Origin of the sequence: Rhodovulum sp. YNF3179 (assembly GCF_050586465.1) — a bacterium.
GTDB lineage: Bacteria > Pseudomonadota > Alphaproteobacteria > Rhodobacterales > Rhodobacteraceae > CAJXYS01.
In genome coordinates, this window is sequence record NZ_JBOCEG010000005.1 from 53,438 (window position 1) to 106,158 (window position 52,721).

At 69.1% G+C, this 52,721-nt stretch carries 60 protein-coding genes and 1 pseudogene (2 of these 61 running past the window's edge); 25 read left to right on the forward strand and 36 right to left on the reverse strand.

Going from position 1 to position 52,721, the window contains the following annotated elements:
* From ACQ5SP_RS10020 to ACQ5SP_RS10030, 3 genes are all read left to right on the forward strand, one after another.
* Window positions 1-328, forward strand: partial view of a DUF3429 domain-containing protein gene (locus ACQ5SP_RS10020; RefSeq protein ID WP_430938229.1) — the 3' portion only. Its footprint begins 128 nt before the window's first position; the window shows 328 of its 456 coding nt (coding positions 129-456); its start codon lies beyond the left edge, outside the window; it ends in the stop codon at window positions 326-328.
* On the forward strand, window positions 328-798 hold the full coding sequence (gene rnhA, locus ACQ5SP_RS10025; protein WP_430938230.1) for a ribonuclease HI: 471 nt from the start codon (window positions 328-330) through the stop codon (window positions 796-798). The genes ACQ5SP_RS10020 and rnhA overlap by 1 nt, the downstream gene beginning before the upstream one ends.
* 68 nt (window positions 799-866) lie before the next feature.
* Window positions 867-1,388 (forward strand): transcriptional regulator, encoded by a 522-nt coding sequence (locus tag ACQ5SP_RS10030; RefSeq protein WP_430938231.1) that lies wholly within the window; start codon window positions 867-869, stop codon window positions 1,386-1,388.
* A 2-nt stretch (window positions 1,389-1,390) separates the two neighbouring features.
* Here ACQ5SP_RS10030 and fmt read toward each other — a convergent pair whose 3' ends face one another.
* The 3 genes from fmt to def (ACQ5SP_RS10045) are packed head-to-tail and all read right to left on the reverse strand — an operon-like array spanning window position 1,391 to window position 3,322.
* Window positions 1,391-2,299, reverse strand: coding sequence for a methionyl-tRNA formyltransferase (fmt, locus tag ACQ5SP_RS10035; RefSeq protein ID WP_430938232.1), 909 nt, complete (start codon window positions 2,297-2,299; stop codon window positions 1,391-1,393).
* Window positions 2,296-2,799 (reverse strand): peptide deformylase, encoded by a 504-nt coding sequence (gene def, locus ACQ5SP_RS10040; protein WP_430938233.1) that lies wholly within the window; start codon window positions 2,797-2,799, stop codon window positions 2,296-2,298. The genes fmt and def (ACQ5SP_RS10040) overlap by 4 nt, the downstream gene beginning before the upstream one ends.
* A 1-nt stretch (window position 2,800) precedes the next feature.
* Entirely contained in the window at window positions 2,801-3,322 is a 522-nt protein-coding gene (gene def, locus ACQ5SP_RS10045) for a peptide deformylase (protein WP_430938234.1), read from the reverse strand.
* 109 nt (window positions 3,323-3,431) lie between these two features.
* Between def (ACQ5SP_RS10045) and ACQ5SP_RS10050 the strand changes: the two genes are divergently transcribed.
* Together ACQ5SP_RS10050 and ACQ5SP_RS10055 are read left to right on the forward strand one after the other, a co-directional pair.
* Entirely contained in the window at window positions 3,432-4,604 is a 1,173-nt protein-coding gene (locus ACQ5SP_RS10050; protein ID WP_430938235.1) for a MalY/PatB family protein, read from the forward strand.
* A gap of 102 nt (window positions 4,605-4,706) precedes the next feature.
* Window positions 4,707-5,666, forward strand: a complete 960-nt coding sequence (locus ACQ5SP_RS10055) for an L-malyl-CoA/beta-methylmalyl-CoA lyase (RefSeq protein WP_430938236.1) — start codon at window positions 4,707-4,709, stop codon at window positions 5,664-5,666.
* 3 nt (window positions 5,667-5,669) lie between these two features.
* Here ACQ5SP_RS10055 and ACQ5SP_RS10060 read toward each other — a convergent pair whose 3' ends face one another.
* Window positions 5,670-6,251: an NAD(P)H-dependent oxidoreductase gene (locus tag ACQ5SP_RS10060; protein ID WP_430938237.1), complete on the reverse strand. Its 582-nt coding sequence runs from the start codon at window positions 6,249-6,251 to the stop codon at window positions 5,670-5,672.
* A 220-nt stretch (window positions 6,252-6,471) separates the two neighbouring features.
* Between ACQ5SP_RS10060 and ACQ5SP_RS10065 the strand changes: the two genes are divergently transcribed.
* A complete protein-coding gene (locus ACQ5SP_RS10065) occupies window positions 6,472-7,431 on the forward strand; it encodes an acetyl-CoA carboxylase carboxyltransferase subunit alpha (RefSeq protein WP_430938238.1) in 960 nt (319 codons plus the stop codon).
* A gap of 6 nt (window positions 7,432-7,437) precedes the next feature.
* On the opposite strand, the gene ACQ5SP_RS10070 is transcribed toward ACQ5SP_RS10065, so the two are convergent.
* Genes ACQ5SP_RS10070 through ACQ5SP_RS10085 form a run of 4 tightly spaced genes read right to left on the reverse strand, consistent with a single transcriptional unit; the run spans window position 7,438 to window position 10,105 of the window.
* On the reverse strand, window positions 7,438-7,728 hold the full coding sequence (locus ACQ5SP_RS10070) for an acylphosphatase (RefSeq protein ID WP_430938239.1): 291 nt from the start codon (window positions 7,726-7,728) through the stop codon (window positions 7,438-7,440).
* A 57-nt stretch (window positions 7,729-7,785) separates the two neighbouring features.
* Window positions 7,786-8,526: a lysophospholipid acyltransferase family protein gene (locus ACQ5SP_RS10075; protein ID WP_430938240.1), complete on the reverse strand. Its 741-nt coding sequence runs from the start codon at window positions 8,524-8,526 to the stop codon at window positions 7,786-7,788.
* On the reverse strand, window positions 8,526-9,431 hold the full coding sequence (locus ACQ5SP_RS10080) for a cell division protein FtsX (RefSeq protein WP_430938241.1): 906 nt from the start codon (window positions 9,429-9,431) through the stop codon (window positions 8,526-8,528). The genes ACQ5SP_RS10075 and ACQ5SP_RS10080 overlap by 1 nt, the downstream gene beginning before the upstream one ends.
* Window positions 9,428-10,105 carry a cell division ATP-binding protein FtsE gene (locus tag ACQ5SP_RS10085; protein ID WP_430938242.1) on the reverse strand — a complete coding sequence of 226 codons (678 nt, stop codon included), beginning with the start codon at window positions 10,103-10,105 and terminating at the stop codon, window positions 9,428-9,430. The genes ACQ5SP_RS10080 and ACQ5SP_RS10085 overlap by 4 nt, the downstream gene beginning before the upstream one ends.
* Before the next feature lie 156 nt (window positions 10,106-10,261).
* Between ACQ5SP_RS10085 and ACQ5SP_RS10090 the strand changes: the two are divergent.
* Together ACQ5SP_RS10090 and ACQ5SP_RS10095 are read left to right on the forward strand one after the other, a co-directional pair.
* Window positions 10,262-10,360 (forward strand): annotated as a pseudogene (locus tag ACQ5SP_RS10090) (zinc-ribbon domain-containing protein); the annotation flags it as partial.
* 138 nt (window positions 10,361-10,498) lie between these two features.
* Complete coding sequence (locus tag ACQ5SP_RS10095) at window positions 10,499-11,122, forward strand: hypothetical protein (protein ID WP_430938547.1); 624 nt, start codon at window positions 10,499-10,501, stop codon at window positions 11,120-11,122.
* Window positions 11,123-11,129: 7 nt separating this feature from the next.
* Here the strand turns inward: ACQ5SP_RS10095 and ACQ5SP_RS10100 are convergent, their stop codons facing one another.
* The 4 genes from ACQ5SP_RS10100 to argH all read right to left on the reverse strand — a co-directional run bounded on the left by ACQ5SP_RS10100 (window position 11,130) and on the right by argH (window position 17,088).
* Window positions 11,130-13,787: a TIGR02302 family protein gene (locus tag ACQ5SP_RS10100; protein WP_430938243.1), complete on the reverse strand. Its 2,658-nt coding sequence runs from the start codon at window positions 13,785-13,787 to the stop codon at window positions 11,130-11,132.
* A gap of 38 nt (window positions 13,788-13,825) precedes the next feature.
* Window positions 13,826-15,091 carry a diaminopimelate decarboxylase gene (gene lysA, locus ACQ5SP_RS10105; protein ID WP_430938244.1) on the reverse strand — a complete coding sequence of 422 codons (1,266 nt, stop codon included), beginning with the start codon at window positions 15,089-15,091 and terminating at the stop codon, window positions 13,826-13,828.
* Between the two features lie 124 nt (window positions 15,092-15,215).
* Window positions 15,216-15,533 (reverse strand): DUF2834 domain-containing protein, encoded by a 318-nt coding sequence (locus ACQ5SP_RS10110; RefSeq protein ID WP_430938245.1) that lies wholly within the window; start codon window positions 15,531-15,533, stop codon window positions 15,216-15,218.
* A 160-nt stretch (window positions 15,534-15,693) separates the two neighbouring features.
* Window positions 15,694-17,088, reverse strand: a complete 1,395-nt coding sequence (gene argH, locus ACQ5SP_RS10115) for an argininosuccinate lyase (protein ID WP_430938246.1) — start codon at window positions 17,086-17,088, stop codon at window positions 15,694-15,696.
* 31 nt (window positions 17,089-17,119) lie between these two features.
* On the opposite strand from argH, the gene ACQ5SP_RS10120 reads away from it, so the two are divergent.
* Window positions 17,120-17,680 carry a TlpA family protein disulfide reductase gene (locus ACQ5SP_RS10120; RefSeq protein ID WP_430938247.1) on the forward strand — a complete coding sequence of 187 codons (561 nt, stop codon included), beginning with the start codon at window positions 17,120-17,122 and terminating at the stop codon, window positions 17,678-17,680.
* 12 nt (window positions 17,681-17,692) lie between these two features.
* On the opposite strand, the gene ACQ5SP_RS10125 is transcribed toward ACQ5SP_RS10120, so the two are convergent.
* Window positions 17,693-18,271, reverse strand: a complete 579-nt coding sequence (locus ACQ5SP_RS10125) for a DNA-3-methyladenine glycosylase I (protein ID WP_430938248.1) — start codon at window positions 18,269-18,271, stop codon at window positions 17,693-17,695.
* A gap of 132 nt (window positions 18,272-18,403) precedes the next feature.
* Here ACQ5SP_RS10125 and ACQ5SP_RS10130 point away from each other — a divergent pair, with 132 nt between their 5' ends.
* The 3 genes from ACQ5SP_RS10130 to ACQ5SP_RS10140 all read left to right on the forward strand — a co-directional run bounded on the left by ACQ5SP_RS10130 (window position 18,404) and on the right by ACQ5SP_RS10140 (window position 21,431).
* Window positions 18,404-19,231: an EAL domain-containing protein gene (locus tag ACQ5SP_RS10130; protein WP_430938249.1), complete on the forward strand. Its 828-nt coding sequence runs from the start codon at window positions 18,404-18,406 to the stop codon at window positions 19,229-19,231.
* A gap of 214 nt (window positions 19,232-19,445) precedes the next feature.
* Complete coding sequence (locus ACQ5SP_RS10135) at window positions 19,446-20,621, forward strand: acetyl-CoA C-acetyltransferase (protein WP_430938250.1); 1,176 nt, start codon at window positions 19,446-19,448, stop codon at window positions 20,619-20,621.
* 87 nt (window positions 20,622-20,708) lie between these two features.
* Window positions 20,709-21,431 carry a beta-ketoacyl-ACP reductase gene (locus ACQ5SP_RS10140; RefSeq protein ID WP_430938251.1) on the forward strand — a complete coding sequence of 241 codons (723 nt, stop codon included), beginning with the start codon at window positions 20,709-20,711 and terminating at the stop codon, window positions 21,429-21,431.
* A 117-nt stretch (window positions 21,432-21,548) separates the two neighbouring features.
* On the opposite strand, the gene ACQ5SP_RS10145 is transcribed toward ACQ5SP_RS10140, so the two are convergent.
* The 3 genes from ACQ5SP_RS10145 to ACQ5SP_RS10155 form a co-directional block, all read right to left on the reverse strand.
* Window positions 21,549-21,716 carry a YdcH family protein gene (locus ACQ5SP_RS10145; RefSeq protein ID WP_430938252.1) on the reverse strand — a complete coding sequence of 56 codons (168 nt, stop codon included), beginning with the start codon at window positions 21,714-21,716 and terminating at the stop codon, window positions 21,549-21,551.
* 99 nt (window positions 21,717-21,815) lie between these two features.
* Window positions 21,816-22,574, reverse strand: a complete 759-nt coding sequence (locus tag ACQ5SP_RS10150) for a tRNA1(Val) (adenine(37)-N6)-methyltransferase (RefSeq protein ID WP_430938253.1) — start codon at window positions 22,572-22,574, stop codon at window positions 21,816-21,818.
* Window positions 22,575-22,576: 2 nt separating this feature from the next.
* Window positions 22,577-22,795 carry a DUF2007 domain-containing protein gene (locus ACQ5SP_RS10155; protein ID WP_430938254.1) on the reverse strand — a complete coding sequence of 73 codons (219 nt, stop codon included), beginning with the start codon at window positions 22,793-22,795 and terminating at the stop codon, window positions 22,577-22,579.
* Between the two features lie 56 nt (window positions 22,796-22,851).
* Here ACQ5SP_RS10155 and ACQ5SP_RS10160 point away from each other — a divergent pair, with 56 nt between their 5' ends.
* A complete protein-coding gene (locus ACQ5SP_RS10160) occupies window positions 22,852-23,853 on the forward strand; it encodes a polyprenyl synthetase family protein (RefSeq protein WP_430938255.1) in 1,002 nt (333 codons plus the stop codon).
* On the opposite strand, the gene ACQ5SP_RS10165 is transcribed toward ACQ5SP_RS10160, so the two are convergent.
* From ACQ5SP_RS10165 to ACQ5SP_RS10175, 3 genes are all read right to left on the reverse strand, one after another.
* Window positions 23,846-24,685: a 4-(cytidine 5'-diphospho)-2-C-methyl-D-erythritol kinase gene (locus ACQ5SP_RS10165; protein WP_430938256.1), complete on the reverse strand. Its 840-nt coding sequence runs from the start codon at window positions 24,683-24,685 to the stop codon at window positions 23,846-23,848. The genes ACQ5SP_RS10160 and ACQ5SP_RS10165 overlap by 8 nt on opposite strands.
* Entirely contained in the window at window positions 24,675-26,405 is a 1,731-nt protein-coding gene (locus tag ACQ5SP_RS10170; RefSeq protein WP_430938257.1) for a tetratricopeptide repeat protein, read from the reverse strand. The genes ACQ5SP_RS10165 and ACQ5SP_RS10170 overlap by 11 nt, the downstream gene beginning before the upstream one ends.
* Before the next feature lie 96 nt (window positions 26,406-26,501).
* Window positions 26,502-28,157 (reverse strand): electron transfer flavoprotein-ubiquinone oxidoreductase, encoded by a 1,656-nt coding sequence (locus ACQ5SP_RS10175; protein WP_430938258.1) that lies wholly within the window; start codon window positions 28,155-28,157, stop codon window positions 26,502-26,504.
* A 214-nt stretch (window positions 28,158-28,371) separates the two neighbouring features.
* Between ACQ5SP_RS10175 and greA the strand changes: the two genes are divergently transcribed.
* Together greA and ACQ5SP_RS10185 are read left to right on the forward strand one after the other, a co-directional pair.
* Window positions 28,372-28,842 carry a transcription elongation factor GreA gene (greA, locus tag ACQ5SP_RS10180; RefSeq protein WP_430938259.1) on the forward strand — a complete coding sequence of 157 codons (471 nt, stop codon included), beginning with the start codon at window positions 28,372-28,374 and terminating at the stop codon, window positions 28,840-28,842.
* 27 nt (window positions 28,843-28,869) lie between these two features.
* Window positions 28,870-29,904, forward strand: a complete 1,035-nt coding sequence (locus tag ACQ5SP_RS10185) for a hypothetical protein (protein WP_430938260.1) — start codon at window positions 28,870-28,872, stop codon at window positions 29,902-29,904.
* Between the two features lie 3 nt (window positions 29,905-29,907).
* Here ACQ5SP_RS10185 and ACQ5SP_RS10190 read toward each other — a convergent pair whose 3' ends face one another.
* The 4 genes from ACQ5SP_RS10190 to ACQ5SP_RS10205 are packed head-to-tail and all read right to left on the reverse strand — an operon-like array spanning window position 29,908 to window position 33,998.
* A complete protein-coding gene (locus ACQ5SP_RS10190) occupies window positions 29,908-31,992 on the reverse strand; it encodes a molybdopterin-binding protein (RefSeq protein WP_430938537.1) in 2,085 nt (694 codons plus the stop codon).
* A gap of 26 nt (window positions 31,993-32,018) precedes the next feature.
* Window positions 32,019-32,513, reverse strand: a complete 495-nt coding sequence (gene mobB / locus ACQ5SP_RS10195; RefSeq protein WP_430938261.1) for a molybdopterin-guanine dinucleotide biosynthesis protein B — start codon at window positions 32,511-32,513, stop codon at window positions 32,019-32,021.
* Window positions 32,510-33,133, reverse strand: a complete 624-nt coding sequence (gene mobA, locus ACQ5SP_RS10200; protein ID WP_430938262.1) for a molybdenum cofactor guanylyltransferase MobA — start codon at window positions 33,131-33,133, stop codon at window positions 32,510-32,512. Before mobA ends, mobB begins: the two co-directional genes overlap by 4 nt.
* Window positions 33,126-33,998 (reverse strand): formate dehydrogenase accessory sulfurtransferase FdhD, encoded by an 873-nt coding sequence (locus ACQ5SP_RS10205; protein ID WP_430938263.1) that lies wholly within the window; start codon window positions 33,996-33,998, stop codon window positions 33,126-33,128. Before ACQ5SP_RS10205 ends, mobA begins: the two co-directional genes overlap by 8 nt.
* A gap of 76 nt (window positions 33,999-34,074) precedes the next feature.
* On the opposite strand from ACQ5SP_RS10205, the gene ACQ5SP_RS10210 reads away from it, so the two are divergent.
* Together ACQ5SP_RS10210 and ACQ5SP_RS10215 are read left to right on the forward strand one after the other, a co-directional pair.
* On the forward strand, window positions 34,075-34,785 hold the full coding sequence (locus ACQ5SP_RS10210; protein ID WP_430938264.1) for an AzlC family ABC transporter permease: 711 nt from the start codon (window positions 34,075-34,077) through the stop codon (window positions 34,783-34,785).
* Window positions 34,782-35,111 carry an AzlD domain-containing protein gene (locus ACQ5SP_RS10215; protein WP_430938265.1) on the forward strand — a complete coding sequence of 110 codons (330 nt, stop codon included), beginning with the start codon at window positions 34,782-34,784 and terminating at the stop codon, window positions 35,109-35,111. The genes ACQ5SP_RS10210 and ACQ5SP_RS10215 overlap by 4 nt, the downstream gene beginning before the upstream one ends.
* Window positions 35,112-35,114: 3 nt before the next feature.
* Here the strand turns inward: ACQ5SP_RS10215 and ACQ5SP_RS10220 are convergent, their stop codons facing one another.
* Complete coding sequence (locus tag ACQ5SP_RS10220) at window positions 35,115-35,573, reverse strand: Lrp/AsnC family transcriptional regulator (protein ID WP_430938266.1); 459 nt, start codon at window positions 35,571-35,573, stop codon at window positions 35,115-35,117.
* Between the two features lie 137 nt (window positions 35,574-35,710).
* On the opposite strand from ACQ5SP_RS10220, the gene ald reads away from it, so the two are divergent.
* Entirely contained in the window at window positions 35,711-36,829 is a 1,119-nt protein-coding gene (ald, locus tag ACQ5SP_RS10225; protein ID WP_430938267.1) for an alanine dehydrogenase, read from the forward strand.
* Between the two features lie 104 nt (window positions 36,830-36,933).
* Entirely contained in the window at window positions 36,934-37,644 is a 711-nt protein-coding gene (locus ACQ5SP_RS10230; protein ID WP_430938268.1) for a glutathione S-transferase family protein, read from the forward strand.
* Between the two features lie 4 nt (window positions 37,645-37,648).
* On the opposite strand, the gene ACQ5SP_RS10235 is transcribed toward ACQ5SP_RS10230, so the two are convergent.
* Window positions 37,649-38,098 (reverse strand): YtoQ family protein, encoded by a 450-nt coding sequence (locus ACQ5SP_RS10235; protein ID WP_430938269.1) that lies wholly within the window; start codon window positions 38,096-38,098, stop codon window positions 37,649-37,651.
* Window positions 38,099-38,136: 38 nt separating this feature from the next.
* Window positions 38,137-40,557, reverse strand: a complete 2,421-nt coding sequence (pheT, locus tag ACQ5SP_RS10240) for a phenylalanine--tRNA ligase subunit beta (protein WP_430938270.1) — start codon at window positions 40,555-40,557, stop codon at window positions 38,137-38,139.
* Between the two features lie 173 nt (window positions 40,558-40,730).
* On the opposite strand from pheT, the gene ACQ5SP_RS10245 reads away from it, so the two are divergent.
* A complete protein-coding gene (locus tag ACQ5SP_RS10245; protein WP_430938271.1) occupies window positions 40,731-40,922 on the forward strand; it encodes a hypothetical protein in 192 nt (63 codons plus the stop codon).
* Here the strand turns inward: ACQ5SP_RS10245 and ACQ5SP_RS10250 are convergent.
* The 5 genes from ACQ5SP_RS10250 to pyk all read right to left on the reverse strand — a co-directional run bounded on the left by ACQ5SP_RS10250 (window position 40,919) and on the right by pyk (window position 45,352).
* Entirely contained in the window at window positions 40,919-41,794 is an 876-nt protein-coding gene (locus ACQ5SP_RS10250; RefSeq protein ID WP_430938272.1) for a nitrilase-related carbon-nitrogen hydrolase, read from the reverse strand. The two genes, ACQ5SP_RS10245 and ACQ5SP_RS10250, sit on opposite strands and share 4 nt — an antisense overlap.
* A gap of 79 nt (window positions 41,795-41,873) precedes the next feature.
* Complete coding sequence (gene pheS / locus ACQ5SP_RS10255; RefSeq protein ID WP_430938273.1) at window positions 41,874-42,956, reverse strand: phenylalanine--tRNA ligase subunit alpha; 1,083 nt, start codon at window positions 42,954-42,956, stop codon at window positions 41,874-41,876.
* A 240-nt stretch (window positions 42,957-43,196) separates the two neighbouring features.
* A complete protein-coding gene (gene rplT / locus ACQ5SP_RS10260; RefSeq protein WP_430938274.1) occupies window positions 43,197-43,559 on the reverse strand; it encodes a 50S ribosomal protein L20 in 363 nt (120 codons plus the stop codon).
* A gap of 12 nt (window positions 43,560-43,571) precedes the next feature.
* A complete protein-coding gene (rpmI, locus tag ACQ5SP_RS10265) occupies window positions 43,572-43,772 on the reverse strand; it encodes a 50S ribosomal protein L35 (protein WP_430938275.1) in 201 nt (66 codons plus the stop codon).
* A gap of 134 nt (window positions 43,773-43,906) precedes the next feature.
* Window positions 43,907-45,352 carry a pyruvate kinase gene (gene pyk, locus ACQ5SP_RS10270; RefSeq protein ID WP_430938276.1) on the reverse strand — a complete coding sequence of 482 codons (1,446 nt, stop codon included), beginning with the start codon at window positions 45,350-45,352 and terminating at the stop codon, window positions 43,907-43,909.
* A gap of 145 nt (window positions 45,353-45,497) precedes the next feature.
* Here pyk and ACQ5SP_RS10275 point away from each other — a divergent pair, with 145 nt between their 5' ends.
* The 3 genes from ACQ5SP_RS10275 (at window position 45,498) to ACQ5SP_RS10285 (ending at window position 46,906) form a co-directional block, all read left to right on the forward strand.
* Entirely contained in the window at window positions 45,498-46,238 is a 741-nt protein-coding gene (locus tag ACQ5SP_RS10275; protein ID WP_430938277.1) for an N-formylglutamate amidohydrolase, read from the forward strand.
* Between the two features lie 14 nt (window positions 46,239-46,252).
* On the forward strand, window positions 46,253-46,549 hold the full coding sequence (locus tag ACQ5SP_RS10280; protein ID WP_430938278.1) for a DUF1244 domain-containing protein: 297 nt from the start codon (window positions 46,253-46,255) through the stop codon (window positions 46,547-46,549).
* Between the two features lie 81 nt (window positions 46,550-46,630).
* Window positions 46,631-46,906 carry a hypothetical protein gene (locus ACQ5SP_RS10285; protein ID WP_430938279.1) on the forward strand — a complete coding sequence of 92 codons (276 nt, stop codon included), beginning with the start codon at window positions 46,631-46,633 and terminating at the stop codon, window positions 46,904-46,906.
* Between the two features lie 3 nt (window positions 46,907-46,909).
* Here ACQ5SP_RS10285 and ACQ5SP_RS10290 read toward each other — a convergent pair whose 3' ends face one another.
* The 4 genes from ACQ5SP_RS10290 to ACQ5SP_RS10305 form a co-directional block, all read right to left on the reverse strand.
* Complete coding sequence (locus ACQ5SP_RS10290) at window positions 46,910-47,764, reverse strand: D-amino-acid transaminase (protein WP_430938280.1); 855 nt, start codon at window positions 47,762-47,764, stop codon at window positions 46,910-46,912.
* Window positions 47,765-47,774: 10 nt separating this feature from the next.
* The gene (gene dgcA, locus ACQ5SP_RS10295; protein WP_430938281.1) at window positions 47,775-48,740 is read right to left on the reverse strand and encodes an N-acetyl-D-Glu racemase DgcA; all 966 of its coding nucleotides are present in this window, start codon (window positions 48,738-48,740) and stop codon (window positions 47,775-47,777) included.
* Between the two features lie 14 nt (window positions 48,741-48,754).
* Window positions 48,755-49,756, reverse strand: a complete 1,002-nt coding sequence (dgcN, locus tag ACQ5SP_RS10300) for an N-acetyltransferase DgcN (RefSeq protein WP_430938538.1) — start codon at window positions 49,754-49,756, stop codon at window positions 48,755-48,757.
* 199 nt (window positions 49,757-49,955) lie between these two features.
* Complete coding sequence (locus ACQ5SP_RS10305; RefSeq protein WP_430938282.1) at window positions 49,956-50,306, reverse strand: hypothetical protein; 351 nt, start codon at window positions 50,304-50,306, stop codon at window positions 49,956-49,958.
* A gap of 227 nt (window positions 50,307-50,533) precedes the next feature.
* On the opposite strand from ACQ5SP_RS10305, the gene ACQ5SP_RS10310 reads away from it, so the two are divergent.
* Complete coding sequence (locus ACQ5SP_RS10310) at window positions 50,534-51,514, forward strand: glutathione S-transferase family protein (protein ID WP_430938283.1); 981 nt, start codon at window positions 50,534-50,536, stop codon at window positions 51,512-51,514.
* A gap of 58 nt (window positions 51,515-51,572) precedes the next feature.
* Window positions 51,573-52,313 (forward strand): metallophosphoesterase, encoded by a 741-nt coding sequence (locus ACQ5SP_RS10315; protein ID WP_430938284.1) that lies wholly within the window; start codon window positions 51,573-51,575, stop codon window positions 52,311-52,313.
* Between the two features lie 7 nt (window positions 52,314-52,320).
* On the opposite strand, the gene ACQ5SP_RS10320 is transcribed toward ACQ5SP_RS10315, so the two are convergent.
* Window positions 52,321-52,721: the 3' portion of a VOC family protein gene (locus ACQ5SP_RS10320; RefSeq protein WP_430938285.1), read on the reverse strand. Its footprint extends 142 nt past the window's final position; only the last 401 of its 543 coding nucleotides appear in the window; the start codon falls outside the window, past its right edge; its stop codon occupies window positions 52,321-52,323.

Sequence of the window (52,721 nt, forward strand, 5' to 3'; positions counted from 1 at the left end):
GCTGCGCGACGAGGCGGTGCTGGTCGAGTATGGCATCGTGATCCTGTGTTTCATGTCCGGGGTTCTCTGGGGGTTCGCGGCGCGGACCGCCAGGGCAAGGGCGGCCGCCGGCTATGCCGCCAGCGTGGTCCCCGCGCTCTGGGCGTTCTTCGCCGTGCGCGGCGCCGGCGAGTCCGCCCTGATCGCGCTGGCCGCGGGCTTCGCGGGCGTGTTGGCCATCGACTGGCTTTTCGCGCGGGCGGGCCTTGCGCCGTCCTGGTGGATGCGGTTGCGCGTGCCCGTGACGGTCGTGGTGCTTGCCTGTCTCGGGACGGGGATCGTTTTCTGATGGCCGCCGAGATCGTCGCCTACACGGACGGGGCATGCTCGGGCAATCCCGGTCCGGGTGGCTGGGGCGTGCTGCTCCAGGCCAGGGAGGGCGACCGGATCGTGAAGGAGCGCGCGCTCAAGGGCGGAGAGAGCGAGACCACGAACAACCGCATGGAACTGATGGCCGCGATCACGGCGCTCGAGACGCTGGGGCGCCCGGCGAAGGTCACCATCGTCACCGACAGCGCCTATGTGAAGAACGGGGTCACCGGCTGGATCCATGGCTGGAAGCGCAATGGCTGGAAGACGTCGACGAAAAAGCCGGTGAAGAACGTCGAGCTCTGGCAAAGGCTCGACGCGGCGCAGGCGCGCCACGACGTTCACTGGGAATGGGTCAAGGGCCATGCCGGCCATCCCGAAAACGAGCGAGCCGACGAACTGGCCCGCGAAGGCATGAAGCCCTTCAAACCGGTGCGGAAGAAAGCATAGCGAACTTTTGTTCGTTAACTGGTGCCGGTCGTGATATTAACGAATAATCGTTCAGGTATATTGTCGCCATGCCACGCCCCCGCTCGATACCAGACAGGCAGGTCTACGCTGCCATCCGCCTCCTCGCCGCCCAGCTGGGCGAGAAGGCCGTGACCTTCGGCAGCGTCGCGCGCGCCAGCGGTCTCGCGGCGCCGTCCCTGGCCCAGCGCTATGGCAGCCGGGACAGGATGCTCCGCGCGGCCCTCCTCGACGGCTGGGACGTTCTCGATGCCGCCCTCGAGCGGGCCGACGCGTCGAAATCCGGCAGCGCGGGGTTCCTGAAGGCACTCGCCCCCGACGAACGCGCGCTTGGCGCCGACCTGACCGTGCTGATGGGCGGGCTGCGCGACGCCGAACTGCGGAACCGCGCCGCCCAATGGCGGGACCGGGTGATCACCGCGCTTGCCCGCCGCGTGGCCAAGTCGGGACGGCCCGACCGCGCGGCGGCGTCCGTGCTCTTCGCGGCGTGGCAGGGCCGCGTGCTGTGGTCCGCGACCGGCAAGCCCGGCTTCCGGCTGAAGCCACTCGCAGCCACCCTGAAGAAGACCTGAAATCAGTCGAGCCGGGTGCCCACCGGCAAGGCGAAGCCCAGGACGAGGGTCTCGGCCGGCATCGGTCCCTTGCCCGGGCGCTGCGCGGCGACGATCCGCACCGCCTGCGTGCCGCAGGCGACCGTGAGCGGGGCGGCGATGACCTCCCCCGGCACGCCCGCGCCGGTGGCAAGCCGGCTGTCGAGCAGTTTCAGCCGCTGTCCGCCGGCCTCGCACCAGGCCCCGGGAAAGGGCGAGAGGCCACGGATATGGCGGTCCACCTCGGGCGCCGGGCGGGTCCAGTCCACCCGCGCCTCGGCCTTGTCGATCTTGTCGGCATAGGTGACGCCCGCCTCCGGCTGCGGAACGGGTTCCAGTTCGGGCCGCCGGTCCAGCGCCTCGACGATCAGCCGCGCGCCCATGCCCGAAAGCCTGTCATGCAGCGTGGCCGCGGTGTCGTCGTCCCGGATCGGCGTGGCCGCGCGCAACAGCACCGGTCCCGTGTCGAGGCCGGCCTCCATCTGCATGATGCAGACGCCGGTCTCGGCGTCCCCGGCCATGATCGCGCGCTGGATCGGGGCCGCCCCGCGCCACCGCGGCAGGAGCGAGGCATGGATGTTGAGACACCCGTGCCGCGGCGCGTCGAGGATCGGCCGCGGCAGGATCAGCCCGTAGGCCACCACCACCGCGACATCGGCCTCGAGCGCGGCGAAGGCCTCCTGTTCCGCGGTCCCGCGCAGCGAGACCGGGTGGCGCACCGGAAGCCCCAGCGATTCGGCCCGGGCCTGAACGGGGCTCGGCCGATCCTTCTTGCCGCGCCCGGCCGGGCGCGGCGGCTGGCAATAGACGGCGGCGATCTCGTGCCCGGCCGCGACCAGCGCGTCCAGCACCGGCACGGAGAAATCCGGCGTGCCCATGAACACCACTCTCATCCGCGTCTCCTCAGCTTGTCGGCACGCGCCAGGAGCATCCTGCGCTTCACCGGCTTCAGCCGGTCGATATAGAGCTTGCCGTCCAGGTGGTCGATCTGGTGCTGCACGCTGGTGGCCCAGAGCCCGGTGAAGTCGCGCTCCTCATGCTCTCCGGCCGCGTTGAGGAAGCGGACGGTCACGGCGCGTGGCCGCTCCAGCCGGGCCGAGACGCCGGGCAGGCAGGGGCTGGCCTCTTCATGGGCGCGCAGCTTGACCGAGGCGTGCAGGATCTCCGGGTTCGCCATGCGCACAAGCCCGTCGCGGCTGTCGGACGCATCCACCACCGCGAGCCGCTGCATCACGCCGATCTGCACCGCCGCCAGCCCGACGCCGGGCATGGCATACATGGTGTCGGCCATGTCGTTCCAGGTCGTGCGGGTCTCGTCGGTGACGGCCGCGAGGGGCGGCACCGGGGTTTTCAGCCGCCGGTCGGGCCATTGCAGGATCGGGCGTACCGCCATGTCAGGCTTTCGCGCGCTCGCGCTTCACCTTCTGCATCTTGCGGGTGATCATCTGGCGCTTGAGCGCCGATAGGTAATCGATGAAAAGCTTGCCGTTCAGGTGGTCGATCTCGTGCTGGACGCAGGTGGCCCAGAGCCCGTCGAAATGCTCTTCGCGGTCCCGGCCGTCACGGTCGGTAAAGCGCACGCGCACCTCGGCGGGGCGCTCGACCTCGGCGAACTGCTCGGGGATCGAGAGGCAGCCCTCCTCGTAGGTCGTCCGGTCCTCGGACGTCCAGGTGATCTCGGGGTTGAAGAGCACCATCGGACGCGGCGCGGCCTCCTCGGATTTCTCGCAGTCCATGACGATCAGGCGGCAGAGCTGTCCGACCTGCGGCGCGGCCAGCCCGATCCCGGGCGCGTCGTACATCGTCTCGAGCATGTCGTCGGCCAGCGCGCGCAACTCGCCCGTCACCGCCTCGACGGGCGGGCAGACCTTTTTCAGGCGCGGATCCGGGTGGATCAGGATCGGGCGGATCGTCATGGCACGCCATTTAGGCGATCGCGACGATGCGCGCAACGCCCGGGCCGGCTTTTCGCTTGCACCCGGATGCCGCACCGATAGCTTGCCGACGAGTGACAAGGAGGCTTTCATGGATTTCGACGAGGTCATCGACCGCCGCGGCACCCATTCATCCAAGTGGGACACGATGGAGCAGGTCTATGGCGTCTCGCCCGACGACGGGCTGGCGATGTGGGTTGCGGACATGGATTTCCGCCCGCCCGAGGCCGTCCAGCGCGCCGTCGAGGCCATGGCCGCGCACGGGATCTACGGCTATTTCGGCGACGACCGCGCCTATCGCGAGTCGATCCGCTGGTGGATGGCCGAACGCCACGGCTGGGAGATCGACCCGGCCTGGATCCAGACCACGAACGGCCTGGTCAACGGCACGGCGATGTGCGTCGACACCTGGACCGCGCCCGGCGACGGCGTGGTGCTGTTCACACCCGTCTACCATGCCTTCGCCCGCGTGATCCGCGCCGCCGAACGCGAGGTGGTGGAATGCCCCCTGGCCGTCCGCGACGGGCGGTACGAGATGGATTTCGACGCCTATGACGCGCAGATGACCGGGCGCGAGAAGATGGTGATCCTCTGCTCACCGCACAATCCCGGCGGTCGCGTCTGGACCGCGGCCGAACTGCGGGGCGTGGCGGATTTCTGCAAGCGCCATGACCTGCTGCTGGTGTCCGACGAGATCCATCACGATCTCGTCCTGCCCGGCCACGCCCATACCGTCATGGCCAGGGCCGCGCCGGAGATCACCGACCGGCTGGTCATGATGTCGGCCACCACCAAGACCTTTAACATCGCCGGCGCGCATGTGGGCAACGTGATCATTCCCGACGACACGCGCCGCAAGCAGTTCGCGCAGCGCATGGCCGCGCTCGGCATCTCGCCCAACAGCTTCGGGCTGCACATGGCAACCGCCGCCTATTCGCCGGAGGGCGCGGAGTGGGTCGATGCGCTGATGCGCTACATCGACGGCAACCGGCGGATTTTCGACGCCGGTATCGCCCGGATCCCGGGGCTGGCATCGATGCCGCTGGAAGCGACCTACCTCGCCTGGGTGGATTTCACCGGCACGGGGATGACGACCGAGGAATTCACCCGGCGGGTGGAACGCGACGCGCGGATCGCCGCCAATCACGGCACCACCTTCGGAAAGGGCGGCGAGAGCTTCCTGCGGTTCAACCTCGCCACGCCGCGGGTCCGTGTCGAGAAGGCGGTCGGACAGCTCCAGAAGGCCTTCGGCGACCTGCAGTAAGGCAGCTGCGATTTCTGCGCTGCAGCGTCTTGCATGTCATGACGCAATAATCTACCCGTCAACGCCAACACCGCGAAACATCCTTACCGAGGAGTCAGGTCCATGAGCTTCCGCATCCAGCCCCAGCCGCCCGCGCGTCCGAATCGCTGCCAGCTCTTCGGGCCCGGCTCCCGGCCTGCCATTTTCGAGAAGATGGCCGGCGCGGAGGCGGACGTCATCAATCTCGACCTCGAGGACTCGGTCGCGCCCGACGACAAGGCCGAGGCGCGCAAGAACATCGTGCAGGCCATCGGCGACATCGACTGGGGGGGCAAGTATCTGAGCGTGCGGATCAACGGGCTCGACACGCCCTACTGGTACCGCGACGTCGTCGAGCTGCTGGAAAACGCGGGCGACCGGCTGGACCAGATCATGATTCCCAAGGCCGGGAACGCCGCCGACATCTATGCCGTCGATGCGCTGGTGACCGCGGTCGAGGCCGCGACGGGCCGCACGAAGCCGATTTCCTTCGAGGCGATCATCGAAACTGCCGCGGGTCTGGTGAACGTCAACGAGATCGCGGCGGCCAGCCCGCGGATGCAGGCGCTGTCGCTTGGTGCGGCGGATTACGCGGCCAGCATGGGCATGGCCACGACCGGCATCGGCGGGACGCAGGAAAACTACTACATGCTGCACGGGGACCAGCAGCATTGGGGCGATCCCTGGCACATGGTCTCGACGGCGATCGTCGCGGCCTGCCGCACGCATGGCCTGCTGCCGGTCGACGGCCCCTTCGGCGATTTCTCCGACCCGGATGGCTACCGCGCCCAGGCGCGGCGCTCGGCCACGCTGGGCATGGTCGGCAAATGGGCGATCCACCCCAAGCAGGTTGCGCTGGCCAACGAGGTCTTTACCCCCTCCGACACGGCGGTGGCCGAGGCCCGCGAGATCCTCACCGCCATGGAAGAGGCGAAGGCCCGCGGCGAGGGGGCGGCGGTCTACAAGGGCCGGCTGGTCGATATCGCCTCGATCCGGCAGGCCGAGGTCATCGTCAAGCAGGCCGAGATGATCGCGGGCAGCTGAAGATCACCTGGCCAACGCCCTTGCGCGGTCGAAGAACCCGTCGATCCGCTTGGGCGGCGCGTCGCGCACGGGCGACAGGATCTCGGTGCGCGTCACCTTCATGCCGGTGAATTCGAGGATCTGGCGGCGCAGCGCCTTGGGCCACGGGTTGCCAAGCCACCAGCGCAGGTACCATGCCGGTGTGTCGGACAGGATGCCGACGCGGGCTTCGCGCCCCGTCAGCAGTCTCTTCGGAAAGGCCTTGCCTTTCTCGTAGGCGAAGGCACGCCCCGGCAGCAGCGCACGGTCGAACAGCCCCTTGAGCTTCGCCGGCGCGGAGCCCCACCACATCGGGTGGATCAGGATGAAGACCTCGCAGGCCTCGAGCGCGGCGATGAAATCCTCGAGATCGGGCTCGGGGGTGGTCGCGCCCTGGTAGCCCTCTCCCAGGTCGGGGTCGAACGCCAAGTCGCCAAGATGGATCAGGCGGACATCGTGGCCGGCCGCCCTGGCCTCGTCTGCCGTGGCGGCGGCGAGCGCCGCGGTGAGCGAGGAGGTCGATGGATGCCCGTCCAGAACGAGGACGGATTTTGACTCGTTACGCATGTTATCACCATTAACATTCCCGTAGCGACCGAAGCACAGCCCGGCCTCCGGTGCAAGCCCGAAGACGGGGCGCCCGGCATCCGGCGATGGCCGATCACGCGCTCAACCGGCCAGGGGCCTTCCCCGCATGCCGGGTCCGGCCTGGATCGCCGCGCCCGCGAGCGTTGCATTCCCGCGCCGTGGCAGCCATATAGGCCCGAGCGTCGGATAGGGGTGCCGCATGAACTATCTCGAATTCGAAAAGCCGCTGGCCGAGATCGAGGGCAAGGCCGAGGAACTGCGCGCACTGGCCAAGTCCGGCGAGGGCATGGACGTTGGCAAGGAAGCCGAGGCGCTCGACAAGAAGGCCGCGGACATGCTGCGGGATCTCTACAAGGATCTCTCGCCCTGGCGGAAATGCCAGGTGGCCCGCCATCCCGACCGCCCGCACTGCAAGGATTACATCGACGCCCTCTTCAGCGAGTACACCCCGCTCGCCGGCGACCGGAATTTCGCCGACGATCACGCGGTCATGGGCGGGCTCGCCCGGCTGGACGATCGCCCGGTGATGGTGATCGGCCATGAAAAGGGTCACGACACCAAGACCCGGATCGAGCGCAATTTCGGGATGGCCCGGCCCGAAGGCTACCGCAAGGCGATCCGGCTCATGGACATGGCCGACCGTTTCGGCCTGCCGGTCGTCACGCTGGTCGACACGCCCGGCGCCTATCCCGGCAAGGGCGCCGAGGAACGCGGCCAGTCCGAGGCCATCGCCCGCTCGACCGAGAAATGCCTGCAGATCGGCGTGCCGCTTGTCAGCGTCATCATCGGCGAGGGCGGTTCCGGCGGGGCCGTGGCCTTCGCCACGGCGAACCGGGTGGCGATGCTGGAGCACTCGGTCTATTCCGTGATCTCGCCCGAGGGCTGCGCCTCGATCCTCTGGAAGGATTCCGAGAAGATGCGCGAGGCCGCAGAGGCGCTGCGCCTGACCGCGCAGGACCTCGCGAAGCTCGGCGTGGCCGACCGGATCATCAAGGAACCGCTCGGCGGCGCGCAGCGCGACCGCGAGGCCGCCATCGCCAGCGTGGGCGCGGCGCTCGGGGACATGCTGAAGGAACTCGACGGGAAATCCGCCAAGGCGCTGGTCAAGGACCGGCGGCAGAAATACCTCGATCTCGGCCAGAAGGGTCTCGCCGCCTGATCGCCGTCAGCCGGTGATCCGGAACGAGTCGCCCGCCTCGGCGGGATCCGCCGGCGCGGTCGCCACGTGGGCCACCGCCGCCGCGCCGGGCCCCTGCCAGAGCAGCAGTGCCATTTCCTCCACCGCGGCGCGCGGTCCGGCGAAGAGCGCGGTCACCGCCCCGTCGGGGTCGTTGCGCACCCAGCCCGAGAGCCCGCGGCGCTCCGCCTCCGCCTGTGTCCAGGCGCGAAAGGCGACGCCCTGCACCCGTCCGGTGATCCGTGCGCTGAGCGCAGCCGTTTGCGTGTTCTCCGTCATGGCCCGAGTCTCGCAGCTTCTGGCCGGGTCGTACAAGACATGCATGGCACCCGGCGCTCAGTCCGCCGGGCCGGCCCCGAATCCGGCCTCGGCCATCAGCCGGTCGGAGGCGGTTTCGATCTCGTCCTCGAGACGGCGCATGAAGGTCTCCTGCGGCATCCGGCCGGAAATGCGCGGCAGGAACTCGACCACCGCGACCCCGGGCTTCCTGTAGATCCCCGTCCGGGGCCAGAACACGCCGACATTCGTCGCCGCCGGAACGCAATCCTGGCCCAGCTTTTCGTGCAGGATCGCCGCGCCGACCTTGTAGGATTTCCTGACCCCCGGCGCGACGCGGGTGCCCTGGGGATAGATGATGAGCTGGCCGGGATGGGCCCGGTCGCTGAGCACCCCGTCCACCATCTGCTGGATGGCGCGCCCGCGCTTGCCGCGATCGACCGGCACACAGCCGATCCGCAGCGCGTACCACCCCAGGATCGGCGCCCAGCGCAACTCGCGTTTCATGATGAATTTCGGTCGCGGCAGGGCGCTGACGAGCAGGATGATGTCGAAGAAGGACTGGTGCTTGGAGCAGATCAGCACCTCGTCGCGCGGCACCTCTCCGCGCACCTCGCCGCGCAGCCCGACCATCCACCGCGCGGTCCAGATCACCCAGTGGCAATAGGTATGCACGGCGCTGAAGGCGTATTTCCGATCCCAGAGCGCGAAGGGCGTGAAGACCAGGGCCAGGACGGGCATCGCCAGGTACATCTGGCCGACGAAGACGAGCGAGCGGATCCAGCGCCAGGCATGGGCCATCAGGTCAGTCCTCCGAGCACCCTGAGCGCCGCGGCGCGGGTGGCCCAGAACGCCACCCCGGCCGCCAGTAGCGGGATCGCGGGCAGCCAGGCCCAGCCCCAGCCGGAAAAGCCGAGACCGGCGAGGAAGCCGCTGTCGCCGCCCATGTCCGGCAAGAGCAGCATCACCACCGCCCCGGCAACCGTCCCCGCCGCCGCGCCGCTCAAGGCGCGGCGCGTGAAGCGGCGCACGAAGGCCCGCGCGATATAGACGTCCTGCGCCCCGACGAGACGCAACACCTCTATCACGCGGGCATTGGCGGCAAGCGCCGCGCGCGCGGCCAACGTGATCATCGCCGCGGTCGAGGCCGCGATCAGCCCGATCGCGAGATAGCCGACAAGCCGCATCCGGTCTGCCGCGCGCACCAGCGGGCGCCGCCACCGGGTATGATCGTCCAGAACCGCGCCCGGTGCCTCGGCCGCGAGGCGCAGCCGCAGACCGTCGCCGTCGTAGCCCGCGCCGGTCTCGGTGACCTCGACCAGGCGCGGGATGGGCAGGCTGTCCACCGGCAGCTCGGGGCCGAACCACGGCTCGAGAAGCGCCGCCTGCTCGGCCGCGTCGAGGACCCGCGCGCCGGCGATGCCGGGCGTGGTGCGCAGAACCTCGAGCACGGCCGCGGTCTGCGTCGCCATCTGGGCTTCCGGCGCGGAGATCCGCACCGTCGCGGTCCGCGCCAGTTCCGATTCCCAGCGGTCGGCCAGCTGTCCCGCCGCCAGCGACAGCGCCAGCGCAAAGACGGTGAGAAAGGCCATGGCCCCGGCGGTGAACAGCGTGAGATGGGCCGTGAAGCCCGAGGGCGGCACCACGCGGTCCGCGCTGCCATCCCCTTTCAGGAGATCGGCGAGGCTGGCCACGCGCCCGATCACAGGTCCGCCCCCGCCGATTGCAGCCGCCGGTCCCGGATCCGCAGCACCCTGGCCGCGACCTGGGCCTTGGCGGCGCGGATCAGGTTCAGGTCATGGGTGGCCACCAGCACGGTCTTGCCCATCCGGTTGAGCTCCACCAGCAGCCGCAGCAGCCGCTGCGCCATGTCCCAGTCGATATTGCCCGTCGGCTCGTCGGCCAGGATGACGTCCGGCGACAGCACCACCGCCCGGGCGAGTGCGGCGCGCTGGCGCTCGCCGCCCGACAGTTCGGGCGGGCGGGCGCCACGGCGCCCGTCGAGCCCGACCCAGGCCATGAGTTCGTCGATATTGCCGGCCTCCGATGACGGATCCCGCCCCGACACGGCCAGCGGCAGCGCCACGTTCTCGGCCACCGACAGGTGGTCGAGGAACTGGCAGTCCTGGTGCACGATCCCGATACGCCGGCGGTTCAGCGCCACCGCGTCGCGGCTCATGGCCCGGACATCCGTTCCGAAGACCCGCACCGCCCCGCGCGTCGGCATCAGTTCCATGTAGCAGAGCTTGAGGAACGTGGTCTTGCCGGCACCCGAGGGGCCGGTCAGGAAATGGAACGATCCCGGCGCCAGCTGCAGCGTCATGCCGGCCAGCAGGTCGTCACTGTTGTAGCTGTAGGCCGCCTCGTCGAGTTCGATCAATCTCTGCCTGCGCTCCCTCCCGGTCGGACCCCTGGCCCGGCGGCGTGCCCGCCTTACCTGCCGTATCGAAGGCTTGGATTGCAAGGCTTTGGTGTTTACACCATTCTGATAGCGGATCCCGGGCGACCACGCGCCCGTCACCAGCCGGAGAGCAGAATGCGTCTCGTTTGCCCAAAATGCGGTGCCCAATACGAGGTCGATACGGCCGCCATTCCGGAAAACGGACGCGACGTCCAGTGTTCGAGCTGTGGACACACCTGGCTTCAGTACCGTGACGACCGCAGGCCCGCGCCCAGGCGGTCGCCCGAGCCCGCCGCGGCGACGCCTGAGGCGACAACACCGCCCGCGCCCGCGTCCGAGCCAGGGTCCGAGCCAGGACCTGAGCCAGAGGGCGTGTCGGAGCAACCGCCGAAATCCGCCGCGGAGCCCGCGCCGCCGGAGCCAGGGGAGACCCCGGAACAGGAGGCGCGCGGCGTCGATCCCGAGGTGCTCTCGATCCTCCGCGAAGAGGCCGAGCGCGAAAGCCGCGCCCGCGAACAGGACCGTGCCGGGGGCCTCGAAACCCAGCCCGAACTCGGCCTCGCCGAGGCAGAGACGCAGAAACCGGCCGCGGCAGAGGCCCCGGACCCGGCGGAACACGCGGCAACATCGCGGCGCGATCTTCTCCCGGACATCGAGGAGATCGACTCCACCCTCCGCTCGGACGGCGATACCCGGCGGGGCGCCGGCTCGACCCACAGCGCCGGAACCCCCGCGCTGCGCCAGCAACCGGACCCGCCGGAAACCGGCCGTGCGCCGAATTCCTTCCGGCTCGGTTTCGCGCTGGCGCTGCTGCTCTTCGCGGCCGCGGCCGCGATCTACCTGATGCCCGGGCGCGTGGCGCAGGCCGTGCCCGAAGCGGCCCCCTGGATCGAGACCTTCGTCGCGCAGGTCGACGCGCTGCGGCTGGGGCTATCGCGGCTCGTGGACGGCGGTGTGTCACGCCTGGCCGGCATGATCGCGGAACTGCGGAACTGAGCCCGGATCAGAACCGGTCGAGCAGGCGCTCCAGGTAGTCCAGTTCGAAATCGGGGCGCGTGCGGTCCCCCGACCGGCGCCGGATCTCATCCAGCAATTCCTGCGAGCGACGGAAGATCTCCTCGCCCGGAAGCATGTTCTCCTCCGTGCCGATGCGCCCGTTGCTGCCGGCGCGCCGTCCCAGCGGGTCGCGGCGCTCGCCCGGCGGCACCTCGCCGAAATCCTGGCCCTGCTGACCCTGGCCGGGCTGCTGCTGTTGCTGCGCCATCGCCTCGCCGAGGTTCTGGATGCCTTCGCGCAGGGCCTGCATCGCCTCGGCCTGGTTGTCGAGCGCGCCGGGCAGGTCGCCTTGCTCCAGGTCCTCGCCGGCGCGGTCCATCGCGCGGCCGGCCTGGTCAAGCGACTCGCGCGCCGCATCGCCCTCGGCGGTGCCGGCGCCGGGCAGGTTCTGCTGCTGGTCCCGCAACAATTCGCGCAGCGCGCGCTGGCGTTCGGCCAGCTCCTCGGCACCGGGCTGCTGGCCGGACGCGCCCGGCTGCCCCGGTTGCTGGCCCTGCCCTGGCTGGCCGGGCTGCATGCCCTGACCGGGCTGGCCGGGTTGCTGACCGTTCTGGCCCTGCTGTCCGGGCTGCTGGCGTTGCCCCTGCTGGCCCTGCTGGCCGGGGGATTGCTGGCCCTGTTGACCCTGCTGGCCCTGGTTGAACTGGTCCTGCAGCTCGCGGAAGGCCTCGTCCGACAGGCCCTGCTGCTGGCGCAGCGTGTCCTGCAGCCCCTGCATGGCCTGCTCGCCCGGGTTCTGGCCCTGCTGGCCCTGGCCCTGCGCCATGCGCATGTTTTCCATCATCTGCCGAAGCTGCTCCAGAAGCTGCTGGGCCTCCGCCGTCCGGCCCTGCTCGGCCAGTTCCTGGATGCGGTCCATCATCTCCTGCAGATCCTGGCTCGTCATTTGCTGGCCCTGCTGCATCTGGTCCTGAGACAGCTGCTGGTCGGGATTCTGCAGGGCCTCGCGGGCCATCTGCTCCATGTAGTCGCGCATGGCCTGGCGCAGCTCGTCCATGAGCTCGGCGATCTCCTCGCTGCTCGCGCCCTGCTCGAGCGCTTCCTGCAGACGTTCCTCGGCCCGGCGCAGCCGCGCCAGCGCGTCCGAGAGGTCACCCTCCTCGATCAGGAGCGCCGCCTTCCAGAGCAGTTCCGCCACCTCGTCGCGGGTCGCCTCGGACAGCGCGGATTCAAGCCCGGTCTCCAGCCGGCGGATCGCGGTCCGGGTCACCAGGTACGCGGTCTCGTCGCTGAAAACGTCCTCGGGCCTGTGGGTCACGGCCCGCAGAACCTGCGCGACCCGGCGCCCGTTCTCGCGCGACCAGAGCAGGTCGCGACGCTGCTCGGCGATCGCCGCCGCAAGGGGCTCGAAGAACCGGCGCCCCGGCAGCGCCAGCCGTGCCGGCGCGCCGGTCGCGGCCTGGCCCGCGGCATCCTCGACCCGCGGCGTGACGGTCACCGCCAGCCCCGCCCAGGGATGCTTGGCCAGGTCCTCGACCAGCTGGTCCTCGAAGGCGGTGCGATCCCCGCCATAGGGCATGGGCAGGTCCAGAACGATCGGGTCGCGGGCTTCGGGCGCCACGGCCTGGCCATGGCGACGATCCACCGCGTCAAGGTCGAGATCGATCTCCACCGTCCCGGACTGGACCCCGTAATCGTCCGACGCCTCGAAGGAAATCGTGGCCTGGCCGGTCACGCTTCGCGCGATCTCGCCGGTCAGCGCGACCTCGGGCGGGGCGTCGGGGATCACGTCGATCTGCCAGGACAGATCGCGTGCGCCGGCGATGGCGATCTCGCCGTCCCGGGCGATCGTGAACTCCTGTGCCGGCGCCGAAGCGGCGTCGGCCTCGGGGGCGACGGGGCGGCCGGACACGGTCTCTCGCACGCTCAGCGCACCCACCTCGCCATAAAGCCGCAGGGTCACGCGGCTGCCCTCGGGCAGGTCGAGCGCCGCGCGATCCTCGGCCTCGTTGAGATAAATGCTCGGCTTGCCGGTATAGGCCGGCGGTTCGATCCAGCCCTCGTAGCTCGGTCCCGCCGCGACGTCGGCACCGCCGGCGCCGGGCGCCAGGGTGCCCAGCCCCTCGCTCCGCCAGAGTGTCCCGAAGGCGAGGGCCGCCACCAGCGCCAGCAGGGCCGCGTAGCGCAGCGCGTAGGGGTCGCGGTCTGCCAGCCGCAGGTCCGGGGCGCGCGGCCCCACGCCGGCCACGCGGTCGGCCATGCGCGCCATGTGCGCGCGCCAGACCGCCGTCGACGCGGCGTCACCGCCGCCGATGGCCTGGCGGTCGGCCAGGGCGCTGATCGGACGGCCTGCGAGGCTGCGGTCGAGACGATCGAGCGCCTCGTCGCGACGCGGCCAGCGGAAACGCCGCGCCCCGCGCAGGAGCGCCGCCAAGAGCGCGAGCCCCGCGAGCCCGGCGCCGCCCCAGAAAAGCTCGGCCGACACCGTCCGGTGGAGCCCGAACCCGAGCGCCGCGAGGCAAACCAGGAGAATCGTCCAGGCCGGCCAGAAGGCGCGCAGCAGTCGCTCCAGCGCCATGCCCATCCGGGTCAGCCGCAAAGGCCGCCGCAGCCCAGCCAGCGCGCTCTCGGCGCGCGCGTCGGTATCCTTGTCGATCCCGGTCATGCGCGGTCCCGTTGGCGGTCCGCGCCGGACGCGCGGACCTACAGCCACGAGGGAATGGTATCGCGATTTATGATGTCGTCAAAGGAAGGCCGGGCACGGATGACGGCGAATTGATCCTCGTGCACAAGCACCTCGGGCACCAGCGGGCGGGTGTTGTACTCGCTCGCCATGACCGCGCCATAGGCTCCGGCGGACCGGAAAGCCACCAGATCGCCCGCCGCCACCGGCGGCATCGGGCGGGCACGGGCGAAGGTGTCGCCGGTCTCGCAGACCGGGCCGACGATGTCGTAAGGCGCGTAGTCCGCCCCCGCCGCGGGTTCCTCGACGGGCACGATGTCGTGCCAGGCGTCGTACATGGCCGGGCGGATCAGGTCGTTCATCGCCGCGTCGAGGATCAGGAAATCGCGGCCTTCGCCGGATTTCACGTAGATCACGCCGGCCACGAGCAGCCCCGCATTGCCGGAAATCAGGCGCCCCGGCTCGATCTCGATCTCGCAGCCCAGATGGCCCACGGTCCGCTTCACGACCTCGCCGTATTCCAGCGGCAGCGGCGGCGCGTTGTTGTCGCGGGCATAGGGAATCCCGAGCCCGCCGCCGAGATCGAGGCGCCGGATCGCGTGGCCGTCAGCGCGCAGCGTCTCGGTCAGCTCGGCCACCTTGGTATAGGCGGCCTCGAAGGGCGCCAGGTCGGTGAGCTGGCTGCCGATATGGACGTCGATCCCGATGACGTCGATCCCGGGCAGCGCCGCCGCCTCGGCATAGACCTCGCGGGCCCGGGCGATCGGGATGCCGAACTTGTTCTCGGCCTTGCCGGTGGCGATCTTGGCGTGGGTTCGGGCATCCACGTCCGGGTTGACGCGGATCGTCACCGGCGCGCTCAGCTGTCTCGCGGTCGCCACCTCCGAGAGCGCGATCAGTTCCGGCTCGCTTTCCACGTTGAACTGCCGGATGCCACCCTCCAGCGCCCGGGCCATTTCGGCGCGGGTCTTGCCCACGCCCGAGAACACGATCCGCGCGCCGGGCACCCCGGCGGCGCGGGCGCGGGCGTATTCACCGCCCGAGACCACGTCCATGCCGGCGCCGAGCTCGGCCATCACGCGCAGCACCGCCTGGTTCGAGTTCGACTTCACCGCGTAGCAGATCATGTGATCGAGCCCGGAGAGCGCCTCTTCGAAAAGCCGGAAATGCCGCGTCAGCGTGGCGGTCGAGTAGCAGTAGAAGGGCGTGCCCACCGCCGCCGCGATCTCGGGCAGCGGCACGTCCTCGGCATGCAGCACCCCGTCCCGGTAGAGGAAATGGTCCATATGTCTCCGCCTCTCTCAGCCATCCCGGCCCGGCGCCTCTTAGCAGCTTGGCTGCGAACTGCAAATCCGCTCGTCCAAGTGGCGGAAATATCCCCGCCGGAGGCATGTTTCGCCGCGCAGCGGCTCAGGCCACCGGCCGCGCGCGCAGGAACAGGAAGAGCGGCAGCCCGCAGGAGACCCCGATGCAGAAGGTCGCCGGGATCGCGACCAGCGACAGCCAGTCGCGCCGCACCCAGCTTTCGGCGATGATCCAGACCGTCAGCGCCACAGCCGCGATGGTCAGGTCCCAGACCAGCCCGCGCGCCGCGTCGTTCACGTTCCAGGCCCGCATCATCGCGCCGAGGTCGAACCCGTTCTCGAAGAACCAGGACATGAAGAAATACATCGGCACCACCGCGCCAACGACCGCGAGGGCCAGGTAGATCATGCGCAACACGGACATGGTCGCTCCCTTTCTTCCGATGGCGCGAAGATAACCCGCCGCGCGGCCGGGTCCATCCCTACCTACCCGGCCGCGCTTTCCGCGGTGGGGCGGATCGGTTCGCCCGCCACGCCGCAGCCCGCCAGGGCGAGTCCGGCGCAGATCAGCAGCGCGGCCCATCTCATGCCAGCTTCTCCTTCCAGCGCGCGACCTGGGCGCGGACCTGGTCCGGCGCCGTGCCGCCGTAACTCTGGCGCGAGGCGACGGAATTGTGCACGCCGAGCACGTCGAAGACGTCGGCGCGGATGTCGCCATGGACCGCCTGCATTTCCCCGAGCGTCAGCTCCGGCAGGTCGCGGCCGCTCTCCTCGGCCAGCTTGACCAGCGCGCCGGTGACGTGATGGGCGTCGCGGAAGGGCAGCCCGGCCTCGCGCACCAGCCAGTCGGCGAGATCCGTCGCGGTCGAGAACCCGCTCGCCGCCGCCGCCTCGAGCGCGTCGCGGTTGGCGGTCATGTCGCGAACCATGCCCTCCATCGCGGCGACGGCGAGGCCAAGGTGATCGGCCGCGTCGAAGACCTGTTCCTTGTCCTCCTGCATGTCCTTGGAATAGGCCAGCGGCAGCCCCTTCATCACCGTGAACAGCGCCACCATCGCGCCGGTGATCCGGCCGATCTTGGCGCGGATCAGCTCGGCCGCGTCCGGGTTCTTCTTCTGCGGCATGATCGAGGAGCCGGTGGAGAAGCGGTCCGAGAGCTGCACGAAGCGGAACTGCGCCGAGGACCAGATCACCAGCTCCTCGGCGAAGCGCGAGAGATGCATCGCGCAGATCGAGGCCGCGGCCAGGTATTCCAGCGCGAAGTCGCGGTCCGACACCGCGTCGAGCGAATTGGCCGCCGGCCGGTCGAAGCCCAGCGCCGTGGCGGTCGCGTCCCGGTCGATGGGGAACCCCGTCCCGGCCAGCGCCGCCGCGCCGAGCGGGCACTCGTTCATGCGGGCTCGGGCGTCGCGGAACCGGCCGATATCGCGGCCAAACATCTCGACATAGGCCATCATGTGATGGCCCCAGGTCACCGGCTGCGCGGTCTGCAGATGGGTGAAGCCCGGCATCACCCAGTCCGCGCCGGCCTCGGCCTGGGCCAGCAGGGCGCGAATCAGCGCCTCGAGCCCGGCGATGGCCCCGTCGCACTGCTCGCGCACCCAGAGCCGGAAATCGGTGGCCACCTGGTCGTTGCGCGAACGGGCGGTGTGCAACCGCCCGGCGGCTTCGCCGATCAGCGCCTTGAGCCGCGCCTCGACATTCATGTGAATATCCTCGAGCGCCGCGGAAAAGGCGAAATCGCCCGCCTCGATCTCTGACAAGACCGTGAGCAGCCCTTCCCGGATCGCCTCGGCATCCCTAGAACTCAGGATACCCTGTTGGGCCAGCATCGCCGCGTGGGCGCGGGAGCCCTCGATATCCTGCCGGGCGAGCCGCTTGTCGAACCCGATCGAGGCGTTTATCGCCTCCATGATCGCATCCGGCGCATCGGCGAACCGCCCGCCCCACATTGCGTTGGATGCCGTGTCCTTGGTCATGAGAGTTGTCCTCGGAAGGAGACGCTGAGAAATGAAGGTCATCTGGTCCGCCGTCCTATACGTCGCTCTGGCGCTCGGTGCAAACACGGCCCACGCGGCAGACGTCGCCGACCTGGCCGCCCTGCGCGAAGGCGACATGAAGAAACTGGCCTTCCACGACGCGCCGAAGCCCGTTTCCGGGACGAGCTTCACCGATGCCGAGGGCGGCACGCACAGCCTGGCCGATTTTTCCGGAAAATACGTGGTGCTGAACTTCTGGGCCACCTGGTGCGCGCCCTGCCGCAAGGAAATGCCGACGCTCGACGCGCTTCAGGCCGATCTTGGCAGCGACGGCTTCGAGGTGGTGGTGATCGCCACCGGCCGCAACTCGATCGACGGCATCCGCAAGTTCTTCGACGAGACCGGGGTGGAGAACCTCGAGATCTATCTCGATCCGCGCCAGGCCCTGGCCCGCGAAATGGCGGTGCTCGGCCTGCCGATCACGGTCGTGCTGAACCCCGAGGGGCAGGAAATCGCCCGGCTGCAGGGGGACGCCGACTGGAACAGCGAGAGCGCGCAGGCGATCTTTCGCGCGATGATGGCCGGCGGCTGAGCGGGCACCGCGTCACCCCGGCGGGGCGAGCCGGGCCACCGCGGCATGGCGGGGACAGGTCACGACATGATCGTTGACCATCCCGGTCGCCTGCATGAAGGCGTAAACGATCACCGGCCCGCAAAACCGGAAGCCCTCGGCCTTGAGCGCCTTGGACATCGCGCGGCTGGTATCGGTTTGCGCCGGAACCTCGGCCATGCCGGCCCAAGCGTTCTGGACCGGGCGGCCATCGACGAAATCCCACAGGAACGCCGCGAAGCCGCGGCTGTCCTCGATCCGCTCCCAGGCGCGGGCATTGCCGATCGCCGCCTCGATCTTGGCCCGCGACCGAACGATTCCCGGATCGCCGAGCAGGCGCACGACGTCCGCCTCGCCCCATCGGGCGATGCGGCGGGGATCGAAGCCGTCGAAGGCGGTGCGGAAATTCTCGCGCTTGCGCAGGATGGTGATCCAGGCGAGCCCGGCCTGGAACCCGTCGAGGATGAGCTTCTCCCAGAGCGCCCGGGCATCGTATTCGGGCACGCCCCACTCGGTATCGTGATAGGCGACGTATAGCGGGTCGGTCCCGCACCACGCGCAACGCTCTCCCATCAGCACCTCCGTTTTCCCGGTCGTCCCCGACGGCACCGGGAGCTTAGACCAGCAGGCCGCGCCGCGGAAACTTTACGTGTGCTTAAGGGATCGGACGGCATTGTCGGGCTGCAGACCCAGCAGGAGGCCCGGATGAGCCACGACAGCAGCACCATCCTCGAGAAGGAATGGGAAAGCCCGCTATCGGCCGCAGTTTCGCTGCGGGACCGGGACATCATCGGCAACGTGCGCCGCGCGCTGGAACGCCACGAGGTCCTGCTCGCCTATCAGCCGGTGGTCTTCTCGGCGGCCCATGACCGCCCGGCCTTCTACGAGGGGCTGGTCCGCATCCTCGACGAAACGGGGCGGATCATCCCGGCGGCGGAATTCATGGGCGCCGTCGAGACGCACGAGGTCGGCCGGCTCATCGATTGCGCCGCGCTGGAGCTGGGCCTGACGGCGCTGGCCGAGCAGCCGGCGCTGCGGCTGTCGATCAACATGTCGGCGCGGTCGATCGGCTTTCCCCGCTGGACCGAGGTTCTGGACCGCGGGCTGGCCAAGGATCCGACCATCGCCGAACGCCTGATCCTGGAGATCACCGAATCCTCGGCCATGGTGATGCCGGAACTGGTGACGGTGTTCATGGCCAACCTGACCCGGCGGGGCGTCACCTTCGCGCTGGACGATTTCGGCGCGGGCTACACCGCCTTCCGCTACTTCAAGGATTTCTACTTCGACATCCTCAAGATCGACGGGCAGTTCGTGCGCGGGATCGACGCCGATCCCAACAACCAGGTGCTCGCGAACGCGCTTGTCTCGATCGGACGGCATTTCGACATGCTGACGATCGCGGAGTCGGTCGAGACCCCGGCCGAGGCGGCGTTCCTGGCCGAATCCGGCTTCGACTGCATGCAGGGATATCTCTTCGGCGCGCCGACGGCGATGCCCCCCTGGAAAACCTCCGAGGCCCGCCGCGCCTGACCCGGCCCGGCCCCGAATTCCGGGGCGGCGCCGGGGCTTGCGGCCCGCCGGGCGCCCGGCACGCCCCTGCGCGCGCTTGTCTCTTTCGCAATTGCAGAAAATTTATTATGCATGCGCAGAAATCGGGCACTTCCGTGCCGGGTGTTCGCGGGGCGGCCCGCGTCCTATCCTCGGCGCCGGACCGAATCGCGCAACGCACCTGAAAGGACTTGCCATGACCAATGTCGTTATCGCCTCCGCCGCCCGCACGCCGGTCGGCAGCTTCAGCGGCGCTTTTGCAAACACCCCGGCCCATGACCTGGGCGCCGCCGTTCTCGAGGCGCTGGTCGCCCGCGCCGGGATCGAGAAGTCGGAGGTCTCCGAGACGATCCTCGGGCAGGTTCTGACCGGCGGCCAGGGCCAGAACCCGGCCCGCCAGGCGCATGTCAACGCCGGCCTGCCGATCGAGAGCGCGGCCTGGGGGATCAACCAGGTCTGCGGCTCGGGCCTGCGCGCCGTGGCGCTGGCCGCGCAGCATATCCAGCTGGGCGATGCCGATATCGTCGCCGCGGGCGGCCAGGAGAACATGACGCTGAGCCCGCACGTCGCGCATCTGCGCGCGGGCCACAAGATGGGCGACATGAAGTTCATCGACTCCATGATCAAGGACGGGCTCTGGGATGCCTTCAACGGCTACCACATGGGCATCACCGCCGAGAACGTCGCCGAAAAGTGGCAGATCAGCCGCGAACAGCAGGACGAATTCGCCGTCACCAGCCAGAACCGCGCCGAGGCCGCCCAGAAGGCCGGCAAGTTCAAGGACGAGATCGTCCCCTTCACGGTCAAGACGCGCAAGGGCGACATCGTGGTCGAGGATGACGAGTACATCCGCCACGGCGCCACCCTCGAAGGCATGCAGAAGCTGCGCCCGGCCTTCGACAAGGAGGGATCGGTCACGGCCGCGAACGCCTCGGGCATCAACGACGGCGCCGCGGGCGCGCTGCTGATGTCCGCCGAGGAGGCCGAGAAGCGCGGCATCGAGCCCTTGGCGCGCATCGCCTCCTACGCCACGGCCGGCCTTGATCCGTCGATCATGGGCGTCGGCCCGATCCATGCCAGCCGCAAGGCGCTGGAAAAGGCCGGCTGGAAGGTCGAGGATCTCGATCTCGTCGAGGCCAACGAGGCCTTCGCCGCCCAGGCCTGCGCCGTGAACAAGGACATGGGCTGGGACCCGGAGATCGTGAACGTCAACGGCGGCGCGATCGCCATCGGCCACCCCATCGGGGCCTCGGGTGCGCGGGTGCTGAACACGCTGCTCTTCGAGATGCGCCGCCGCGGGGCCAAGAAGGGTCTCGCCACGCTCTGCATCGGCGGCGGCATGGGCGTCGCCATGTGCATCGAGCGCCCCTGACGGGCAGAAAGGCCGCGCAACATTCTTGCGCGGCCTTTTCATTTCGCGTAACAGGATTTCAAACAGATTAAACCCAGCGGAGGATACATGGGACGAGTTGCAGTGGTCACCGGGGGAACCCGCGGCATCGGCGCGGCGATCTCGAAAGCGCTGAAAGCGGCGGGCTATTCCGTCGCCGCGAACTATGCCGGCAATGACGAGGCCGCGTCGAAATTCACCGAGGAAACCGGCATCCCGACCTTCAAGTGGTCGGTCGCCGACTACGACGCCTGTGCCGAGGGCATCAAGAAGGTCGAGGCCGAGCTCGGGCCGGTCGATGTCCTGATCAACAATGCCGGCATCACCCGGGACGCTCCGTTCCACAAGATGTCCCCCGAACAGTGGCGCGAGGTCATCGACACCAACCTCAGCGGCGTCTTCAACATGACCCATCCCGTCTGGCCCGGCATGCGCGAGCGCGGCTTCGGCCGGATCGTGACGATCAGCTCGATCAATGGCCAGAAGGGCCAGTTCGGTCAGGCCAACTACGCCGCCTCCAAGGCGGGCGATCTCGGCTTCACCAAGACGCTGGCGCAGGAAGGCGCGTCCAAGGGCATCACCGCGAACGCGATCTGCCCGGGCTACATCGCCACGGACATGGTCATGGCCGTGCCGGAAAAAGTGCGCGAGGCGATCATCGGCCAGATCCCGGTGGGTCGCCTGGGCGAGCCCGAGGAAATCGCGCGTTGCGTGGTCTTCCTGGTGTCCGACGAGGCCGGCTTCGTCACCGGGTCAACGATCACCGCCAATGGCGGCCAGTACTTCATCTGACGACCTCGGCAGATCGAAGGTGCAGCAGGGGCCGGCGGTTTCGCCGGCCTCTGTCATTTCGGGGGATGCATGCGCCGTGCCGGGTCCCGGGCAACGGGACGGGCGGGCAAGCGGGCCTTACTGGTGAGAGAGGCGCTCGATCTCTTCCTTGATCCGCAGCTTCTGCTTTTTCAGCTCGGCAATCCGGAGATCGTCCACGCCGGGACTGCGTTGGGCTTCTTCAACGCGTTTCGAGAGGGTTTCGTGTTTCCTACGGAGTTCCTGCACATGCGAACTCAGAGCCATCTGGGCCTCCTCTCTGTGTAACGGACATGTAAATTGCAGCACAGAAACCGAGTCGTGTCATCAGGTTCCTGACTAAAACGCGATGTTTTGCCGGCGGGCTCAGATGTCGAGCGCGGCGCCGTCGCGCAGGATGGCCCGGACCGCGGGCGTGTAGTCCTCGCCATCCGCGTGATGATCCGGCCCCGCATGCAGCACCAGCGGCGCAAGCAGGCAGAACGGGGCCCGTCCGCCCTTGCGCGCGCGCAGGATGACCCGCCCGGCGGGCCGGCCCGCCCGCGCCGCCAGGGGCAGGACGGTCACACTGCCCATCCGGGTATCGAGACCGGCCAGGAGATCCGGCAACCGCTCGGCCAGCTGGATCACCGTGAGCCACCCGCCGGGCTTCAGCCGGCGGATACCCGTGTCGATCCAGGCCGCGAGCGGCGTCGCCTCGCGCAGCGCCGTCTCGCGCCCGGCATCCGCCGCGGCCGTGCCGGCCGCCATCGGGTAATAGGGCGGGTTCGCCATGACATGGTCGAAGCTTTCGGCACGCAGCGCCGCGGGCAGGTCGGCCACGTCGCCCTCGACGACGCGCAGCGCGTACCCGTTCTCGGCCGCGTTCCGGCGCGCCAGGTCGGCGTAGTCGGGCTGCAGTTCCAGCCCGGTCAGCGCGACGTCCGGGACACGCGCGGCCAGGCAAAGGCTCGCCGCACCGGCACCGCAGCCGAGTTCTAGCACCGTCTCGCCGGCGCGTCCCGGAACGGCGGCGGCCAGCAGTACGGGATCGGTCGCCGCACGGTAGCCCCTGCGCGGCTGGCGCAGGCGCAGCCGGCCGGACAGGAAGCCATCCGTCGTCAGCGCGCTGTCGGGAAAGGCCACGTTCAGCGCTCCGGCAGCTCGATGTCGTTCTCGCGGAGGATCGCCCGGGCCTGGAACGCGTCCCGGTCCGCCACCATCAGGCGCCGCGGCATGATGCCGATGGAGCCTTCGAGCACACTCATGTGGACGTCCATTTCAAAGCAGTCTATATCCTCGCCGCGAAGCAAGGCCGTGGCGAAGGCGATGATGGTCGGATCGTTGGTGCGCAAAAGCTCCTTCATGTCCTTGCACATAGCGGCTGCACCCGCCGCTTGTCGAGGCAATTGACGGACCCGTGATGAGCTTGGACGAGACATCCCCGAAACCCCATGACGCCCTGGCGGCGCTGCTTTCCACGGAGATGGCCGAGGTCAACGCGCTGATCCGGGACCGGATGGCGTCGGAACACGCCCCGCGCATCCCCGAGGTCACCGCCCACCTGATCGAGGCCGGCGGCAAGCGGCTGCGGCCGATGCTGACGCTCGCCGCGGCGCGGCTCTGCGGCTATGGGGGACCCTATCACGTCCACCTCGCCGCGACGGTCGAGTTCATCCATACGGCCACGCTGCTCCACGACGACGTCGTGGACGAGAGCGAACAGCGCCGGGGTCGCCCGACGGCGAACCTGCTCTGGGACAACCCGTCCTCGGTGCTGGTGGGCGACTATCTCTTCGCGCGATCCTTCCAGCTGATGGTCGAGACCGGCTCGCTGCGCGTGCTCGACATTCTCGCCAACGCCTCGGCGACCATCGCCGAGGGCGAGGTCCTGCAACTCTCGGCGGCCCGCGATCTCCGCACCGACGAGGAAATCTACCTCAAGGTCATCCGTGGCAAGACCGCCGCGCTCTTCGCCGCGGCGACCGAAGTGGGCGGCGTGATCGCCGGCGCGCCCGAGGAACAGGTCGCGGCGCTGCATCGCTACGGCGACGCGCTCGGCATCGCCTTCCAGATCGTCGACGACCTGCTGGATTACGGCGGCGTCAGCCAGTCGCTCGGCAAGAACACCGGCGACGATTTCCGCGAACGCAAGCTCACGCTGCCGGTGATCAAGGCCGTCGCGGCCGCCGACGCCGAGGAACGTGCGTTCTGGACGCGCGTGATCGAGAAAGGGACCCAGACCGAGGGCGACCTGGCCACCGCGCTCGAGATCATGGGCCGTCACGGCACGCTCGAAGCCACGCGGGCGGCGGCGCTCGGCTGGGCGGCCGAGGCGCGCGACGCGCTCGCCCCGCTGCCCGCCGGCGAGATCAAGACGCTTCTGTCGGAGCTGTTGGACTACGTGGTCGCCCGCGTCACCTGAGCACGGGCGTCGCCCGCACCCACCAGCCCGGCCGGGCCGCCGCGATGCGGCGCGCGGCCGCCTCTGCCGCCCTGGCGGTGGCGAACAGCCCGAAACAGGTCGCGCCGGAGCCGGACATCCGCGCCAGAAGAACCTCGGGCATCCCCGCGAGGGCCTTCAGGACGTCACCGATCACCGGCGCCGCCGCGATGGCGGGCGCCTCGAGATCGTTGCGTTGCGAAACGAGCCAGGCGCCGAGCGCCGCGGCATCGGCAAAACCCGGTGGCGGGGGATCCATCGGGGCATTGTCGCGCCGGGCAAGCCCGGCAAAGACGGCCCCCGTCGCCACCGCGACGCCCGGATTCACCAGGACCAGCCAGGCCGGCGGAAGATCCGGCAGCGGGTCGAGGCGCTCGCCGATCCCGCGCATCCGCGCCGGGCGCGCGTCGAGGCAGACCGGAACGTCCGCCCCAAGCCCGAGCACCGCGGCGGCATCGGGCAGCGGCCTGTCCCAGAGCCGGGCCAGCACGCGCAGCGCGGCCGCCGCGTCGGACGACCCGCCGCCGATCCCGGCCGCGGCCGGCAGGTGTTTTTCCAGGTCGATGCGCGCCCCGGGCGCGGCGCCGAACAGGCCCGCCGCCTTCAGGACGAGGTTTTCCGGGCCGGCCGGCACGCCGGCCGCCATCGGTCCCGTCACCGCGAGCGACAGCTGCGCCGCGGGGGCAGCGCTGACCCGGTCGCCCAGCGCCGTGAACACCACGATACTGTCCAGCAGGTGATACCCGTCCGCGCGGCGGCCCGTGACATGCAGCGCGAGATTGATCTTGGCCGGCGCCGCGTCGTCAGTTGCCATTTTGGCTGACGGCCATCTCGCCTTCGTCCTCGAGAACCTGGTCGAGCCCGACCTCCAGCTTGCGGCGGATGCGCTTTTCCTCTTCCGGCTCCGGGTCGAAGGAGAGCGCCCGCTTCCACTGGAACTCGGCCTCCAGCTTGCGGCCCACCATCCAGTAGACGTCGCCCAGGTGGTCGTTGACGATCGGATCGACCGGCAGCAATTCCACCGCGCGCTCCATCGGCACGACGGCCTCCGCGTAGCGGCCCAGACGATAGAGCACCCAGCCGAGCGAGTCGGTGATGTAGCCGTCATTGGGCCGCGCCTCGACGGCCTGCTCGATCATGGCGAGCGCCTCGTCGAGTTTCTCGCGCTTCTCGACGAGCGAGTAGCCGAGATAGTTCAGCACCAGCGGCTGGCCCGGCGAAAGCTCCAGCGCCTTGCGGAAATCGGCCTCGGCCTGGGGCCAGTCGTCGATACGCTCGTGCACGATGCCGCGGGCGTAATAGATGAACCAGTGCGTCGGCTGCGGATCGGGCAGCAGGTCGAGCGCGCGGTCATAGGCGGTCGCGGCTTCCTCGTAGCGTTCCTCGCGGCGCAGCATGTCGCCCAGCGAGATGTGGATATTCGGGATCTCCGGACGGCTCTTGGCAAGCTGCTTCAGAACCTCGACGGCCGCATCCGGCTTGCCCGCGGAGTAGAGCGCCTGCGCACGCCCGCTTTCGGCGCTGTAGAAACCCGGATGGTCGCGCGGAACCTTGTCGTAAGTCGCCGTGGCAAGGTCGAACTGGCCCATATCCTCGAGCAATTCCGCGCTGAGCAGCAATATGTCGAGACTGTCGGGGCGCAGGTACTCGGCCATCCGCGCATAGAGCAGCGTGTGCTGTGCCGAGGCCTCGGGCCGCAAGGCCGAGGCCAGCGCGTAAAACACCTCCGCCGCGCCGTCCTGGGCGGTTGTGATGAAGTCATAGGCCACGGTCTCGCCCGCCTCGATGCGGTCGCGCAGGGCCTCGAGACGGGGGTCGGACGCGCCCTGCAGGGCGTCGTTGAGCATCTCCAGCGCCTCTGCGTTGCGTTCGAGCTGCGAGAGGATCTGCGCATGGGCCACAAGGGCCCCGCGGCTGACCCGCGCCGCGGCGCCGGAGCCTTGCGACAGGATCGCGTCGGCGCCTTCGAAGTCCCCGACGACGGCAAGCGCAAGCGCCTTGTGATACTGCCCGAAATCCGCCATCGCGCCGGACGAGGACACCTCGTCGAACTGCGCCGACGCGTCGGACATGCGTCCCTGCCCCAGCAGCGCCCACCCGCGCACGAGCCCGTCGATCAGCGGGCTGTAGCTTGCGCCGGCATCGAAGGCGGATTCGACGGCGTCGAAATCACCGGATTTGAGGTTCGCCGCCAGCATGACGAGCCCGGCCAGCTGGCTCTCCGTGCCCTTGTCGACGAGCTGTCGCGCGATGGGCCGGCCACCGTCGATGTCCCCCAGCCCCACATAGGCGACCAGCGCGTTTTCCAGCAGCCGCAGATTGCCCGGATCGCGGGCGACGGCCTCGGTGTAGTACCGCTTGGCGGCGCCGAAATCGGAGGCGAGGCTGGCCGTGCGGCCCGCCAGGTAGGCGCCGGACGGCAGCGGGTCCGCCAGCACGGTCGGGGCCGGCGCGAAACCGGCGACCAGGCCGAGGGTTGCGGCCAGGGCGAGTCGGATCTTGGCGATCATGGAATGGGTCGGCTCCGCGTCCATCGGGATATCCGTGGAAGAGTAGTGCGCCCCTGCCCGCTTGGCAATGCGGGGCGGGGGCGCGGGCGATCACGAATGCCGCCGCGCGCGGTGCCGCGCCTACATGTTCGGGTAGTTCGGCCCCTCGCCGCCCTGCGGGGTGACCCAGCGGATGTTCTGGCTCGGATCCTTGATGTCGCAGGTCTTGCAGTGGACGCAGTTCTGCGCGTTGATCTGGAAACGCGGGTTCGATCCGTCCTCGTCGCGCACCACCTCGTAGACGCCCGCCGGGCAGTAGCGCTGCGCGGGTTCGGCGTATTTCGGCAGGTTCACGTCGATCGGGATCGAGGGATCCTGCAGCTGCAGGTGGCAGGGCTGCTCCTCGGCGTGGTTGGTGTTGGAGAAGCTGACATTGGTCAGCCGGTCGAAGGACAGCTTGCCGTCGGGCTTCGGGTAGGCGATCTCGGGATAATCCGACGCCTTGCCGGTCGCCTCCGCGTCGCTCTTGCCGTGAGCGATGGTGCCGAGAATGTTGGCGCCGGTCAGGTTCGCCACCCACATGTCGAGCCCGCCGAGACCGAGCGACGCCGCCAGCCCCATCTTGGACCAGAGCGGCTTGACGTTCCGAACGCGCTTCAGGTCCTTGCCCACGGGGCCGTTGTGCAGCGCGTCGTCATAGGCCGTCAGCTCGTCACCGGCGCGGCCCTCCTTGATCGCGGCATGGGCCGCCTCGGCCGCCGCCTTGCCCGACAGCATGGCGTTGTGGTTGCCCTTGATGCGCGGCACGTTCACCAGCCCGACCGAGCAGCCGAGCAGGGCGCCGCCGGGGAAACAGGCCTTCGGCATCGACTGGTAGCCGCCCTCGCTGATCGCCCGCGCGCCATAGGCCACGCGCTTGCCGCCTTCGAGCAGCTCCGCGACCATTGGGTGATGCTTGAAGCGCTGGAATTCCATGTAGGGATAGAGATGCGGGTTCTCGTAATTCAGGTGCACGACGAAGCCCACATAGACCTGGTTGTTGTCCAGGTGATAGATGAAGGATCCCCCGCCCGCGTTCTTGCCAAGCGGCCAGCCCATCGTGTGGGTGACGGTGCCCTCGCGGTGCTTGTCCGGGTCGATCTCCCAGATCTCTTTCATGCCGAGCCCGTATTTCTGCGGCTCGCGCCCGTCGGACAGCCCGAACTTGGCGATCACTTCCTTGGACAGCGACCCGCGCACGCCCTCGCCGAGGAAGACGTATTTCCCGTGCAGTTCCATCCCGGGCTCGTAGGAGGGCCCCGGCGTGCCGTCCGGATTACGGCCGAACTCGCCCGCGACAACGCCGGTCACCCGGCCATCCGCGCCGTAGACGACCTCGGAACAGGCCATGCCGGGGAAGATCTCGACGCCGAGTTCCTCGGCCTGCTCCGCCATCCAGCGGCAGAGATTGGCCATGGAGACGATGTAGTTGCCGTGGTTGTTCATCAGCGGCGGCATCGGCCAGTTCGGCACCCGCACCCCCCCGGCTTCGCCGAGGATGTAGAAGTTGTCCTGTGTCACGGGCACGTTGACGGGGGCGCCCCTGTCCTTCCAGTCGGGGATCAGCGCGTCCAGCCCGCAGGGATCCAGCACGGCACCCGACAGGATATGCGCGCCCACCTCGGAGCCCTTCTCGAGCACGACGACCTCCGTTTCGGGATCGAGCTGCTTCAGACGGATCGCCGCTGACAGGCCCGCCGGCCCCGCGCCTACGATCACGACGTCGTATTCCATCGATTCCCGTTCGATCTCGGACATTCCGGGTCTCCTCCGCCAGATACCGCAACATGGTTATCTGACCGGTGCAGATCAGGTCAATTCGTTACGCGGCGCCGCAGCAATCTTATGCGACGCTGCGCCACGCCCGGGCTTTTTGCCGGACGGCGGCCCGCGACCACTTGCAACCGCAAGTCGCTCTTGTAATGCTTCGGCTTCGACCGAAAACGCCACCCCCGAAGCATAAAGAGAGCGCATGGAAAAGATACTCATGACACCGGCCGGGCACGCCGCGCTCGACCAGGAGCTCAAGACGCTGAAGTCGGTCGAGCGTCCCGCGGTCATCCGCGCCATCGCCGAAGCGCGCGAGCATGGCGACCTCTCGGAGAATGCCGAGTATCACGCCGCACGCGAAAAACAGAGCTTCATCGAGGGCCGTATCGCCGAGCTCGAGGGCCTGATCGGCCGGGCCGAAGTGGTGGACGTGGCCAAGCTGTCGGGACCGATCAAGTTCGGGGCGACCGTCGACCTGGTCGACGAGGATACCGACGAGGAAAAGACCTACCAGATCGTCGGAGAGGCCGAGGCGGATATCGAGAAGGGCCTTCTCAACATCAAGTCACCGCTGGCCAAAGCCTTGATCGGCAAGGAGGAAGGTGACAGTGTCGAGGTCAACACGCCCGGCGGGACCCGCAGCTACGAGATACTCGCGGTCAAGTACGTCTGAGGCGGCATCGGTCGAGGATTCGGCGGCATGGCTCAGGACAGGAAGGACCCGGCGCTCGACCTAGGCGTCTACGGCCGCAAGGAAGGGTCCTCCGTCTCAGCCGCCGAGATCGTCGCCGGTCTCCTGACCCTGGTCTGGCTTGTCGCCGTCGGCGTTTTCTTCTTCGTCATGGGCGGATGGCAGGCGGTGGCGAACGATGCCCTCGGCTACCTGATGACGTTCATGGGCGTCGTCCTGCCCATCGCGATGATCTGGATCGCCGCCACCGTCGCCAAGACCTCGCGGATCATGCGCGAGGAGTCCGCGCGGCTCCAGACCGCCATCGACGCGATGCGCCAGGCCTATGTCACCCAGCAGCAGACGGCCGGTTTCGCGATCAAGCCCTCGGTCGAGAAAAAGCTCGACGAGATCGCGGCCGCCCAGAAAAAGACCGAGACCGTCATCGCCACCTTCACGACCCGCCGCGACGGTCCGGCCGCGGCCCCGCCGCCCCAGGACTCCGGCGAGAAGGCGGCGCTGGCCCGGACACGGCAGCCGGATGGCGACCGGCAGGCCAGCCTCGCGCTCGGCACGGGCGAGGAATACCGCGCGCCGATCTCGGTCTCGGAATTCATCCGGGCGCTGAACTTCCCGGAAAACGAGAAGGACAAGGAAGGGTTCCGAACCTTGCGCCGGGCGCTCGAGGACCGCGAGACCTCGCGGCTCGTGCGCGCCGCGCAGGACGTCCTGACGCTGCTCAGCCAGGACGGCATCTACATGGACGACCTGAACCCCGACCGCGCCCGGCCCGAGATCTGGCGCAAGTTCGCACAGGGCGAAAGGGGCCGCAGCATCGCGGCGCTGGGCGGCATCCGCGACCGATCCTCGCTGGCGCTGGCCTCGGGACGGATGAAGAACGATCCCGTCTTCCGTGACGCGGTGCACCATTTCCTGCGCCAGTTCGACCGCACCTTTGCCGCCTTCGAGGGCAATGCGAGCGACCAGGAAATCGCCGGGCTCGCCAACACGCGGACGGCCCGCGCCTTCATGCTGCTCGGCCGCGTGACCGGCACCTTCGACTGAAGATCAGAGCCCGAAGGCGCCGTAGGGCAGAAACCGCACCGGATCGCCCGGCGCGATCTCGCGTGCACCATCCCCGATCTCGACCAGCCCCTCCGACCAGCTGAGCCCCGAGATGCGGCCCGAGCCTTCGGATTTGAACACCTCGGCATGGCCGTTCTCGTCGAGACGCGCGCGCAGGTACTCGCGGCGTCCCGGCTTCTTGGATTTCGAGAAGGCGGCGGGCACGGTGAAGCACCGGGGCACCTGCCAGCCCTCGCCGGAGAGGATGCCCATCGCCGGGCGCGCGAAGACCAGGCTGCAGACGAAGGCCGCGACCGGGTTGCCCGGAAGGCCGAAAACCGGCACGCCCTGCCAGAGCCCCAGCGCCAGCGGGCGTCCGGGCTTGACCGCGATGCGCCATGTCTGCATCGCGCCCGCCTCGGACAGCAGGGCCGAGACATGGTCCTCGTCGCCCGCGGACGCGCCGCCCGAGGTGAGGATCACGTCGGCCTCGCCCGCGGCGGCGTCGAGCCGGGCGCGAAGGGCGGCCCGGTCGTCGGGCACATGGCCCAAATCCACCGGGGCATATCCCCAGCGCGCCGCGAGGCCCAGCAGCATCGGGCGGTTGGCGTCGTAGATCTGGCCAACCCCCGCCGCGACGCCGAGCGGCCGGATCTCGTCGCCGGTGGACAGAACGCCGACGCGCAGCGGCGCATGCACCGCGACCCGGTCCACGCCGAGCGCCGCCAGCAGGGCAAGGTCCTGCGGCCGCAACCGGTGCCCCGGCGCCAGGATGGTCGCGCCCTCCGCGACGTCCTCGCCCGCCTTGCGGGTGTTGGCGCCGGGCTTCACCGGCCCGTTGAAGGCAATGCGATCGGGGTCGGCGGTCACGTCCTCTTCGAGCACGACGGTCTCGACGCCCTCGGGCAGGATCGCGCCGGTGAGGATGCGGATCGCGTGGCCCTCGGGGACGCGCCCCTCGAAGGGGGCCCCGGCCGCGGCACGCCCCGCCACAAGCGGCAGGACCTGCGGCCCCGTTCCGGCCCCCGCCGACGCGGCGAACCCGTAGCCGTCAACCGCGGAGTTGGGCGCCGGCGGGTTCGAGCGCCGCGCGACCGGCGCCGCCGCCAGGACGCGGCCCAGCGCCTCGGTGCTGGACAGGGTCTCGCTGGCGACGACCGGGTGCAGGCCCGCCCGCAACTGCGCCAGTGCGTCGTCGACCGACGTCCAGTCCACCCCCGCCGGCAGGGCGAAACAGTCGTTCCCGAGCGCAGGCGGCACCGGGTCGGGCCGGGCAGCGCGGGCCAGTTCGGCCTCGTGTCCAAGGCCCAGGATCCAGCCTTCCTCGGCGGCATCGACATCCATCAACGCGGCGAGCCGGGCAGGCGGGAGCGCCGACAGCGCCCGTGCCAGAACCTGCACCTGCACGGCGTCCTTGATCTCGCCCTCGACCATGGCAGCCTTTACCGCGTCCGCGATCAGCGACGGCCAGACCTCGACGAGCACAACCGGCGCGGTGTCCCAGGCCTCGAAGGGCCAGGCCGCGGCATCGAAGCGGCGGCGCAGCCGCGCCAGCACGGGCAGTCCCATGATGACCTGGCCGCCGACCGCCCCCGCCCCGGCGAGTTGCCAGCAGGGAAACGCCCCCTTTGCCACCGCCTCGCAGCGCCGCCGTTCCGGCAGGCCGTGGCCGTCCCGCCTGTCCTTGCGCGGCAGGTCGGCGATATCACGCTTCAGGCCGTTGGCCCAGAAGGGGCCGGTGCCGGGGAACATCGCGTTGATCTCGCCGGCGAGGTCGAACCGGTTGTTGCCGCCGGGCGCGTCCTGCACGCGCGCGGCGAACCAGTCCCAGAGCGCCAGCGGATCGGGCGCCCCCACCAGCCGCGCGGCGAAGCCGGCCGGGTAGCCGAAGGGAAAATCGAACCCCGCCAGAACCCGGCGCCCGGCCGCGGCTTCGGCCGCGAAAAGATCGGACAGCCAATCCTCGGCCGCGCCGCGATTGCGCAGGTAAACCGGCGCCTCGACGCGGCCGCCCCGCGCGATACAGGCCCAGATCGCGTCCTTGCGGGGGCGCGGCCCGGTGTCGTTGCCGCCCGACCAGTCGACCATCACGACGGTATCGAAATGCGCCCCGCTCACAGGCCCGTCTCGCGCAGGAGGAACGCCGCGAGCCCGGCGGTATCGTCGAGATCGAAGACCGGGACCCGCGCGCCGGGCAGCGGCACGTCGCTTGCGATGGCGCGCACGCTGTCATCCGTGTCGGCGATCAGCGGCTGGCCGGCCGCGGCGCGGTGCGCCTCGATCTTGGGGTGGGCATCGCGCTTGTAGCCCTCGACCAGCACGAGATCGACCGGCGCCAGCTTTTCCAGGAGCTCCGCGAGCGGCGGCTCCGGCAGGTCGCGCAGCTCGTGCATCAGCGCCCAGCGCCGTCCCGAGGCAAGCAGAACCTCCCGCGCCCCGGCGGTTCGGTGGCGATGGCTGTCCCGGCCGGGCTGGTCCACGTCCACCGCGTGATGCGCGTGCTTCACGGTCGAGACGGAATGGCCGCGTGCCGTGATCTCTGCCACGAGCCGTTCCACAAGCCCGGTCTTGCCGCAGTTCTTCCAGCCGACGACGCCGAAGACCCTCACCCCGCCCCCTCCGTCAGCAGGGCCTCGGCGCGATCCATGTCCGCCGGCGTGTTGACGTTGAAGAACGGGTCGTAGGGTTCGGTCGCGAAGACCGCCGTCGCCGCGCCGTGGCGATCCGTCCATTGCACGACCTTGCGCACGCCGGCATCGAGCGCGGCGCGCAGGTCCTCGCGCAGCGCCACCGGCCAGAGCCCGAAGGTCGGATGCCGGACCAGGCCGCGCGCGGGATCCGGCGTGGCGGCGAGCGCGAGCGAAACCCCGTCGGCGGACGCCGCGGCCTGCAGGCCACGCACAAGGTCGCGCGGAAAGAAGGGCGTGTCGGCGGCCGCCGTCACGATGGCCTCGGCCCCGCGCCCCGCCGCCCAGTCCAGCCCGGCCAGAACGCCGGCAAGGGGGCCGGGATACCCGGCGACGCTGTCTGGGATCACCGGCAGGCCGTATTCCGCGAACCGTGCCGGGTCACCATTGGCGTTGAGCGCGATCTCGCCCACCTGGGGCGCCATCCGGTCGATCACCCGGCCAAGCAGGCTGCGCCCGTGCAACGCCCGGAGACCCTTGTCGCCACCGCCCATCCGGCTCGACAGCCCGCCCGCCAGGATCACGCCGGGGATGTCAGTCATGCCGCGCCCCCTTGCGACGCGCCCTGCCCGGCTCGTCCGCAACCTGCGCCGGGTCGGCATCCCAGACCAGCCGCTCTGCGCCGGACAGGCAGATGAAGCGCTGCCCGCGCATCCGGCCGATCAGCGTCAGCCCCACCTCGCGCGCGATCTCGACGCCCCAGGCCGTGAACCCCGAGCGCGACGCCAGCGCCGGGATCCCCATCATGGCCGTCTTGATCACCATCTCCGAGGTCAGCCGCCCGGTGGTGTAGAGGATCTTGTCGGCGGCGTCGGCCCGCTCGGACATCATCCAGCCCGCGATCTTGTCGACGGCGTTGTGACGGCCGACATCCTCCATGTAGACGAGCGGCCGATCCCCCTGGCACAGCACCGTGCCGTGGATCGCGCCTGCCTCGAGGTAGAGGCTCGGCGCCGTGTTGATCTTCTTGGCCAACGCATAGAGCCAGCTGGTGCGCAGCTCGGCCCGCGGAAGGGCGACGCCCTCCAGCCCCTCCATCATGTCGCCGAAGACCGTGCCGACCGCGCAGCCGCTGGTGCGGGTCTTCTTCTGCAGCTTTTCCTCGTAGTCGGTCTCGCGCGCGGTCCGGACCACGACGGTCTCGAGCTCGGCGTCGAAATCGACGCCGGTCACCTCTTCGTCGGGCGAGAGCATGCCCTGGTTTCGCAGGAACCCCAGCGCCAGGTATTCGGGATAATCCCCGATGGTCATGGCGGTGACGATTTCCTGGCGGTTCAGGTAGATGGTCAGAGGCCGCTCCATCACCACGCGGATCTCCTGCGCCGCGCCGGTGTGATCCACGCCTTCGACCGCGCGGGTCAGGCGCGGGTCGGCCGGGTCCGGTCCTATCAGGAATTCTTCTGCCATCGATCAGGATTTGTCGCTTTTTCGCCTGTGGTCCAGCGGTTATGCACGGCCCGGAGAGTGACCGAGGGGCGAGGCGATGTCCAGCAGACAGAAGACCTATTGGCGGGGCTTCCGCGACGGCGCCCCCTTCGTGCTGGTGGTGGTGCCGTTCGGCATGCTCTTCGGGGTCGTGGCGACCGAAGCCGGGCTGAACCTGGCCGAGGTGATGGGCATGACCGCGCTGGTGATCGCGGGCGCCTCGCAGTTCGCGGCCATCGCCCTGATGCAGGAAAACGCGCCGGTCTTCATCGTGCTGGCGACCGCGCTGGCGGTGAACCTGCGCATGGCGATGTATTCGGCCTCGCTCGCGCCCTATATCGGCGGCGCGCCGCTCTGGCAGCGGGCGCTCGCGGCCTATTTCATGGTGGACCAGTCCTATGCCTGCTCCATCGCCGAATACGAACGCCGGCCCGAGATGACGATCCCGGAACGCATCGCCTATTATTTCGGCTGCATGTCCCCCGTCTGCATCCCCTGGTACGCCGCGACCTATATCGGCGCGGAGCTGGGCGCACGCATCCCGCCCGAATTCGCGCTCGATTTCGCGGTGCCGATCACCTTCCTCGCGATCATCGCGCCGATGATGCGCACGCTTGCCCATGTGGCGGCGGCGGCGGTGTCGGTCGCGGTGTCGCTGGCGCTGGCTTTCCTGCCCTATAACCTCTGGCTGATGATCGCGGCGGTCGCGGCGATGGCCACGGGTGCGCAGGTGGAGCTCTGGCTGCAGCGGCGGGGGCGCTGGTCATGACGCTTTCCACGGCCACGATCTGGACGATCATCCTGCTGCTCGGGCTCGGGACCTGGCTCTTGCGGTTTTCCTTCATCGGGCTGATCGGCGACCGCAAGCTGCCCGGATGGGTGCTGCGCCATCTGCGCTATACCCCGGTGGCGGTGATGCCCGGTCTGATCGCGCCGCTGATCCTCTGGCCGCGGGCGACCGGCGGCCAGCCCGACGCCGCCCGGCTGGCCGCCGCGGCGGCAGCCCTGGCGATCGGGCTCTGGACCCGGAACGTGGTCGCGTCGGTCTTCGGGGGGATGGGGGTGCTCTATCTCGTGCAGTACCTGACCGGCTGAGCGTCACACCGGCAGCGCGGTCGTCCGGCAGACCGTGCGCAGCGCGAAGGAGGAATGCATCTGCGCCACGCCCGGCAAGCGCGCGAGGTGGCGGCGATGGATACGGGCGAAATCGTCGGCATCCTCTGCCACGACCTTCAGCAGGTAGTCGGCCGTGCCCGCCATCAGATAGCATTCGAGCACGTCCGGGATCAGCGCGACCTCGCGCTCGAAGGCGTCCATGACCTCGTCGGCCTGGCGCTGCAGCGTGATCTCGACGAAGACCGTGGAGCGGCGGTTCACCGCCCTGCCGTCAAGCAGCGCGACATAGCCCCGGATCACGCCGGCCTGTTCCAGCCGCTGCACCCGCCGGTGACAGGCCGAGGCGGACAAGTTCACCTCCTCCGCCAGCTCGGCGTTGGAAATGCGGCCCCGGCGCTGCAGCACCGACAGGATTCGGCGGTCCGTCGTGTCGAGTTCCATATTCGTGCAGAATCCTTGCGTCATGGGCATGATTAACCGTGGATACTACGCAAAACGCTGCGTTTCTCCAGCTATCTTTGCAATGCAATTTTCCGGCGGCTGCGGCATTCTCGTGCAAAGCTGCAAGGGAGGACGCCATGCGCATCGGTTGCCCGAAAGAGATCAAGCCACAGGAATTCCGCGTCGGCATGACGCCCAACGCCGCCCGCGAGGCGGTGGCCCATGGCCACGAGGTGGTCATCGAGACCGGCGCCGGGGCCGGGGCGGGGTTCGACGACGACGCCTATCGCGCCGCCGGCGCCGCGATCCTCGACACGGCCGAGGAAATCTTCGAGACCGCCGACATGATCGTGAAGGTCAAGGAACCCCAGGCGGTGGAACGCAAGCTGCTCCGCGAGGGGCAGGTGCTGTTCACCTATCTTCACCTTGCCCCGGACCCGGAGCAGACCCGCGACCTGCTCGAGTCGGGCGTCACGGCCATCGCCTACGAGACCGTCACCGACGACCGCGGGGGGCTGCCCCTGCTTGCGCCGATGTCAGAGGTCGCCGGGCGGCTCGCGCCGCAGATGGGCGCGTGGACCCTGCAGAAGGCCAATGGCGGGCGCGGCGTGCTGATGGGCGGCGTGCCGGGCGTCGGGCCGGCGAAGGTGCTGGTGATCGGCGGCGGCGTCGTGGGCACCCATGCCGCGCGGATCGCGGCCGGGATGGGCGCGGACGTGACCGTGCTCGACCGGTCGCTGCCCCGCCTGCGCTATCTCGACGACGTGTTCGGCGATCTCTTCAACACCGGCTACTCCTCGGCCGGGCTGCTGGCCGAACACCTGGAGCAGGCCGACATGGTGATCGGCGCGGTGCTGATCCCCGGGGCCGAGGCGCCGAAGCTCGTGCGCCGGGACCAGTTCGCCGACATGAAGCCGGGCGCGGTGCTGGTGGACGTCGCCATCGACCAGGGCGGGTGCTTCGAAACGTCGAAGCCGACCACCCATGCCGACCCGATCTACGACGTGGACGGGATCATGCACTACTGCGTGGCCAACATGCCCGGCGCGGTGGCGCGGACCTCGACCATCGCGCTCGGCAACGCGACCATGCCGTTCATGCTGAACCTCGCGGACAAGGGCTGGCGGCAGGCCTGCATCGACGACCCGCACCTGCTGGACGGGCTCAACGTTCATGCCGGCCAGCTGACCTATTACGCGGTCGGCCGGGCGCTCGGCATCGACGTGATCTCGCCTCAGAAGGTGGTGAAACAGTAACCTCCCGCACCACCTTTGCCCTGCAGCGCCGCACAGCCCCTGTGCGGCGCTTTTCATTGCCGGGGCCGCGGCATAGGTAGGGCCCGACAACCAAGGAGCATCCGATGACCGATCTTTCCGGCTTTCCGATCACCCGCCGCTGGCCGCCGCAAAACCCCGGGATCCTGCAACTCTACTCGCTGACCACGCCGAACGGGATCAAGGTTTCGGCCATGCTGGAGGAAACCGGCCTGCCTTACGAGGCCCACCGGATCAGCTTTGCCGACAAGGACCAGTTCACGCCGGAATTCCTGTCCCTGAACCCCAACAACAAGATCCCCGCGATCCTCGATCCGGACGGTCCGGGCGGCCAGCCGATCGGCCTTTTCGAGTCCGGCGCGATCCTCGTCTACCTCGCCGAGAAGACCGGCCGCTTCCTGTCCGACGATCCGGCCACGCGCTACGAGACGCTGCAGTGGCTGATGTTCCAGATGGGCGGCGTCGGTCCGATGTTCGGCCAGCTCGGCTGGTTCACAAAGGGCGACGGGAAGGAGATCGACGACCCGCGCCCGCGCGACCGCTACGTCGGGGAAACCGCGCGCCTGCTCGGGGTTCTGGACCGGCACCTCGAGGGGCGGCGCTTCATTATGGGTGCGGATTACAGCATCGCCGACATCGCCACCTTCCCGTGGCTCCGCACGCTGCTGGAGTTCTACGAGGCCGGCGACGAGACCGGCTGGCGCGATCTTGCCAACCTGCCGGCCTATTACGATCGCTGCATGGCGCGTCCGGCGTCTCGGCGGGCGGTGAAGATACCGCCCGCGCCGGGCGGCTGACCCGTCAGCCCGGCAGCTTGCCCTGCAGGACGTAGCGCAGGATCTGCGCCACCTGTTCGGGCGTGCGGGCGACGGCGTCGGCGGCCGCGTCGACCTCTTTCAGCGCGTGGTCGTGCTCGGGCGGCTGCAGGACGATCAGCGACTTGCCCAGCGCGGCCGCCTGGCCCGCGTCGAAGGCGGCGTTCCACTGCTTGTACTTGTCCCCGAAACGCACCACCACGACATCGGCATCCGCGATCGCCTTGCGGGTGCGGATCGCGTTGATCCCTGCACCCTTGCGGTCATGCCAGAACTTGTCGTCCTCGGCGCCCAGGATCGCGACGCCGCAATCGTCCGAGGCCGGATGATCGGTCACCGGCGCGGTGAAGGTCACGTCGAGCCCGTTGGTCGCTACGGCGATCTCCTCGCGCCAGTCGGTGTGGATTTCTCCGGCGAGATAGACGGTCAGGGTCATGTCGCTTCTCCTTTTCGGCGGGCACGCGCGCCGGGGCGTCAGCCCCGCAGCACGCCGCCCGTCGCTTTCTGAACCTTGTCGACGATCTTGCGGGCGACCGCCTCGATCTCTTCGTCGGTCAGGGTCCTGTCGGTGGGTTGCAGCCGCACGGTCAGCGCGAGCGACTTCTTGCCGGCCCCCATCTGGGCCTCGGCCTTGGGGCCGGCGAACTCGTCGAAGATCGCCACCCGCTCGATCAGGCTCTTGTCTGCGCCCTGCGCCGCGTTCACGAGCGTGGCGGCCTCGACGCCGGCATCGACCACGAAGGCGAAATCACGTTCGACGGCCTGCAGATCGCTGATCTCCAGCGCCGGGCGGGTGGTCGTGCGCGACCGCGGGAAGGGCGGGTTCGCCACGAAAACGGTGAACGCCACCGCCGGACCCTTGACGTCGAGCGTCTCGAGAACCTTCGGGTGCAGCTCTCCGAAGGCCGCCAGAACGTTCTTCGGACCCAGCCGGATCACGCCCGACCGCCCCGGATGCCACCAGGACGCCACGTCGCGGGCCACCTGCGCCTTCGCCGGTGCGCCGATCGCGGCGAGAACCGCCTCGACATCGGCCTTGGCGTCGTAGAGATCCACCGGCCGCCGCGCGCCATGGGGATCGCGCGGACCGGTCTGGCCGATCAGGACACCCGCGGCCTGCATGTGCTGCTCGCCGGGCTCGCCGCCGTGAAAGGCCGGGCCCACCTCGAACAGCGCGAGGTCGTTAAAGCCGCGCGCCTGGTTGCGCGCCGCCGCCTGCAAGAGCCCCGGAAGCAGGTCGGGACGCATATGGCTCATCTCGCTGGAGATCGGGTTTTCCAGCGCCACGGCGTCGCCCCCGCCGCCGAAGAGTTCGGCCGCGCGATCGTCGATGAAGCTGTAGGTCACGCATTCGTTGTAGCCAAGCGCGGCGATGGTGCGCCGCGCGGTGGATTCGCGGCGCTGCATCGGGGTCAGCACCGGTTTCGGCACGCCCGGGCGCACCCGGCGGAGCGGCTTGCCCTCCAGCTTGGTCAGCGAGGCGACCCGCGCCACCTCTTCCACCAGGTCGGCCGGGCCGTGGATGTCCGGCCGCCAGGACGGCGGCGCCACCCGGTCGCCCTCGACCGTGAAGCCGAGCGATCCGAGGATGCGCAGCTGTTCCTCGGCCGGAATGTCCATGCCGACGAGCGACTGCACCCGGCCCGTGTCCAGCGCGTAGTGGCGCGTGGTGTCGGGCACCGCTCCGGCGGTCACGACCTCGGAGGCCTCGCCGCCGCAGAGCTCGAGGATCATCCGCGTGGCCAGTTCCAGACCGTCGGGGGTGAAAGCCGGATCGACGCCGCGCTCGAAACGGTAGCGCGCGTCGGAATTGATCTTCAGCTTGCGCCCGGTCGCGGCGATGGTGATCGGATCCCAGTAGGCGGACTCGAGGAAGACGTTCACCGTGTCCTCGGTGCAGCCGGTCTCCGCGCCCCCCATGATCCCGGCGATGCTCTCGACGCCGTTGTCATCGGAGATAGCCATCATGCCGGGCGCCAGGGTGTAGGCCTTCTCGTCGAGCGCGGTCAGCGTCTCGCCGCCCGCCGCGAAATGCACCCGCAGGTCGCCCGCGACCTTGTCGGCGTCGAAGACGTGCAGCGGCCGGTTCCGGTCGAAGGTGAAGAAATTGGTGATGTCCACCAGGGCCGAGATCGGCCGCAGCCCGATCGCCTTCAGCCGCTGTTGCAGCCAGTCGGGCGAGGGGCCGTTCTTGACGCCGCGGATCACCCGGCCGCAGAAGAGCGGGCAGCCCTTTGCCCGCACGTCGTCGTCGATCGAGACGCCAACGGGCGACGCGAAGCTCCCCGGCACCGGCGCCGCCGGCCGGTCGATCTTGCGCCCGATGCCGCGCGCGGCGAGATCCCGCGCGATGCCCTCGACCCCCAGCGCATCGGGGCGGTTGGGCGTGATGGCGATGTCGATCACCGGATCATTGATGCCGCGATAGTCGATGTAGCGCTGGCCGAGCGGCGCGTCCCCGGGCAGATCGATGATTCCCTCGTGATCGTCGGAGATCATCAGCTCGCGCTCCGAGCAGAGCATCCCGTTCGACTCCACCCCGCGGATCACGCCGGGTTTCAGGTCGACGCCGGTGCCCGGTACATGGGTGCCCACCGGGGCGAAAACGCCCACCATCCCCGTGCGCGCGTTGGGCGCGCCGCAGACGACCTGGACCTCCTCGGTCGGGCCTTCCGGGCCTTCGGGCCAGGTCTCGACCCGGCAGAGCCGCAGCCGGTCCGCGTTGGGATGCTGCTCGCAGGCGATCACCCGGGCGATCCGGAAGGCGCCGAGCGTCTGGGCCGGATCAGCGACCTCCTCGACCTCGAGGCCGAGATCGGTCAGGGCCTCGAGGATCTCCTCGAGGCGGGCCTCGGTCTCCAGATGCTCCCTCAGCCAGGATAGAGTGAACTTCATGCGTGCGCCGCCCCTGAAAGCTACCGTTTGCGGGCCGTGCTTAGCGCATCCCCCGGCGGTGGGAAAGGCCCCGGGGCCGCGCCACGCGGCCGGTGCCACAGTATCGCCCGATTCCGCGCTATAATACCGGCCCGGAGACCGCATCCAGTCCATGAAAGACGCGAGGTGGACCCATGTTCCGCACGCTCTTCGACTCTCTGGCGCCACTTCTCAAGCCGATGCTCCTGGCCCTCGTGCTGCTGATCGGCTTCGGGCTTGCGGGCAACAATTCCGGCGGCGCCCTCTCGGGAAAGGTGCAGCAGGCGCTGAGCTGCCAGTCCCAGATCGTCGGCACGGTCTGCCGGATGCTCGGCCTCGGCGGTTAGTCCTCGTCGCGGATGATGTCCGGGACGCCGAGCCGGTCCAGCAGCCGATCCGTCTCGCGGCTGACCAGCCCCATGTTGCTGTCGCGCACCGTCGGCAAGAGCGCCCGGGCGCGCCGCACCTCGGCGTAATCCACGTCGGCCACGATCAGTTCGGGATCCTGGCCCGCGATGGCCAGCGGATGACCGAAAGGGTCCAGGATCCGCGATCCGCCCCAGAAATTCAGGTCGAGCTCGGTTCCGACGCGGTTCACCATGACCGAGGGGGCGCCGTACATCATCGAGTAGAAATGCATCGTCGCGGTCCAGCCGGACGGGTTGTCGAAAGCCTCGCCCACGGCCTCCACCCCGCTCGAGATCGGCGTCACCAGCAAGGTCGCGCCGTGAAGGAAGCTCAGATGCGTCAGGGCCGGGTTCCAGAGATCGGCGCAGATCAGCAGCCCCATGCGCCAATCCGCGTCGATGGCATGGGTGTCCACGAACCGGCCCTGGGCGTAGTACTTGGTTTCGATCAACCGGCCATAGGAGGGCAGGTTGATCTTGCGGTGCAGGTAGACGACGCGTCCGCGCTGCAGAACCGCGGCGGCGTTGTAGAACTGCGCGGCCGGCCCTTCCTCGATGAAGCCGACCACGACGCGCATGTCGCCCGCCGCCCGCGACAGCGCCGCCAGCCGCGGGTCGTCGCGCTTCATCGTGACGTCCAGCAGGTGTTCGGCCCCGTAATGCCCGGTCATCGACAACTCGGGAAAGACCAGCAGCTCGACCCCGGCGCGCCGCGCCTCGGCGACCCAGTGATGATGCTGGTCGAGATTGGCGTCGAGATCGCCGATCGCGTTGGCGAACTGCGCGGCGCCGATGCGAAGCGTCTGTGACATGCGGGCCTCCGGGGCGGGTGGGTGGCCTGCCACCGCTAGCCCGCGCGGCGCGGCCGATGCAAGAGCCGCGCGGCCGGTTTCAGCGGCTCAGCCCCGCATGCACGGTCGGCACCTCGAGGCTGGCGAAGCCGTAATGGCGCAGCCAACGCAGGTCGCTGTCGAAGAACGCGCGCAGGTCGGGGATCCCGTATTTCAGCATCGCCAGCCGGTCGATGCCCAGCCCGAAGGCGAAGCCCTGCCATTTCTCCGGATCGATCCCGCCGGCCTCCAGCACCCTGGGATGCACCATGCCGCTGCCGAGGATCTCCATCCAGTCGTCGCCTTCGCCCACCCGGAGCTGGCCACCCTCCCAGGAACAGCGCAGGTCGACCTCGGCCGACGGCTCGGTGAAGGGGAAATGCGAGGCGCGGAAGCGCAGCTCGACCTCGTCGACCTCGAAGAAGGCGCGGCAGAATTCTTCCAGCACCCATTTCAGGTTGGCCATCGAGATGTCCTCGCCGATGGCGAGACCCTCGACCTGGTGGAACATGGGCGTGTGGGTCTGGTCCATGTCCATGCGATAGACCCGCCCCGGCGCGATGACCCGGCAGGGCGCGCCATGGGCCTGCATGTGCCGGATCTGCACCGGGCTGGTGTGCGTGCGCAGCACATGCGGCGGGCGCGCGTCGCCCTCGGCCCGGTTCATGAAGAAGGTGTCGTGCTCCTGGCGCGCAGGGTGCTCGGGCGGGATGTTGAGCGCGTCGAAATTGTACCAGTCACTCTCGATCTGCGGCCCCTCCGCCACGGCGAAGCCCATGTCGGCGAAGATCGAGATGACCTCCTCCATCACCTGGCTGACGGGGTGGACGCTGCCGTCGCGCCGGGGCCGGCCCGGCAGGGTCACGTCCAGCCACTCCGTGGCGAGCCGTGCCTCGAGCGCGGCATCGGCCAGCGCCGTCTTCCGGGCCGCCAGCGCGGCGTTGATCTCGTCCTTCAGCGCGTTCAGCGCCGGACCCGCCGTCTTGCGCTCTTCCGGGCTCATCTTGCCCAGTTCGCGCATCTTCAGGCTGACCTCGCCCTTCTTGCCGACCGCGGCGACGCGCAGCGCTTCCAGCGCGGCCTCGTCGCGGGCCGCCGCGATCTCGGCGAGGATCCGGGTCTTCAGCTCGTTCAGGTCATCCATGCGCGGGGCTCCGGCCAATCCTGTTCTTTCTGTCTGGTACCGAGCGGGGGGGCGGATTGCAAGCCCGGCGCCCGGCCCTTCCAAGTGGCGGAAATATCCCCGCCGGAGGCCCGAGCGCCCGCCAGGGCGCGAGAGAAAGGGGGTGGCGCGCGCCCCGCGCGCCGCCGGATACGAAACGACCCCGCGCAGCCCTCGGGCGGCGCGGGGTCGGTCCACTGTCCCCCGGTTGTCCGGGTATGCTCAGGCCAGCGCGGCTTTCGCCTTGTCGACGATGGCGCCGAAAGCTTCGGGCTCGTGCACGGCGAGATCGGCCAGAACCTTGCGGTCGACCTCGATCCCGGCCTTGTCGAGACCGTTGATGAAGCGCGAGTAGGTCAGTTCGCCGTCATGCGAGCGGACGGCCGCGTTGATCCGCTGGATCCACAGGGCGCGGAAATTGCGCTTGCGGTTCTTGCGATCGCGGGTCGCGTACTGGTTGGCCTTGTCGACGGCCTGGGTCGCCGTCTTGAAGGTCGAGCGGCGCGCGCTGTAATAGCCTTTCGCGGCCTTCAGAACCTTCTTGTGGCGGGCGTGCGTGGTGGTTCCACCTTTGACTCGGGACATGTCCGGTTCTCCTCAGCGTGCGTAGGGCATGTATTTCTTGACGATCTTCTCGTCCGCCTCGCAGAGCACCGCGGTGCCGCGCGCGTTGCGGATGAACTTGTTCGATCGCTTGATCATGCCGTGGCGCTTGCCGGCCTGGCCGACCTTCACGCGGCCGTTGGCCGTCACCTTGAAGCGCTTCTTGGCGCCGGACTTCGTCTTCATCTTGGGCATTTCCGTCTCCTCTCGGGTCTCGGTTCCGGCGCGACTCGGCAGCCCTTTCGGCCGGCCGCGCCCTGAGACCGCGTCCTATAGGGCCTCGCCGGCCGGATGACAACCCGGAATCCGGCCGCGGCGCGCCCCTGCCCCTATTCGGGCTCGCCCTTGAAGATCAGCCGCTCGTCGCAGGGCGCGACCCGCAGGATGTTGGTCGAGCCCGGCACGTTGAAGGGAATGCCCGCCGTGACCACGATCATGTCGGTCTCGTCGGCGAAGCCGCGATCGCGCGTGGCCCGGACGGCGCTGACCACGGCCATCTTGAAGCGTTCCACCTCGCCGGTGAGTTCGCAGAATGTCCCCCAGGTCAGGCACAGCCGGCGCGCCGCGCCCGTCAGCGGCGTCAGCGCGATGATCGGGACCCGGGGGCGCTCGCGCGCGACGAGGGTCGCGGTGGTTCCGGAATGGGTGAAACAGCAGATTGCCTTGATGTCGGTCGTCTCGGCGATTTCGCGGGCCGCCGAGACGATCGCGTCGGCGACGCTCTCGCGCGCGACGCTGCGCGAGGCCTCGATCACCTCGCGGTAGGTCGTGTCGCTCTCGACCTCGATGGCGACGTTGTTCATCGTCTGCACGGCCTCGACCGGGTAATCCCCGGCAGCCGATTCCGCCGAGAGCATCACCGCGTCCGCGCCTTCGTAGATGGCCGTCGCCACGTCGGAGACCTCGGCGCGGGTGGGCATCGGGCTTTCGATCATGCTCTCGAGCATCTGGGTCGCGACGATCACGGGCTTGGCCGCCATCCGCGCGCCGCGCACCAGCCGCTTCTGGATCGGGGGCACGTTCTGGACCGGCAGCTCGACGCCCAGGTCGCCGCGCGCCACCATGATCCCGTCGGAGGCCGCGAGGATCGCGTCATAGGCCTTCACCGCCGCGGGCTTCTCGATTTTCGAGAGGATCGCGGCCCGGCCGGCGGCCAGCGCGCGGGCCTCCTCGACGTCCTCGACCCGCTGCACGAAGGACAGCGCCAGCCAGTCGACGCCCAGCGCGCAGACGAAATCCAGGTCCTTGCGATCCTTGTCGCTCAGCGCGGCCAGCGGCAGCACCACGTCGGGCACGTTGACGCCCTTGCGGTTCGAGATCGTCCCGCCCGCGATGACGGTGCAGTCGGCGAAATCCTTGCCGCAGCGCTCCACCTTCAGCCGGATCTTGCCGTCGTTGACCAGCAGGTTCGCGCCCGGCTCCAGCGCCGCGAAGATCTCCTCGTGGGGCAGGCAGACACGGGTCGCGTCCCCCTCGGCCGGGTCGAGGTCGAGACGGAAGCCCTGGCCTTCCTCCAGCTCCTCTTCGCCGCGGGCGAAGGTGCCGCAGCGCAGTTTCGGCCCCTGCAGATCGGCGAGGATGCCGATCGGGCGCCCCGTCTCGCGCTCGATCTCGCGGATGATCGCGTGACGTTCGCGGATTTCGTCGTGGCTGCCATGGCTCATGTTCAGCCGGAACACGTCGGCGCCGGCCTCGAACAGCGCGCGGATGGTTTCCTTGTCGGAGGATGCGGGACCCAGCGTGGCCACGATCTTGACATTGCGAAGGCGTCTCATTCCTGCCTCGTCCTTATGGGGTCAAAATGTCGTCGCGGGCCAATCGGCGGCCTGTATGGCGCAATTCCCGGGTGGAGACAACTGGCACTCTGCCCGCGAAGCGCCTAAGTAGGGCGCGAACCATTCCCGGGATCCGGATAGGACCGTGACGTATCAGCCGTATGAAATCATTGGGGCCGGTCGGCCCTCGCGCTTCCTTTTGACCTGCGACCACGCGACGAACACCGTGCCGCCGGCGGTCAATGGCGGCGACCTGGGCCTGCCGGCGGCCGACATGGAGCGTCATATCGCCTACGACATCGGCGCGGCCGGCGTGACGCGGGCGCTGGCCGAGCTGCTGCAGGCCCCTGCGATCCTGTCGAACTTCTCGCGGCTGGTGATCGACCCGAACCGCGGCGAGGACGATCCGACGCTCTTGATGCGGCTCTATGACGGCACGGTGATCCCGGCCAACCGCGACGCCGACGCCGCCGAGCTGGAGCGCCGGCTGAACGCCTATTACCGGCCCTACCACGCGGCGCTGGAGGGGCTGGCCGAAGCCCGCGGGGAACCGGTGATCGTCTCGATCCACAGCTATACGCCGCAGCTCAAGAACCGTCCGCCCCGGCCCTGGCATATCGGGATCCTGTCGGCCTATGACCGCCGGTTCACCGACCCGCTGATGGCCCGGCTCGCGGAGGATCCCGAGCTGTGCGTCGGCGATAACGAGCCCTATGGCGGACACCTCGCAGGCGACGCCATCGAGCGTCACGCGCTGCGCCACGGGCGGATCAACGCGCTGATCGAGCTGCGCCACGACCTGATCGCCACGCCCGAGGGGCAGGCCGAATGGGCCGCGCGTCTCGCGCCGGTGCTGACGGATGTGCTAGACGAGACCGGATTGTGAGCAAGGAGGAACAGATGGACCGCCAGACCGAACTCGAACTCGAGGCCGCGGCCTTTCGCCGGCTGCGCGACCACCTGCGCGCGCGCACCGACGTGCAGAACATCGACCTGATGAACCTGTCGGGCTTCTGCCGCAACTGTCTCAGCCGCTGGTACATGGAAGCCGCGCAGGAGCGGGGCATCGACATGGACAAGGACGCGGCCAAGGAAATCGTCTACGGCATGCTCTATGACGACTGGAAGGCCAGGTACCAGACCGAGGCGACGCCCGAACAGCAGGCGGCCTTTGCCGAAAGCCACAAGGATCACTGAGTTGATTTGCCCCGGCGCGATCGGCGGCCTAGGCTGTGCCGGTCGAGATGCACCGGCGCCACGCGCACCGAAGGAGGCCTCATGATCCGCCCCGCCGCCCTGCTTTCCGCCGCCCTCATCGCCCTGGCCGGCCCCGCCGCCGCGGGGAAGGGCAGCGACCAGTTGACCGCCAGCGTGGCACGCGAATTGCCGCGTTACGGCTTCGACGTCGACGTGAAGACCCTGGACCGCGCACAGGTCGCGGCGCTGCACCACGCGCTTTACACGGATCGCTCCACCGGTGGAAAGCGCGCGATGATCAAGTCGATCCTGGGCGGGCGCTATTCGCTGCGCGGTCTGCTCTTCGGCGATCGCTGAGGTTCAGGTCGCGGCCTTGCGCGTTTCCTCGAGATAGATCTCGCGCAGCCGCGTCGCGACGGGGCCGGGCTTGCCCGTGCCAATCGGTGTGCCGTCAAGCTCCACCACGGGCATCACGAAGGTCGACGCCGAGGTGATGAAAGCCTCCTCGGCCTCCTGCGCCTCGGCGATGGTGAAGGGGCGCTCCTCCACTTCCATCTGGGCCTCGCGGGCGAATCTCAGCACCGCCGCGCGGGTGATTCCGTGCAGGATCTCCTCGCCCAGGTGCCGGGTGACGATCTTGCCGGTCCTGGTCACGATATAGGCGTTGTTCGAGGTGCCCTCGGTCACGAACCCGTCCTCGACCATCCAGGCATCGTCGGCGCCGGCCTTCTTGGCGGCCATCTTGCCCATCGAGGGATAGAGCAGCTGCACCGTCTTGATGTCGCGGCGGCCCCAACGGATATCGGGGATCGAGATCACCTTCATGCCGGTCCTGGCGGCCGGGCTGTCCACCAGGGATCTCGCCTGGGTAAAGAGCACCACGGTCGGGTCCGGGTCCTTCGGATAGGCGAAGTCGCGGTCGGCCGCGCCGCGGGTCACCTGCAGGTAGATCATGCCCTCGGTCAGGTCGTTGCGCGCCACCAGTTCACGGTGGATCGCCAGCAGCGCGTCCTCGGTCAGCGGGTTCGGCATCTCCAGCTCGCCCAGCGACCGGGCGAGGCGCCTGGCATGGCCCTCGAAATCGATCAGCTTGCCGTCGATGACGGAGGTGACCTCGTAGACGCCATCCGCGAAGAGGAAGCCGCGGTCGAAGACCGAGACCTTCGCCTCTTCCTCGGGCAGGTAGGCGCCGTTGACGTAGACGGTGCGGCTCATGATGCTCTCCTTATCCCCAGAGCGCCGCGTCGGGCGGGTGGACCCCGGCGGCGTCGAATGTCAGCGCGTTGTCGCGGTCTTCGGCCAGCAGGAGCGGGCCGTCAAGATCGGTCACCGCCGCGCCCTGCGCGACCAGCACCGCGGGCGCCATCGCCAGCGAAGAGCCGACCATGCAGCCCACCATCACGGCGTAGCCCTCGGCCCGGGCCGCGTCGCGCAGCGCCAGCGCCTCGGTCAGGCCGCCGGTCTTGTCGAGCTTGATGTTGACCATGTCGTACTTGCCGCGCAGGGCGGGCAGGCTGGCGCGGTCGTGGCAGGACTCGTCGGCGCAGACCGGCAGCGGGCGGTCGATCTCGGCCAGCATGTCGTCGGCGCCGGCCGGCAGGGGCTGCTCGACCATCTCGACGCCGAGCCGCACGAGGTGCGGGGCGAGATCGGCATAGACCTCTGCCGTCCAGCCCTCGTTCGCATCCACGATGATGCGCGAGTCCGGCGCCCCGGCACGCACGGCCTCGAGCCGCGGCATGTCCTCGGGCGTGCCGAGCTTGATCTTCAGAAGCGGCCGGCTCGCGTGCCTGGCAGCCGAGGCGCGCATATTCTCGGGCGTGTCGAGCGACAGCGTGTAGGCCGTGATCTCGGGGCCGGGCGCGGACAGGCCCGCGAGTTCCCAGACGCGGCGGCCGGCACGCTTGGCCGCGAGATCCCAGAGCGCGCAGTCGACGGCGTTTCGCGCCGCGCCGGCCGGCAGCGCCTCTTGCAGCGCCGCCCGGTCGAGGGGCAGGTCCAGCGCCGCGATCTGGGCGGCCACGCTGTCGAGCGTCTCGTCGTAACGGGCATAGGGCACGCATTCGCCGCGTCCGGTCAGACCGCCCTCGGCGACATGCACGGTGAGCACGCGCGCCTCGGTGCGCGAGCCGCGCGAAATGGTGAAGACCTCGGCCAGCGGGAAGCTGTCTCGGGTGACGGTGATCTGCATCGCGCGGGCCCCGGTCAGAGCGCCGCCAGCGCCTCGGCAAGGCGGCCGGCACCCTGGCGGTAGGGATCGACGGCCGGCAGCCCCATGCGCTTCTCGGTCTCGGCGAGATAGCTCAGCGCCTCGTCCTCGCTCATGTGCTGGGTGTTGACCGAGATGCCCACCACCTCGCAGGCCGGGTTGGCGACGCGCGCCAGCGGCAGGGCGGTGTCGCGCAACTGCTCCAGCGTCGGCAGGTCGTAGTCCGGCAGGCCGCGCATGTGGCTGCGCGTCGGCTCATGCGCCAGGATCAGCGCGTCGGGCTGGCCGCCATGGATCAGCGCCATGGTCACGCCGGAATAGGAGACGTGGAACAGGCTTCCCTGGCCCTCGATCAGGTCCCAGTGATCGGGATCGTTGTCCGGCGTCAGCCATTCGACGGACCCGGCCATGAAGTCGGCGATCACCGCGTCGAGCGGCACGCCGTCGCCCGTGATCAGGATCCCGGTCTGCCCGGTGGCGCGGAAGGTCGCCTTCATGCCCCGCTCGCGCATCGCGGCATCCATGGCGAGCGCGGTATACATCTTGCCCACCGAACAGTCCGTGCCCACGGCCAGGCAGCGCTTGCCGCCGCGCTTGGCGCCGTTGGCGATCGGATACTGCACCTCGGGCACCCGCACGTCGTGCAGCGCGCAGCCGCAGGCCTTGGCGACGGCCACCAGTTCCGGCTCGTCGCGCAGCAGGTTGTGCAGCCCGCTCGCCAGGTCGAAGCCTTCCTCGAGCGCGGCCACGAGAACCTTTTTCCAGGCCGCCGAGATCACGCCGCCGCGGTTGGCGACACCGATCACCAGCGTCTTGGCGCCGGCGGCCTTCGCCTCTGCCAGCGTCATGTCGGTCAGGCCCAGGTCGGCCTTGCAGCCCTCCATCCGGAACTGCCCGACGGCGTGGTCCGGACGCCAGTCCTTGATTCCCTGGGCCACTTTCGCGGCCAGCTGGTCGGGCGCATCGCCAAGGAACAGAAGATAGGGGGTCTGGATCAACATCTCGCGGCCTCCGGGCACAGGTCAGTATCGCACGTCATTCTACCTATCACGCGCAGAAATTCTTTCGAGAGTTTGCGCGAAACCGGGCGGACCGGAAAAGATCCTGCGGCCTTTCGCGGGATTCATCGAACCTGCTTCGGCCATTGGTGCAGATCCTTGCGGAATATCCCGGAAGCCCGGCGATTCGTCCCGCGGCCTAGTCCTTTCCGATCAGCGCCACGGGCGCGTTCTCGTCGCGGGAATAATCCAGCGGCGCGGCGTCGACGGCCGCGGTCTGGCGCTTGAACTCGTAGCTCATCTCGTCGCCTTCCAGCGCCGAGGCAACGATCAGCGCCTGGCAGAGATGGCGCTGGCCCTCGTAGATATCGACGTTGCCGCGCAGATGCGGGGCGTTCTCGGCGTCGAGGGTGAAGCCGTCCTCCTCCATCCGCAGGATCGGGAACACCTCGTCGCCGACACGCACGCGCAGGCGGCTCTTGCGGCGCAGGTCGCGCTTGCGGGCCTGTTCCAGTCCCTCGCGGACGTGCTTCGGCAGCATATCGTTCATCCCGGTGCCCCCCCAGCCAATCACCCAAGCGCGATGTGACGCCTCCGCCCCCGATGCGTCAAGAAGAACCGCCGCGCGCCGGTCGCTTGCCCGCCCCCGATTGTGGCCGTCGCGCCGCGATCCGGGCCGGCCTTCCCGCATTTGCACACATCCGCTGTGCCCGGAGACCGGTTTCTGACCCGGCCGCAGCGCTCTATGTCGATGCCAAAGGATGACAGGAGGACCGCATGGGTCAGCTAATCGACGGTGTATGGAACAGCGGCTGGTACGACACGAAATCGACGGGCGGCAAGTTCGTCCGCTCGACCGCGAAGTTTCGAAACTGGGTGACCGCCGACGGCAGCCCCGGCCCCTCGGGCGAGGGCGGCTTCAAGGCCGAGAGCGGGCGCTATCATCTCTACGTCTCGCTCGCCTGCCCCTGGGCCAGCCGCGCCCTGGCCTTCCGGACGCTGAAGGGGCTCGAGGATCATATCAGCGTTGACGTGGTGCATCCCGACATGCTGGACGACGGCTGGACCTTCGCCACGGATTTCCCCGGCGCCACCGGCGACCGGCTCTACGGCAAGGATTTCATGCGCGAGATCTACACCAAGGCCGACCCGCAGGTGTCGGGCCGGGTCACCGTCCCGGTGCTCTGGGACAAGGAGCGCGAGACCATCGTCTCCAACGAATCCGCCGAGATCATCCGGATGATGAACGCCGCTTTCGACGGGATCACCGGGAATACCGACGACTACTGGCCGGCGGAGCTGCGTGACCAGATCGAGGAGGTGAACGCCCGGATCTACACGACGCTGAACAACGGGGTGTACAAGTCGGGCTTCGCCACGACGCAGGCGGCCTATGACCAGGCGGTCACCGAGCTCTTCGAGACGCTCGACTGGCTGGAGGACCGGCTGTCGCGGTCGCGCTTCCTGATGGGGGACCGGCTGACCGAGGCCGACTGGCGGCTCTTCGTGACGCTGATCCGCTTCGACCCGGTCTATCACCTGCATTTCAAGTGCAACCGCAACCGGATCGTCGATTACCCGAACCTCTGGGGATACACGCGGGAGCTTTACCAGTGGCCGGGAATCCGCGACACGGTGAGTTTCGACCACATCGTGCGCCATTATCACTACAGCCACGAAACGATTAACCCGCACCGGATCATCCCGATCAACCCGGTGCTGGACCACGACGCGCCACATGGGCGCGACAATCTCTGATCCGGGCATCGCGTTCCCGCGCGGGGACCGGTAGGATGCGCCCACGACCCGGAGGCCCATGACGGACCGCATCTACGCCATCGGCGACATCCACGGCCAGCGCGCCAAGCTGGCCGGCGCCCATGCTCGTATCGCCGCCGATCGGCGGCGCTGCGGCGACACGACCGCGCCGGTGGTGCATGTGGGCGATCTCGTCGATCGCGGCCCCGACAGCCGCGGCGTGATCGCGTTCCTCGCCGACGGAACGGAGGCGGGCGCGCCGTGGATCACGCTCCGCGGCAATCACGACCAGCTGTTCGAGGCGTTCCTCGCCGGTCCGGACGCGCCCGGCGTCGCGCCGGACCGCGCCCGCGCCTGGTTGCAACGCTCGATGGGCGGGCGGGAAACGCTGGCGTCCTACGGGGTCGACGCGGACGGGCCGCTTGCCGATATCCGCGCGGCGGCGCGGGCGGCCATCCCGCCCGGCCACCGCGCGTTTCTCGCCGGGCTCCGGCCCTATCACCTGGCGGCCCGGTGCCTCTTCGTGCATGCCGGCATCCGCCCGGGTCTTCCCCTCGAGGCGCAGAGCGAGGACGATCTCTACTGGATCCGCGATGATTTCTACGCCGAAACGGGTGCGTATCCCTGGCTCGTGGTGCATGGCCACACGCCCGTCGAGACCGTGCGCCACTTCGGCAACCGGGTCGATATCGATACCGGCGCGGCCTGGGGCGGGCCGCTCTCGGCCGTCGTGATCGAGGACGGCGAGGTCAGCCTCCTCGACGAGGACGGGCGGGTTCCGGTCCCGCCCGCCCCGTGAGCCGCACTCAGACGTCCGAGAGCTCCTTGGCGTGCATCCAGTCGGCGTGACGCGGTGCCTTCTTGGTCCGGGACCATTCCTCGAGCATGTCCCATTTCACCGCGTCGAGCTTCTCGAGCATCTTCTCCTCGTCGGGGTCCGGGCATGCAAGCTCCACCCGGTGCCCGTTCGGGTCGAAGAAATAGATCGAGTGGAAGATCGAGTGATCGGTCACGCCGAGCACCTCGACCCCGTTCTTCTCGAGGTGATCCTTGTATTCCAGCAGCGCGTCACGATCCTTCACCTTGAAGGCGATGTGCTGCACCCATTCCGGCGTGTTGGGATCGCGGCCCATCTCCGGCTTCGTCGGCAGTTCGAAGAAGGCCAGCACGTTGCCGTCGCCCGCGTCGAGGAAGATGTGCATGTAGG

Excerpts from the sequence above, each read along its gene's own strand:
- fmt (WP_430938232.1), bottom strand. The coding sequence starts at position 2,299 with ATGAGAGTGGTGTTCATGGGCACGCCGGATTTCTCCGTGCCGGTGCTG.
- lysA (WP_430938244.1), bottom strand. The coding sequence starts at position 15,091 with ATGGACCATTTCCTCTACCGGGACGGGGTGCTGCATGCCGAGGACGTG.
- ACQ5SP_RS10230 (WP_430938268.1), top strand. The coding sequence starts at position 36,934 with ATGACCGATCTTTCCGGCTTTCCGATCACCCGCCGCTGGCCGCCGCAA.
- ACQ5SP_RS10145 (WP_430938252.1), bottom strand. The coding sequence starts at position 21,716 with ATGGCTCTGAGTTCGCATGTGCAGGAACTCCGTAGGAAACACGAAACC.
- ACQ5SP_RS10050 (WP_430938235.1), top strand. The coding sequence starts at position 3,432 with ATGGATTTCGACGAGGTCATCGACCGCCGCGGCACCCATTCATCCAAG.
- ACQ5SP_RS10290 (WP_430938280.1), bottom strand. The coding sequence starts at position 47,764 with ATGAGCCGCACCGTCTACGTCAACGGCGCCTACCTGCCCGAGGAAGAG.
- ACQ5SP_RS10165 (WP_430938256.1), bottom strand. The coding sequence starts at position 24,685 with ATGGCAACTGACGACGCGGCGCCGGCCAAGATCAATCTCGCGCTGCAT.
- ACQ5SP_RS10190 (WP_430938537.1), bottom strand. The coding sequence starts at position 31,992 with ATGGTCGACTGGTCGGGCGGCAACGACACCGGGCCGCGCCCCCGCAAG.
- dgcA (WP_430938281.1), bottom strand. The coding sequence starts at position 48,740 with ATGCAGATCACCGTCACCCGAGACAGCTTCCCGCTGGCCGAGGTCTTC.
- ACQ5SP_RS10100 (WP_430938243.1), bottom strand. The coding sequence starts at position 13,787 with ATGACCGGGATCGACAAGGATACCGACGCGCGCGCCGAGAGCGCGCTG.
- ACQ5SP_RS10120 (WP_430938247.1), top strand. The coding sequence starts at position 17,120 with ATGAAGGTCATCTGGTCCGCCGTCCTATACGTCGCTCTGGCGCTCGGT.
- pyk (WP_430938276.1), bottom strand. The coding sequence starts at position 45,352 with ATGAGACGCCTTCGCAATGTCAAGATCGTGGCCACGCTGGGTCCCGCA.
- ACQ5SP_RS10155 (WP_430938254.1), bottom strand. The coding sequence starts at position 22,795 with ATGAAGGAGCTTTTGCGCACCAACGATCCGACCATCATCGCCTTCGCC.
- rpmI (WP_430938275.1), bottom strand. The coding sequence starts at position 43,772 with ATGCCCAAGATGAAGACGAAGTCCGGCGCCAAGAAGCGCTTCAAGGTG.
- mobA (WP_430938262.1), bottom strand. The coding sequence starts at position 33,133 with ATGACTGACATCCCCGGCGTGATCCTGGCGGGCGGGCTGTCGAGCCGG.
- ACQ5SP_RS10135 (WP_430938250.1), top strand. The coding sequence starts at position 19,446 with ATGACCAATGTCGTTATCGCCTCCGCCGCCCGCACGCCGGTCGGCAGC.
- ACQ5SP_RS10140 (WP_430938251.1), top strand. The coding sequence starts at position 20,709 with ATGGGACGAGTTGCAGTGGTCACCGGGGGAACCCGCGGCATCGGCGCG.
- pheT (WP_430938270.1), bottom strand. The coding sequence starts at position 40,557 with ATGAAGTTCACTCTATCCTGGCTGAGGGAGCATCTGGAGACCGAGGCC.
- ACQ5SP_RS10170 (WP_430938257.1), bottom strand. The coding sequence starts at position 26,405 with ATGGACGCGGAGCCGACCCATTCCATGATCGCCAAGATCCGACTCGCC.
- ACQ5SP_RS10250 (WP_430938272.1), bottom strand. The coding sequence starts at position 41,794 with ATGTCACAGACGCTTCGCATCGGCGCCGCGCAGTTCGCCAACGCGATC.
- ACQ5SP_RS10280 (WP_430938278.1), top strand. The coding sequence starts at position 46,253 with ATGGACCGCCAGACCGAACTCGAACTCGAGGCCGCGGCCTTTCGCCGG.
- ACQ5SP_RS10055 (WP_430938236.1), top strand. The coding sequence starts at position 4,707 with ATGAGCTTCCGCATCCAGCCCCAGCCGCCCGCGCGTCCGAATCGCTGC.
- ACQ5SP_RS10030 (WP_430938231.1), top strand. The coding sequence starts at position 867 with ATGCCACGCCCCCGCTCGATACCAGACAGGCAGGTCTACGCTGCCATC.
- ACQ5SP_RS10310 (WP_430938283.1), top strand. The coding sequence starts at position 50,534 with ATGGGTCAGCTAATCGACGGTGTATGGAACAGCGGCTGGTACGACACG.
- ACQ5SP_RS10285 (WP_430938279.1), top strand. The coding sequence starts at position 46,631 with ATGATCCGCCCCGCCGCCCTGCTTTCCGCCGCCCTCATCGCCCTGGCC.
- pheS (WP_430938273.1), bottom strand. The coding sequence starts at position 42,956 with ATGGATGACCTGAACGAGCTGAAGACCCGGATCCTCGCCGAGATCGCG.
- ACQ5SP_RS10315 (WP_430938284.1), top strand. The coding sequence starts at position 51,573 with ATGACGGACCGCATCTACGCCATCGGCGACATCCACGGCCAGCGCGCC.
- ACQ5SP_RS10215 (WP_430938265.1), top strand. The coding sequence starts at position 34,782 with ATGACGCTTTCCACGGCCACGATCTGGACGATCATCCTGCTGCTCGGG.
- ACQ5SP_RS10065 (WP_430938238.1), top strand. The coding sequence starts at position 6,472 with ATGAACTATCTCGAATTCGAAAAGCCGCTGGCCGAGATCGAGGGCAAG.
- def (WP_430938234.1), bottom strand. The coding sequence starts at position 3,322 with ATGACGATCCGCCCGATCCTGATCCACCCGGATCCGCGCCTGAAAAAG.
- ACQ5SP_RS10160 (WP_430938255.1), top strand. The coding sequence starts at position 22,852 with ATGAGCTTGGACGAGACATCCCCGAAACCCCATGACGCCCTGGCGGCG.
- ACQ5SP_RS10305 (WP_430938282.1), bottom strand. The coding sequence starts at position 50,306 with ATGAACGATATGCTGCCGAAGCACGTCCGCGAGGGACTGGAACAGGCC.
- def (WP_430938233.1), bottom strand. The coding sequence starts at position 2,799 with ATGGCGGTACGCCCGATCCTGCAATGGCCCGACCGGCGGCTGAAAACC.
- rnhA (WP_430938230.1), top strand. The coding sequence starts at position 328 with ATGGCCGCCGAGATCGTCGCCTACACGGACGGGGCATGCTCGGGCAAT.
- ACQ5SP_RS10130 (WP_430938249.1), top strand. The coding sequence starts at position 18,404 with ATGAGCCACGACAGCAGCACCATCCTCGAGAAGGAATGGGAAAGCCCG.
- argH (WP_430938246.1), bottom strand. The coding sequence starts at position 17,088 with ATGACCAAGGACACGGCATCCAACGCAATGTGGGGCGGGCGGTTCGCC.
- ACQ5SP_RS10075 (WP_430938240.1), bottom strand. The coding sequence starts at position 8,526 with ATGGCCCATGCCTGGCGCTGGATCCGCTCGCTCGTCTTCGTCGGCCAG.
- ACQ5SP_RS10060 (WP_430938237.1), bottom strand. The coding sequence starts at position 6,251 with ATGCGTAACGAGTCAAAATCCGTCCTCGTTCTGGACGGGCATCCATCG.
- ACQ5SP_RS10175 (WP_430938258.1), bottom strand. The coding sequence starts at position 28,157 with ATGTCCGAGATCGAACGGGAATCGATGGAATACGACGTCGTGATCGTA.
- ACQ5SP_RS10205 (WP_430938263.1), bottom strand. The coding sequence starts at position 33,998 with ATGGCAGAAGAATTCCTGATAGGACCGGACCCGGCCGACCCGCGCCTG.
- ACQ5SP_RS10185 (WP_430938260.1), top strand. The coding sequence starts at position 28,870 with ATGGCTCAGGACAGGAAGGACCCGGCGCTCGACCTAGGCGTCTACGGC.
- ACQ5SP_RS10070 (WP_430938239.1), bottom strand. The coding sequence starts at position 7,728 with ATGACGGAGAACACGCAAACGGCTGCGCTCAGCGCACGGATCACCGGA.
- rplT (WP_430938274.1), bottom strand. The coding sequence starts at position 43,559 with ATGTCCCGAGTCAAAGGTGGAACCACCACGCACGCCCGCCACAAGAAG.
- greA (WP_430938259.1), top strand. The coding sequence starts at position 28,372 with ATGGAAAAGATACTCATGACACCGGCCGGGCACGCCGCGCTCGACCAG.
- ACQ5SP_RS10235 (WP_430938269.1), bottom strand. The coding sequence starts at position 38,098 with ATGACCCTGACCGTCTATCTCGCCGGAGAAATCCACACCGACTGGCGC.
- ald (WP_430938267.1), top strand. The coding sequence starts at position 35,711 with ATGCGCATCGGTTGCCCGAAAGAGATCAAGCCACAGGAATTCCGCGTC.
- ACQ5SP_RS10210 (WP_430938264.1), top strand. The coding sequence starts at position 34,075 with ATGTCCAGCAGACAGAAGACCTATTGGCGGGGCTTCCGCGACGGCGCC.
- ACQ5SP_RS10220 (WP_430938266.1), bottom strand. The coding sequence starts at position 35,573 with ATGGAACTCGACACGACGGACCGCCGAATCCTGTCGGTGCTGCAGCGC.
- ACQ5SP_RS10125 (WP_430938248.1), bottom strand. The coding sequence starts at position 18,271 with ATGGGAGAGCGTTGCGCGTGGTGCGGGACCGACCCGCTATACGTCGCC.
- ACQ5SP_RS10110 (WP_430938245.1), bottom strand. The coding sequence starts at position 15,533 with ATGTCCGTGTTGCGCATGATCTACCTGGCCCTCGCGGTCGTTGGCGCG.
- ACQ5SP_RS10245 (WP_430938271.1), top strand. The coding sequence starts at position 40,731 with ATGTTCCGCACGCTCTTCGACTCTCTGGCGCCACTTCTCAAGCCGATG.